The sequence below is a fragment of the Ruegeria sp. F5 genome (assembly GCF_056533845.1).
This window is the reverse complement of sequence record NZ_JBQFOU010000003.1, coordinates 1-57,671: the sequence shown is the minus strand read 5'-3', so window position 1 is coordinate 57,671 and position 57,671 is coordinate 1. Positions and strand designations below refer to the sequence as shown.

Annotated in this window: 45 protein-coding genes, 1 tRNA gene and 2 pseudogenes (1 of these 48 running past the window's edge); 21 read left to right on the top strand and 27 right to left on the bottom strand. The window is 57.9% G+C overall.

Annotated elements, in window-relative coordinates:
* The 3 genes from ACR0K1_RS05140 to ACR0K1_RS05130 all read left to right on the top strand — a co-directional run.
* On the top strand, positions 1-78 hold the 3' portion of the coding sequence (locus ACR0K1_RS05140; RefSeq protein WP_480849087.1) for an HD domain-containing protein. 1,086 nt of this gene lie to the left of the window's left edge; 78 of the gene's 1,164 nt are visible here — the last part of the coding sequence; its start codon lies beyond the left edge, outside the window; the stop codon is at positions 76-78.
* Between the two features lie 426 nt (positions 79-504).
* A complete protein-coding gene (typA, locus tag ACR0K1_RS05135; RefSeq protein WP_480849085.1) occupies positions 505-2,322 on the top strand; it encodes a translational GTPase TypA in 1,818 nt (605 codons plus the stop codon).
* A gap of 300 nt (positions 2,323-2,622) precedes the next feature.
* Entirely contained in the window at positions 2,623-3,252 is a 630-nt protein-coding gene (locus ACR0K1_RS05130) for a hypothetical protein (RefSeq protein ID WP_480849082.1), read from the top strand.
* Positions 3,253-3,374: 122 nt separating this feature from the next.
* Here ACR0K1_RS05130 and ACR0K1_RS05125 read toward each other — a convergent pair whose 3' ends face one another.
* The 4 genes from ACR0K1_RS05125 to recA form a co-directional block, all read right to left on the bottom strand.
* On the bottom strand, positions 3,375-3,986 hold the full coding sequence (locus ACR0K1_RS05125) for a transglutaminase-like cysteine peptidase (RefSeq protein WP_480611031.1): 612 nt from the start codon (positions 3,984-3,986) through the stop codon (positions 3,375-3,377).
* Positions 3,987-4,357: 371 nt separating this feature from the next.
* Positions 4,358-4,645, bottom strand: coding sequence for a DUF1330 domain-containing protein (locus ACR0K1_RS05120; protein WP_480611034.1), 288 nt, complete (start codon positions 4,643-4,645; stop codon positions 4,358-4,360).
* A 1-nt stretch (position 4,646) separates the two neighbouring features.
* A complete protein-coding gene (gene alaS, locus ACR0K1_RS05115) occupies positions 4,647-7,319 on the bottom strand; it encodes an alanine--tRNA ligase (protein WP_480849080.1) in 2,673 nt (890 codons plus the stop codon).
* Positions 7,320-7,494: 175 nt separating this feature from the next.
* Positions 7,495-8,559, bottom strand: a complete 1,065-nt coding sequence (recA, locus tag ACR0K1_RS05110) for a recombinase RecA (RefSeq protein ID WP_480611039.1) — start codon at positions 8,557-8,559, stop codon at positions 7,495-7,497.
* 192 nt (positions 8,560-8,751) lie between these two features.
* Between recA and ACR0K1_RS05105 the strand changes: the two genes are divergently transcribed.
* Entirely contained in the window at positions 8,752-9,345 is a 594-nt protein-coding gene (locus ACR0K1_RS05105; RefSeq protein ID WP_480611042.1) for a sulfotransferase family 2 domain-containing protein, read from the top strand.
* 3 nt (positions 9,346-9,348) lie between these two features.
* Here the strand turns inward: ACR0K1_RS05105 and ACR0K1_RS05100 are convergent, their stop codons facing one another.
* The 3 genes from ACR0K1_RS05100 to guaB form a co-directional block, all read right to left on the bottom strand.
* The gene (locus tag ACR0K1_RS05100) at positions 9,349-11,640 is read right to left on the bottom strand and encodes a two-component system sensor histidine kinase NtrB (RefSeq protein WP_480849076.1); all 2,292 of its coding nucleotides are present in this window, start codon (positions 11,638-11,640) and stop codon (positions 9,349-9,351) included.
* Between the two features lie 106 nt (positions 11,641-11,746).
* Positions 11,747-12,907: an RsmB/NOP family class I SAM-dependent RNA methyltransferase gene (locus tag ACR0K1_RS05095; RefSeq protein ID WP_480849074.1), complete on the bottom strand. Its 1,161-nt coding sequence runs from the start codon at positions 12,905-12,907 to the stop codon at positions 11,747-11,749.
* Positions 12,908-12,942: 35 nt separating this feature from the next.
* Positions 12,943-14,391, bottom strand: coding sequence for an IMP dehydrogenase (gene guaB, locus ACR0K1_RS05090; protein WP_480611049.1), 1,449 nt, complete (start codon positions 14,389-14,391; stop codon positions 12,943-12,945).
* Positions 14,392-14,607: 216 nt separating this feature from the next.
* Between guaB and ACR0K1_RS05085 the strand changes: the two genes are divergently transcribed.
* Entirely contained in the window at positions 14,608-16,653 is a 2,046-nt protein-coding gene (locus ACR0K1_RS05085) for an ASKHA domain-containing protein (RefSeq protein WP_480611052.1), read from the top strand.
* Between the two features lie 33 nt (positions 16,654-16,686).
* Here ACR0K1_RS05085 and ACR0K1_RS05080 read toward each other — a convergent pair whose 3' ends face one another.
* Positions 16,687-17,364 carry a GntR family transcriptional regulator gene (locus ACR0K1_RS05080; RefSeq protein WP_480611157.1) on the bottom strand — a complete coding sequence of 226 codons (678 nt, stop codon included), beginning with the start codon at positions 17,362-17,364 and terminating at the stop codon, positions 16,687-16,689.
* Between the two features lie 62 nt (positions 17,365-17,426).
* Between ACR0K1_RS05080 and ACR0K1_RS05075 the strand changes: the two genes are divergently transcribed.
* From ACR0K1_RS05075 to ACR0K1_RS05065, 3 genes and pseudogenes are all read left to right on the top strand, one after another.
* Complete coding sequence (locus tag ACR0K1_RS05075; protein ID WP_480849480.1) at positions 17,427-18,506, top strand: AbrB family transcriptional regulator; 1,080 nt, start codon at positions 17,427-17,429, stop codon at positions 18,504-18,506.
* Positions 18,507-18,678: 172 nt separating this feature from the next.
* Positions 18,679-19,899: a tyrosine-type recombinase/integrase gene (locus ACR0K1_RS05070; RefSeq protein ID WP_480849071.1), complete on the top strand. Its 1,221-nt coding sequence runs from the start codon at positions 18,679-18,681 to the stop codon at positions 19,897-19,899.
* Positions 19,900-20,120: 221 nt separating this feature from the next.
* A pseudogene (locus ACR0K1_RS05065) lies at positions 20,121-21,057 on the top strand (IS5 family transposase).
* A 46-nt stretch (positions 21,058-21,103) separates the two neighbouring features.
* On the opposite strand, the gene ACR0K1_RS05060 reads toward ACR0K1_RS05065, so the two are convergent.
* The 4 genes and pseudogenes from ACR0K1_RS05060 to ACR0K1_RS05045 form a co-directional block, all read right to left on the bottom strand.
* Entirely contained in the window at positions 21,104-22,666 is a 1,563-nt protein-coding gene (locus ACR0K1_RS05060) for a peptidoglycan-binding domain-containing protein (RefSeq protein WP_480849069.1), read from the bottom strand.
* A gap of 161 nt (positions 22,667-22,827) precedes the next feature.
* Positions 22,828-23,229 (bottom strand): annotated as a pseudogene (locus ACR0K1_RS05055) (transposase); the annotation flags it as partial.
* 82 nt (positions 23,230-23,311) lie between these two features.
* Positions 23,312-26,620: a FecR family protein gene (locus ACR0K1_RS05050; RefSeq protein WP_480849067.1), complete on the bottom strand. Its 3,309-nt coding sequence runs from the start codon at positions 26,618-26,620 to the stop codon at positions 23,312-23,314.
* Between the two features lie 90 nt (positions 26,621-26,710).
* Complete coding sequence (locus tag ACR0K1_RS05045; protein ID WP_480849066.1) at positions 26,711-28,060, bottom strand: tetratricopeptide repeat protein; 1,350 nt, start codon at positions 28,058-28,060, stop codon at positions 26,711-26,713.
* Between the two features lie 89 nt (positions 28,061-28,149).
* On the opposite strand from ACR0K1_RS05045, the gene ACR0K1_RS05040 reads away from it, so the two are divergent.
* The gene (locus tag ACR0K1_RS05040; RefSeq protein ID WP_480849064.1) at positions 28,150-31,278 is read left to right on the top strand and encodes a CHAT domain-containing protein; all 3,129 of its coding nucleotides are present in this window, start codon (positions 28,150-28,152) and stop codon (positions 31,276-31,278) included.
* Between the two features lie 291 nt (positions 31,279-31,569).
* Here ACR0K1_RS05040 and ACR0K1_RS05035 read toward each other — a convergent pair whose 3' ends face one another.
* Positions 31,570-31,974 carry a hypothetical protein gene (locus ACR0K1_RS05035; protein WP_480849062.1) on the bottom strand — a complete coding sequence of 135 codons (405 nt, stop codon included), beginning with the start codon at positions 31,972-31,974 and terminating at the stop codon, positions 31,570-31,572.
* Here ACR0K1_RS05035 and ACR0K1_RS05030 point away from each other — a divergent pair.
* Positions 31,973-32,761 carry a nuclease-related domain-containing protein gene (locus ACR0K1_RS05030; RefSeq protein WP_480849060.1) on the top strand — a complete coding sequence of 263 codons (789 nt, stop codon included), beginning with the start codon at positions 31,973-31,975 and terminating at the stop codon, positions 32,759-32,761. The genes ACR0K1_RS05035 and ACR0K1_RS05030 overlap by 2 nt on opposite strands.
* Positions 32,762-32,947: 186 nt before the next feature.
* Here ACR0K1_RS05030 and ACR0K1_RS05025 read toward each other — a convergent pair whose 3' ends face one another.
* Positions 32,948-33,295 (bottom strand): terminase small subunit, encoded by a 348-nt coding sequence (locus ACR0K1_RS05025; RefSeq protein WP_480849057.1) that lies wholly within the window; start codon positions 33,293-33,295, stop codon positions 32,948-32,950.
* Positions 33,296-33,878: 583 nt separating this feature from the next.
* Between ACR0K1_RS05025 and ACR0K1_RS05020 the strand changes: the two genes are divergently transcribed.
* Positions 33,879-34,190 carry a helix-turn-helix domain-containing protein gene (locus tag ACR0K1_RS05020; protein ID WP_480849055.1) on the top strand — a complete coding sequence of 104 codons (312 nt, stop codon included), beginning with the start codon at positions 33,879-33,881 and terminating at the stop codon, positions 34,188-34,190.
* A gap of 227 nt (positions 34,191-34,417) precedes the next feature.
* Here ACR0K1_RS05020 and ACR0K1_RS05015 read toward each other — a convergent pair.
* The 6 genes from ACR0K1_RS05015 to ACR0K1_RS04990 all read right to left on the bottom strand — a co-directional run bounded on the left by ACR0K1_RS05015 (position 34,418) and on the right by ACR0K1_RS04990 (position 39,959).
* Positions 34,418-34,491: transfer RNA gene (locus ACR0K1_RS05015), tRNA-Gly, on the bottom strand.
* Positions 34,492-34,550: 59 nt separating this feature from the next.
* A complete protein-coding gene (locus tag ACR0K1_RS05010; RefSeq protein WP_480611055.1) occupies positions 34,551-35,378 on the bottom strand; it encodes a polyphosphate kinase 2 family protein in 828 nt (275 codons plus the stop codon).
* A gap of 126 nt (positions 35,379-35,504) precedes the next feature.
* Positions 35,505-36,566 (bottom strand): methyltetrahydrofolate cobalamin methyltransferase, encoded by a 1,062-nt coding sequence (locus tag ACR0K1_RS05005; RefSeq protein WP_480611057.1) that lies wholly within the window; start codon positions 36,564-36,566, stop codon positions 35,505-35,507.
* Positions 36,567-36,575: 9 nt separating this feature from the next.
* Entirely contained in the window at positions 36,576-37,502 is a 927-nt protein-coding gene (locus ACR0K1_RS05000; RefSeq protein WP_480611162.1) for a methylenetetrahydrofolate reductase, read from the bottom strand.
* 26 nt (positions 37,503-37,528) lie between these two features.
* Positions 37,529-37,825 carry a virulence factor gene (locus tag ACR0K1_RS04995; protein ID WP_480849053.1) on the bottom strand — a complete coding sequence of 99 codons (297 nt, stop codon included), beginning with the start codon at positions 37,823-37,825 and terminating at the stop codon, positions 37,529-37,531.
* Positions 37,826-38,072: 247 nt separating this feature from the next.
* Positions 38,073-39,959, bottom strand: a complete 1,887-nt coding sequence (locus tag ACR0K1_RS04990) for a PhoX family protein (RefSeq protein WP_480611063.1) — start codon at positions 39,957-39,959, stop codon at positions 38,073-38,075.
* 181 nt (positions 39,960-40,140) lie between these two features.
* On the opposite strand from ACR0K1_RS04990, the gene ACR0K1_RS04985 reads away from it, so the two are divergent.
* Complete coding sequence (locus tag ACR0K1_RS04985; protein WP_480611066.1) at positions 40,141-41,253, top strand: Ppx/GppA phosphatase family protein; 1,113 nt, start codon at positions 40,141-40,143, stop codon at positions 41,251-41,253.
* Complete coding sequence (locus tag ACR0K1_RS04980; protein ID WP_480611069.1) at positions 41,253-41,969, top strand: RlmE family RNA methyltransferase; 717 nt, start codon at positions 41,253-41,255, stop codon at positions 41,967-41,969. The genes ACR0K1_RS04985 and ACR0K1_RS04980 overlap by 1 nt, the downstream gene beginning before the upstream one ends.
* Here ACR0K1_RS04980 and ACR0K1_RS04975 read toward each other — a convergent pair.
* From ACR0K1_RS04975 to ACR0K1_RS04965, 3 genes are all read right to left on the bottom strand, one after another.
* Entirely contained in the window at positions 41,966-42,151 is a 186-nt protein-coding gene (locus tag ACR0K1_RS04975) for a hypothetical protein (protein WP_480611072.1), read from the bottom strand. The genes ACR0K1_RS04980 and ACR0K1_RS04975 overlap by 4 nt on opposite strands.
* Positions 42,152-42,236: 85 nt before the next feature.
* Entirely contained in the window at positions 42,237-44,135 is a 1,899-nt protein-coding gene (locus ACR0K1_RS04970; RefSeq protein WP_480849050.1) for a multiheme c-type cytochrome, read from the bottom strand.
* On the bottom strand, positions 44,132-44,998 hold the full coding sequence (locus tag ACR0K1_RS04965) for a YihY/virulence factor BrkB family protein (RefSeq protein ID WP_480849048.1): 867 nt from the start codon (positions 44,996-44,998) through the stop codon (positions 44,132-44,134). The genes ACR0K1_RS04970 and ACR0K1_RS04965 overlap by 4 nt, the downstream gene beginning before the upstream one ends.
* Before the next feature lie 162 nt (positions 44,999-45,160).
* Between ACR0K1_RS04965 and ACR0K1_RS04960 the strand changes: the two genes are divergently transcribed.
* Together ACR0K1_RS04960 and ACR0K1_RS04955 are read left to right on the top strand one after the other, a co-directional pair.
* Positions 45,161-46,246, top strand: a complete 1,086-nt coding sequence (locus tag ACR0K1_RS04960; RefSeq protein WP_480611079.1) for an AI-2E family transporter — start codon at positions 45,161-45,163, stop codon at positions 46,244-46,246.
* A 3-nt stretch (positions 46,247-46,249) separates the two neighbouring features.
* Positions 46,250-47,356: an acetoin utilization protein AcuC gene (locus ACR0K1_RS04955; RefSeq protein WP_480849046.1), complete on the top strand. Its 1,107-nt coding sequence runs from the start codon at positions 46,250-46,252 to the stop codon at positions 47,354-47,356.
* Between the two features lie 15 nt (positions 47,357-47,371).
* Here ACR0K1_RS04955 and ACR0K1_RS04950 read toward each other — a convergent pair whose 3' ends face one another.
* Positions 47,372-48,052: a Crp/Fnr family transcriptional regulator gene (locus ACR0K1_RS04950; RefSeq protein WP_480611084.1), complete on the bottom strand. Its 681-nt coding sequence runs from the start codon at positions 48,050-48,052 to the stop codon at positions 47,372-47,374.
* Between the two features lie 192 nt (positions 48,053-48,244).
* On the opposite strand from ACR0K1_RS04950, the gene ACR0K1_RS04945 reads away from it, so the two are divergent.
* From ACR0K1_RS04945 to cls, 3 genes are all read left to right on the top strand, one after another.
* Complete coding sequence (locus tag ACR0K1_RS04945; protein WP_480611087.1) at positions 48,245-49,855, top strand: arylsulfatase; 1,611 nt, start codon at positions 48,245-48,247, stop codon at positions 49,853-49,855.
* Between the two features lie 75 nt (positions 49,856-49,930).
* On the top strand, positions 49,931-50,905 hold the full coding sequence (locus ACR0K1_RS04940) for an HAD family hydrolase (RefSeq protein ID WP_480611090.1): 975 nt from the start codon (positions 49,931-49,933) through the stop codon (positions 50,903-50,905).
* A gap of 23 nt (positions 50,906-50,928) precedes the next feature.
* Positions 50,929-52,341, top strand: coding sequence for a cardiolipin synthase (gene cls, locus ACR0K1_RS04935; RefSeq protein WP_480611092.1), 1,413 nt, complete (start codon positions 50,929-50,931; stop codon positions 52,339-52,341).
* Here cls and ACR0K1_RS04930 read toward each other — a convergent pair.
* Positions 52,338-52,772 (bottom strand): ion channel, encoded by a 435-nt coding sequence (locus ACR0K1_RS04930; RefSeq protein ID WP_480611095.1) that lies wholly within the window; start codon positions 52,770-52,772, stop codon positions 52,338-52,340. The two genes, cls and ACR0K1_RS04930, sit on opposite strands and share 4 nt — an antisense overlap.
* Positions 52,773-52,947: 175 nt before the next feature.
* On the opposite strand from ACR0K1_RS04930, the gene ACR0K1_RS04925 reads away from it, so the two are divergent.
* From ACR0K1_RS04925 to ACR0K1_RS04915, 3 genes are read left to right on the top strand one after another with little or no spacing between them, the layout of a single operon-like run.
* Complete coding sequence (locus ACR0K1_RS04925; RefSeq protein ID WP_480611165.1) at positions 52,948-53,595, top strand: ABC transporter ATP-binding protein; 648 nt, start codon at positions 52,948-52,950, stop codon at positions 53,593-53,595.
* Positions 53,592-56,006 (top strand): FtsX-like permease family protein, encoded by a 2,415-nt coding sequence (locus ACR0K1_RS04920; protein WP_480611097.1) that lies wholly within the window; start codon positions 53,592-53,594, stop codon positions 56,004-56,006. The genes ACR0K1_RS04925 and ACR0K1_RS04920 overlap by 4 nt, the downstream gene beginning before the upstream one ends.
* Positions 55,996-57,036, top strand: a complete 1,041-nt coding sequence (locus ACR0K1_RS04915) for a lipocalin-like domain-containing protein (protein ID WP_480611100.1) — start codon at positions 55,996-55,998, stop codon at positions 57,034-57,036. Before ACR0K1_RS04920 ends, ACR0K1_RS04915 begins: the two co-directional genes overlap by 11 nt.
* Positions 57,037-57,049: 13 nt before the next feature.
* On the opposite strand, the gene ACR0K1_RS04910 is transcribed toward ACR0K1_RS04915, so the two are convergent.
* Complete coding sequence (locus tag ACR0K1_RS04910) at positions 57,050-57,481, bottom strand: universal stress protein (RefSeq protein WP_480849041.1); 432 nt, start codon at positions 57,479-57,481, stop codon at positions 57,050-57,052.
* Positions 57,478-57,671: DUF3394 domain-containing protein (locus ACR0K1_RS04905; RefSeq protein WP_480847925.1), on the bottom strand; the 194-nt coding region annotated here is incomplete at its 5' end. The genes ACR0K1_RS04910 and ACR0K1_RS04905, both read right to left, overlap by 4 nt.

The following is a 57,671-nucleotide window of genomic DNA, read 5'->3' as shown; positions in this document are numbered from 1 at the left end:
GGCGCGCCCGCGCTTTGGCGCTGGCTTCAACCACAATTGGCCGACCATTTTTCGGCGGTGGTGGGATCAGCAGATTAACCACAGCAAAGAAAAAGGAGCCGAAAAAGGCCCCTTTCCCCCTGCTACAAGCTGAACGACGCTTAAATCACGCTACCATCAGACTGTTCACTCAGATTGGCTGCATCACTATCGACGGACCCCCCGCCTGCAAGCCACCCTAGCGCCGCTATCAATGCCGAAGCAAAAATGACGGACTTCGCAAATGTCGTCATCAGAAAATACTCACCAACAAATCAATAAATATGGGCTGCATGCTACACCATTCTGCAGCAATCCATAGTCAGGTAATCCTGACCTGCGCCCCTGCCGCCCGGAATCGAGCCCGCATCCACCACATTGGCCGGTTTTTTCAGGCCGCACGACGCGGACCAAAGGTTAGGGCTGGCATATTCCGCCGCGCCGCGTTATGCGCGCGGCAACTTCCCGTTCAAAGGCTGACCTCTCATGGACCTGCGCAATATCGCAATCATCGCTCACGTGGACCACGGCAAGACGACTCTGGTCGATGAACTGCTCAAACAATCCGGCGCGTTCCGGGAAAATCAGGCCGTGGCTGAACGCGCCATGGACAGCAACGATCTGGAGCGCGAACGCGGCATCACCATCCTTGCCAAGGCCACATCGGTCGAGTGGAAGGGCACCCGGATCAACATCGTCGACACCCCCGGCCACGCCGATTTCGGTGGTGAGGTCGAGCGTATCCTGTCGATGGTCGATGGTGTGGTTTTGCTGGTCGACGCTGCCGAAGGCCCGATGCCGCAGACCAAATTCGTGACCTCCAAGGCGCTGGCGCTGGGTCTGCGCCCCATCGTTGTGCTGAACAAGGTGGACAAACCCGATGCCGAGCCCGACCGCGCGCTGGACGAATGCTTCGACCTGTTCGCCAACCTCGGTGCCGATGACGACCAGCTGGACTTCCCTTCCATGTACGCCTCGGGCCGCTCGGGCTGGGCGGATATGGAACTGGACGGGCCGCGCAAGGACCTGACCGCGCTGTTCGACCTGATCGTCGATCACGTCCCGGCCCCGAAACAGGCCGACAAGAAAGACGAACCCTTCCGCATGCTGGCCACCACGCTGGGCAGCGATCCGTTCATCGGCCGCATTCTGACCGGTCGCGTGGAAAGCGGCACGCTGAAGGCGGGCGACAGCCTCAAGGCGCTGTCCCGCGATGGCACGCTGATCGAAAACTTCCGCGCCTCGAAAATCCTGGCCTTCCGTGGTCTGGCGCAGCAGCCTATCGACGTGGCCGAAGCCGGTGACATTGTCACCATCGCAGGCATGAGCAAGGCGACCGTGGCGGATTCGCTGGTCTCGCCGCAGGTCGATGAGGCCCTGCCCGCCCAGCCCATCGACCCGCCGACCATCACCGTGACCTTCGGCATCAACGATTCACCTTTGGCCGGTCGGGATGGCAAAAAGGTCCAGTCGCGCGTGATCCGCGACCGGCTGATGAAAGAGGCCGAGTCGAACGTCGCCATCCGCATCAGCGACACCCCCGGCGGCGAAGCCTTCGAGGTCGCGGGTCGTGGCGAACTGCAGATGGGCGTTCTGATCGAGAACATGCGCCGCGAAGGGTTCGAGCTCAGCATCTCGCGCCCACAGGTTCTGTTCCGTGAAGAAGATGGTCAGCGACTGGAACCGGTCGAAGAAGTCACCATCGACGTGGACGACGAATTCTCGGGCGCTGTGATCGAAAAAGTCACCGGCGCGCGCAAAGGCGAGCTGGTCGAAATGCGCCCCGCCGGTGTCGGCAAGACCCGCATCATCGCCCATGTGCCGTCGCGTGGGCTGATCGGCTATCACGGAGAGTTCCTGACCGACACCCGCGGCACCGGCGTTCTGAACCGCGTATTCCACGGTTGGGCCGCGCATAAAGGCCCGATCCCGGGACGCCGCGCGGGCGTTCTGATCTCGATGGAAAAAGGTCAGGCCGTGGCTTATGCGCTGTGGAATCTGGAAGAGCGTGGCCGCATGTTCGTTGGCCCTCAGGCTGATGTCTATCAGGGCATGGTGATCGGCGAGCACTCGCGCGATAACGATCTGGAAGTGAACCCGCTGAAAGGCAAGAAGCTGACGAACGTGCGCGCAAGCGGCTCGGACGACGCGGTTCGCCTGACACCTCACGTTCAGTTCTCGCTGGAAGAAGCCATCGCCTATATCGATGACGACGAGCTGGTCGAGGTGACCCCCAACGCGGTACGCCTGCGCAAGCGCTTTTTGGATCCGCATGAGCGCAAACGCATGGCAAGATCCGCCTGATTTTGACCCGATCCGGCTGTTCGCGTCGGAAACAATAGATGCTGTGTGGCATCTTTGCTTCGGGTTTCGATATTGTGAATTTGCGAAGGCCTGCCCCAACGGCAGGCCTTCTTTCTGTTTTCGTTATCGTTTCAACTTTAAGTAAGATTAATTCTAATCGATGCATCCTCTGGCAGTCTTGTAAATCTGACTACAAAAAGGTGTATTTGCGGCGTAAGTGTGACGTTGTTCATAAACACCGATAGTTGTGTGGTGCATAAGTTCGACGTGAAAGAGTTAACAAGTGCCGAGGAGTTCGACATGGGCATCCAATCACGCAAATTGCCGCTGTTTTTTGCGGCTACCACTTTCCTTTTATCTCCCGCCGGAGGAGCTTTTGCGGCAGGGGTATGCGATATCAAAACCGCGCGTCAGTCCGGTGCATCGACTCAGGTTCTGTGCGAATGCGACGCTGTCACATCCGGGATGATCCGCTACCTGCAGCGCCGCAACGACTTTGACAGGATCATCGCGCGGCTCGGCGCAGAATGCTCTCCGCTGGCGGACGTGATATCCGACTTTGCGACCGAATCGACAGGCTTCACCGACACGAGAACCGGAGACGGCCCAGCCGATGAAGGCGACACCGGCGGACCGGGTGATACCGGTGGACCCGGCGACAACGGTGGACCCGGTGATGACGACGGACCGGGCGACAACGACGGACCGGGCGACAACGACGGACCGGGCGACAACGACGGACCGGGTGACAACGACGGACCGGGTGACAACGACGGACCGGGTGACAACGACGGACCGGGCGACAACGACGGACCGGGTGACAACGACGGACCGGGTGACAACGACGGACCAGGCGACGGTGATGGAGACGGCGACGGTGATGGAGATGGTGATGGTGATGGTGATGGTGACGGCGACCACGACATCTGACCTGAAGCCGGGCCCGTGATTTCGAAAATCACCAAGCTCTAGACATCACAAAAACAAAGAACCGGCGCAACATGACTGGCGCCGGTTCTAACTTAAAAATCTGGTTTTCTGCAGGTCCGCAGTCAGCTTCTTCCGTAAACCCCAACCCAGCGACGGGGTTGATTCGGGTCCTGCATGCGCAAAAACAGGTAGCGGGTCGAGGACCAGGGTTTGATTCGGTTCGTCAGGTTATCCAACACCAGATCCCCTCTGGCCGAGCGATACACCAAAACAGCGTGCGGAGTGCGGCTTGTATCCAGAACGGTGGCGATCAGAAGTTTGTTGGGGTCGATCCCCGCCTTGATCAGATCCCTTTTCTTCAGCAAGGCAAAATCTTCGCAATCCCCGCCCAGTGACGTAGGCAACGCCCACCGCTCTTGTGTTCTGTACTGGGATTGATCCGTAATCGCGCGGGTTGTTGCATTGACCCGGCGGTTAACGTTTTTGACGATGTTCATCTCCTGCTGGCTCGAAAGCTTCACGGACCGTTTGGAGGAACATGCCCAACTATATTGCCGGCACAAATCCCGCGCGCCCGATGGCGGAGACGAAGCAGCGACACTGGGAATAAATGCGCCTTCTGAAGCGTGTGCCTGGGGGGTAGCAAACAGCGCGCCAACCACAAGGGCGGAAAGCCCCAGCTTGATCGCAAACCGCTTACCAGCGGCACCGAATTGACCTGCCCAAAATTTCATCCCTGCACCTCAATCCAAGTTTGTCCGAGCAATCGCGATCAAACTGAACATGTTTACGGCTTTCTGGACTTTAACCGCAAATCGCTCTGCTCACGCAATGCCCGCTCAGATTGGCGGCGAAAAAAGGCGGAAACTCGTCATTTTCTTAGACCATTTCGCGCAAGAATTTAGACGGGGGCGCCATAATTGACGCGAAGGCAGATGAACAGCCCCCACGCCAAGTGCATAGAAGTTATGACAATTTTGAAACTTTACTCACAACCCGACACCACTGGCCTGCGCCAGACGAGCCAGAAAAGTAGTGAGCCGAAATTCGCTTACAAGCAGGCCATTTAGCCGAAAACGCAGGCCGAAGAACCGAAAACCGATTCTCACTCGGTGATTTCAACGACCACCAATTCGCGCTCACTTGCGCCCCGGGCGTGATCAAGCGCTGCCTGATACTCGGCCGAGTTGTAGCACTCGACCGCAGCCTCGAGGGAGGGAAACCGCGCAACCACATTGCGCGGCCTTTCCTTGCCTTCCAGTTGAACGTAGCGCGCCGCGCGGGCAATGAACTCACCGCCGTGATTGGCGATCGCCGGTCCTGCCAGTTCGGCGTATTTTCCGTATGCCTCGGTATCTGTCACCGTGACATGTGCAATCCAAAGTGCCGCCACTTTATCCTCCCAAAACCTGTTCGGCGGCTTTGATGGCCGCATCCGCGTTGGCCGCATCCCGACCGCCGCCTTGCGCCATGTCAGGGCGTCCGCCGCCGCCCTTGCCGCCCAGTTCCACAACGGCGGCCTTGACCAGATCAACCGCAGAAATCCTGTCGGTCAGATCGCCCGTGACCCCAGCGGCAACGGCGGCCTTGCCGCCGGTATCCGCAATCAGCAGAACAGCACCCGATCCCAGACGGGATTTGTGTTCGTCGATCAGGGCAGGCAAATCCTTGCCCGATACACCTGTCAGCGCCTGCGCGAGGAATTTGACACCGTTCACGTCCTGCGCTTCGGCCCCGTTGCCCTGCCCCGCTCCGCCGGCCATCGCCAGATCGCGACGCAACTGAGCGACTTCGTTTTGCAGCGACTTCCGCTCATCAATCAGCGCCTTCACCCGGCCAACCACGTCGCCGGGCTGGGCTTTCAGCTCCAGCGCGATTTGCGCCAGACGGTGATCCTGCGCCGACAGATATTGGAACGCGTCGTCCCCGGTCAGCGCCTCGATGCGCCGAACGCCTGCGCTGCTGGCGCTGTCGCCAAGCACGACAAAGGTGCCGATATCGCCGGTCTGGCGCACATGTGTCCCGCCGCACAGCTCAATCGACCACGTTTCGCCATCCTGCCCCTTGCCGGTGGGTGCCTTGCCCATCGACACAACGCGCACCTCATCGCCGTATTTCTCACCAAACAGCGCCTGCGCCCCCAGCGCGCGGGCGTCGTCCGGGGTCATGATCCGGGTTTCGACGGTCGAGTTCTGCCGGATGAACTCATTGACCTGCCGTTCGACCTTGTGCACCTCGTCCAGAGTCAGCGCCTTGGAATGGCTGAAGTCGAACCGCAAACGATCCTCGGCGTTCAATGAACCGCGCTGTGCCACGTGATCACCCAGCGTCTCGCGCAGGGCCTCGTGCAGAAGGTGCGTGGCCGAGTGGTTAGAGCGGATCGCCGTGCGCCGCGCGTGGTCGACCTCAAGCTCGACCGCATCGCCCTTCGACAACGCGCCCTGATCCACCGTCACTTTGTGGGCGTAGACTTTTCCGTCCGCGAACTTCTTCGTGTCTTCCACGCGGGCGACATCGTCGCGCTCTTCCACCCTACGAATCTCACCCGAGTCACCAACCTGCCCCCCGGCCTCGCCATAGAACGGGGTCTGGTTCACGACGACCCAGCCGCTGCCCCCCTGTTCGATCTTATCGACCAGAGCGCCATCGACGACCAGAGCGGCAACCTGCCCCTCGGCCTTCTCGGTGTCGTAGCCAAGGAAATCCGTGGCCCCGGCAGTGTCCAGCACGTCAAACCAAACAGCCTGATCAGCGGCCTCACCGGAACCGGCCCAGGCCGCGCGGGCCTTGGCTTTTTGTTCGGCCATCGCCGCGTCAAAACCATCGGTATCCACGGTACGGCCCTTTTCACGCAACGCGTCTTGCGTCAGGTCCAGCGGGAAGCCGTAGGTGTCGTAAAGCTTGAACGCTGCATCCCCAGGCAAGGCCGCGCCGTCCGGCAGGCTTGCGACTTCATCATCCAGCAGCTTGAGACCGCGGTCGAGGGTCTGCTTGAACCGGGTTTCTTCCAGCAGCAGCGTTTCTTCGATCAGCGCCTGTGCCTGCCCCAGTTCGGAATACTGCGCACCCATCAATTGCACCAGCGAGGGCACCAGCCGGTGCATCACCGGGTCCTTCGCGCCAAGCAGATGCGCGTGACGCATGGCGCGGCGCATGATCCGGCGCAGCACGTAACCGCGCCCGTCGTTCGAGGGCATAACCCCGTCGGCAATCAGGAACGAGGTCGAACGCAGGTGATCCGCAATCACGCGGTGGTGCACGTTCTGGTCGCCATAGGGATCGACGCCTGTCGCGTCCGCCGACGCCTCGATCAGCGTCTTGAACAAATCGGTGTCATAGTTGTCGTGGCTGCCCTGCAGCAAGGCCCCGATCCGTTCCAGCCCCATGCCTGTGTCGATCGACTGCATGTCGAGTTCCACCATCGAGCCGTCCTCGAACTGCTCGTTCTGCATGAAAACGATGTTCCAGATTTCGATAAACCGGTCGCCGTCTTCCTCGGCCGAGCCCGGAGGGCCGCCCCAGATGTGATCGCCGTGATCATAGAAAATCTCAGTGCACGGCCCACACGGGCCGGTGGGGCCCATCTGCCAGAAGTTGTCACTGGTGGCGATCCGAATGATCCGGTCCTCGGGCACGCCGACCTTCTTCCAGATCTCGAACGCCTCATCATCGGTATGGTAAACCGTTGTCAGCAGGCGATTTTTGTCGATTCCGAATTCCTTGGTGATCAGTTCCCACGCGAAAGGAATGGCTTCGGGCTTGAAATAATCCCCGAACGAGAAGTTTCCCAACATCTCGAAAAACGTATGATGCCGCGCGGTATAGCCGACATTGTCGAGGTCATTATGCTTGCCGCCCGCGCGCACACATTTCTGGGCCGTTGTGGCGCGCTGATAATCGCGGGTCTCGACACCAGTAAACAGGTTTTTGAACTGCACCATGCCCGAGTTCACGAACATCAGCGTCGGGTCGTTGCGCGGCACCAGAGGGCTGGACGCCACAACCTCATGCCCCTGTTTTGCATAGTAGTTCAGAAAGTTTGATCGGATATCGTTCAGCGTGGGCATGGGGCTCTCTCGGCGCGCAATCATTCGGGTCTGCAAAGGTTTAGCCCCGCGCCCGCAGACTGTCCACAGCCCACGCGCCCGAAACGAAACAAGGCGGCCCCGATGGACCGCCCTGTTCCAGTATTCTCAGCATCTTCGGGATGCCGGGGGATTTCTGCTGTTCCCGTCAGCGTGTTTAAGCCTCGAGGATATCATCCTCTTCCGCTTGCGGTGGCATGTCGAAATCCAGACCGTGCGCCGCGCGAATCTTGTCTTCAATCTCGAAGGCCACGCGGCTGTTGTCGCGCAGATATTGCTTGGCGTTCTCACGCCCCTGCCCGATCCGCTCGTCGCCATAGCTGAACCAAGAACCCGACTTCTCAACCACGCCAGCCTTGACGCCCAGATCCAGCAACTCACCCATTTTCGAGATGCCTTCGCCATACATGATGTCGAATTCCACCTGTTTGAACGGAGGCGCCACCTTGTTCTTGACGACCTTCACGCGGGTCTGGTTGCCGACCACCTCGTCCCGATCCTTGATCGCGCCGATGCGGCGGATGTCCAGACGGACCGAGCTGTAGAATTTCAGCGCGTTACCACCGGTTGTGGTTTCCGGGCTGCCGAACATCACGCCGATCTTCATCCGGATCTGGTTGATAAAGATCACCATGCAGTTCGAGCGGTTGATCGATCCGGTCAGTTTCCGCATGGCCTGGCTCATCAGCCGGGCCTGCACGCCCACGCTGCTGTCACCCATGTCGCCTTCGAGTTCCGATTTCGGCGTCAGCGCCGCCACCGAGTCGACTACGACCATGTTCACAGCGCCCGACCGCACCAGCGTATCGGTGATTTCCAACGCCTGTTCGCCGGTGTCGGGCTGCGAGATCAGCAGTTCGTCCAGATCGACGCCCAGTTTGCGGGCATATTGCGGGTCCAGCGCGTGTTCCGCGTCAACAAAGGCACAGACACCGCCGCGTTTCTGCTGTTCGGCAATACAATGCAGGGTCAGCGTGGTCTTACCGGAACTTTCCGGCCCGTAAATTTCGACAATCCGCCCCATCGGCAGACCGCCGATCCCAAGCGCAATGTCCAAACCCAGCGAGCCGGTAGAGCTTGCGTCGATATCCTGCTTGGCATCCTCGCCCAGCTTCATGATCGAGCCTTTGCCAAATTGCCGCTCAATCTGTGCCAGCGCACTGTCGAGCGCCTTTTGCTTGTCTGCGTTTTTCTTGTCGCTCATCGTCAGAAGATCCGCCATTGTCCTGTCACTATCCCTTTTGTCACACCCTTTGACGGGCGGCAATCGCTGCTTTGTTCGCCTCTTGTTCTTTATGGGACCAAAAAGAGAACATTTCAACTAAAACTTACAAGGCCTACTGTTCCGCAATTGTATTAAAGAGTCGTTTACGACAATCTGCACCTGATGGAATTGTTCGCGAAGGGCCTTTAAATGCTTGTTTTCTATAAGGAACGTCTGGCGTTTCTTGCTGTCCCGAAAACCGGAAGCACCGCGTATCACTCGGCCTTGCGCGACCGCGCCGACCTTGTGGTGACCGGCCCGCCCGAGCTGAAACACGCGCCCGTTCGCAGATATGACCGGTTTTTTCAGAACATTTTTCGTAAAATGTATGACGCCGAGATGGAAATCATGGCAGTTGTTCGCGAACCCATCGACTGGCTGGGCAGTTGGTACCGGTTCCGCAGCCGACAAGACCGTATCGGCCATCCGCATTCGACCCGCGATCTGAGCTTTGATGAGTTTGTGCAGGCCTACATGCAAAATCCACGGCCCGAATTTGCCGATGTCGGCAGTCAAAGCCAGTTTTTCCGCACCCGAAGCAATGGATTCGGAGCAACCCATATCTTCAAATACGAGCATCAGGACAAAATTCTAAACTTCCTGCAGGACAGGCTGGATATCGAGCTAAACCCGGCGCGCGAAAACGTATCTCCGCCACGCGACCTGTCCCTGACTGCAGAAACCGAGCGCAAGTTCAGAAGAACCCACACGGCCGAGTTTGAAATTCACCAGTCGGCTCAGTGACCTTCAGTTCAGTTGCTGAAACACAGCCTCGGTCAGTTGATTGAGCGAGAACGGTTTGGGCAGGAAGGTCGAGTTTGCAATTTCCGGCCCGGAATCGCCAAACGCGCCTTCGGTATAGCCCGACACGAAAACGACGCGCACATCCGGGCGGGCCTGCATCGCCTGTCGCACCCAGGTTGGCCCATCCATGCCCGGCATCACGACATCCGTGACGAAAACATCGACCGTCAGGTCAGGATCGTCCAGCAGTTTCAAAGCGTCTTCGGCGGATTCCGCCTCGAGCACAGTGTATCCTTTCAGCCGCAGCGCACGGGTGGCAAAGGCCCGGACCGGGGCTTCGTCTTCCACCAGCAAAACGACCCCTTCCCCTTGCCCTGCGCTTTTGACGTTTGGCTGGTCCTCGATCACCGGTGCGGGCTTAGAGGTCGCTCCGCACACCGGCAGAAGAACCGAAAACTCGGTTCCTGTGCCCGGCGTGCTGTCCACAAAGATGAAGCCGCCGGTTTGCTTGACGATGCCATAGGCCGTGGACAGGCCAAGACCGGTTCCCTCGCCCGTGCGTTTGGTGGTGTAAAACGGCTCGAACACTTTTTGCAGCTTGTCCGCCGGAATACCCGTGCCGCTGTCGATCACCTTGACCGTTGCGTATTCGCCGGGCTGAACGGTTGCACGGTCGCGCCGGAACGGGTCTGTCACGTTCAGCACCCCGGTCTCGATCCGGATTTCGCCACCTTCAGGCATGGCATCGCGCGCGTTGACCACAAGGTTCATCAGCACCTGCTCAAGCTGGCGCTTATCCGCCCGAACAGGTTTGAGGATCGGATCGTGGCTGAGTGTTAGTTGGATCTTTTCCCCCACCAGACGGTTCAGCAGGTGAATCAGGTCTGAGATCGTATCGCGCAGGTCCAGAACCTCGGGGCGAAGGGTCTGTTTGCGCGAAAACGCCAGAAGCTGACTGACCAGCGCAGCGGCGCGATTGGCGTTCTGATGTATCTGAACGAGGTCACCGTAGTTCGGATCGTTCTGGTCGTGACGCAGCAGCAGCAGATCACAATGGCCGGATATCGCAGTCAGCAAATTGTTGAAATCATGCGCCACACCGCCCGCCAATTGGCCGACGGCCTGCATTTTCTGGCCCTGCACGAACTGCGCCTCGAGCGTCTTCAGCTCGGTCGCGTCATTCATAACCGCGATCAGGCAGACCTGACCTTCGATTACGTCCCGGCCCAGAGTGACCTGTACAAACACCTCTTTATCCTCGCGGCTGAGCCGCAGAAACTCGGACCGTGGCGCTTCTTCGCCCGAAGCGGTCCGGGCCAACCAGTCCAGTATCGGGTGCCCGAGGCCCTGCATGATCTGGCTGATATTTGTGTCGTGCAACCGGCTTGTTCCCAACAGCTTGCTGGCAAGGCGATTGGCCTCGAGGATCGCGCCGTCGGCGGTCAGCCGCAAAATCGGGACCGGCAGATCGGCGATGGATGTCTCGGGGCTTTGTCGCCCCGTCTCTTGCAGCGGCAGCGCAATCAGATTGCGGCTTATGCCAGAGCGGGAAAGCTGCGAAACAGCAACCGGAAGCGGCCCGGACTCGGTCTGCAACTGGCAGACAATTCCGTCTGACGGGGCATCACCCTGAAACACCTGATCCGTGGATTTGGGCCTGTACCCCAAAAGTCGGAGGGCTGCGTTATTGGCGCGAAGCACAACTCCGTTTCGACCTTCGGTCAGGATAGGAAGCTCGGCGTCGTTCCAGTGATCCGACCGATCCAGACGAAACCGCCAGCAGAACACGCCCGGCCCGGGCCGGAAAACCGACACCGGGGTCGTGGAGCCTCGGGTCACAACTTCCTCTGCCGCGCGCCCCTGTGTTTGCGCCTGAAATTGCAGGCGCAGTAAAAGCGCCGAGGGGTCGGCAAAAGTGGTGCGCACGCATTCGGCCAGACTCTGGCCCGGCTCCGCGTGAAACCGTTCGCGGGCGTGCGTGTTGGCAACCAGTATGTCGCCCTGAGCATTGGCGATCAGGCATGGGGCGTCATCCTGTTCGGCAAAAGCTGCCATCACGGCGACGGCCTGCCGCGCGGATCGATCCGCCAACCGCCCTTTGGCCCAGAACAGCGCAACCGCACCCAGAACCGAGAAGCCGACGACATGCAAAGCCGCCGCCCAATCCGCCGGAATCAGCCCCGCAAAGGGGCCAAAACCCAGCCCGACGGCCAGCAGAAGCAGTGGTAACAAGCGAGAGATAGAAGGCGTTTGGCGTAGCGTTGGGTCTGAAAACGGTTCTGCAGTGTCTGACATGAATGACTCGGGCAATGGATTCAGGGGATTACCAGCGCAATTTGGTTAACGCCCGCTTAACATCGCAGCAAGTCAGGTTTTCCATTCTAGGTTGATGCTCAATGCGTCACTGCCGCTTAAGATGCGCCGTAAAGAACCCATCTGTCCCGTGAGAAACCTGCCATGATTTCCGAAACACCTGCTGCCAATCCGGGTGAGTATTCAAAAAGCTGTCAACGACCAGACCATTCTCATCCCGCAACATCGAACAGGTCGCATAGGCGAGGACCCCGTCCGGATGCACCAGGCTGGCGACTTCGTCCAGAATACCGGACTGGATAGCGGTCAGTTCGTGCAGGCGCCCCTCGGTCAGCGCCCATTTTCCGGCAGGCGCGCGGCGCCACGCCCCGCTGCCCGAGCAGGGCGCATCCGTTAGCACCACATCAAACGGCGCGTGGCGTGCGATCTGATCGGTGGACAGCATTTTGATCTTGGCCCCGGCCCGTTCGGCGCGGGCTGGAAGGTCACGCATCCGTCCGGGGTCGATGTCATGGGCAAAAACGTCGACGCCCGCATACGCTGCCAGCGCCAGTGACTTGCCGCCCCCGCCCGCGCAATAGTCCAGAACCCGCATTCCGGGTCTTAGGTCCAATGCCGCGACAACCGCCTGGCTGGCTGCGTCCTGAAGCTCGACTAAACCATCGGTATAGGCGCGGCTTTGGGCGATCTTTCGGGCGCCCTCCACCACCTCTAACGCCGTGTCGCAGGCTGGGTGCGCATGGGTGGAAATACCTTCGGCGGCCAGTGAAGCGATTGCCGCTGAAAGGTCGAACTTCAGAAGATTGACCCGCAGATGAACAGGCGCGCGGCTTTGCAGAGCCTGCGCCGCCCCAATCGCCTCATCCCCCAGCGAGGCCACGAAGCCGGGCCAGAGCCAGTCAGGGATGTCGTATCGCTCGGCATCCGACGTGAAACCCCGGCTTTGTTCGGTCGCATTGATCCGCTCAGGCGCGTGCCTGCCGCCGGAAAACAACGCATCAAGGTCGCCCCCAGCAACGCGGACCGCACCAATCATAAGACCGCGACCGGTATCCGCCCCGCCCAACGCCGCAAAGGACCGCTTACAGCGCAGCGCATCGAAGACATGATCCCGCACCGCTGCCCGGTCCTTGGACCCGGCAAACCGGCTGCGCCTTGCCCACCCTGTCAGCACCTTTTCCGCCGGTTGGTCAGCCAAAATCTGGTCAAGGATTTCAATCGAGGCCTGAACGCGCGCCGCAGGGGTCATGTTGTATCTCGTCCGTCCGTCCGTGAGGGCTGACCTCACATCACCCGATAGTTCGGGCTTTCGCGGGTGATCTGAACGTCATGCACGTGGCTTTCCTTCAGACCCGCACCGGTGATTTTGACGAAATTGCAGTTCCGGCGCATCTCATCGACCGTCGCGCAGCCGGTGTAACCCATCGCCGCGCGCAGGCCGCCAACCAGTTGGTGCACCACTGCGCTGGCCGAGCCTTTATAGGGCACTTGCCCCTCGATCCCCTCGGGCACCAGCTTGTCGCTGGCCGCGTCCTTCTGGAAATACCGATCCGCCGAGCCGCGCGCCATCGCGCCCAGGCTGCCCATGCCGCGATAGGATTTGAACGAGCGGCCCTGATACAGGATCACCTCACCCGGGCTTTCATCGGTGCCCGCGATCATCGATCCGACCATGGCACATGAGGCGCCCGCCGCAATCGCCTTGGCGAAATCACCCGAGAACTTGATGCCGCCATCGGCGATAACCGGAACGTCCTGCGCCGCCGCCGCGCAATCCATGATCGCTGTCAGCTGAGGCACACCAACCCCCGCCACCATCCGCGTGGTACAGATCGAGCCCGGTCCGATCCCCACCTTGATCGCATCCGCGCCCGCATCGATCAACGCCCTGGTGGCCTCGCCCGTGGCGACGTTACCCGCGATGATCTGCACCTCATTCGACAGGGTCTTGACCCGCTTCACCGCGTCCAGCACGCCCTGAGAATGCCCGTGTGCGGTATCCACCACGATAATATCGACGCCGGAATCCACCAGTTGCTCGGATCGCTCAAACCCCGCATCGCCGACCGAGGTCGCAGCGGCGACGCGCAAACGGCCCAGACGGTCCTTGCAGGCGGTCGGGTTCAGCACGGCTTGTTCGGTGTCTTTCAGCGTCAAAAGCCCCGTCAGCTTGCCCTGACCGTCAACCACCAGCAGCTTTTCGATCCGGCGGGCCTTCATCAGGCTTTTGGCCTCTTCCAGATCGGCAGGCTCTTGCAGCATCGCCAGATTGTCGGCAGTCATCATTGCCTTGATCGGCGTGTCATCGGATGTCGCAAAACGCATGTCGCGGTTCGTCACGATCCCGACGACACGGCCTTCCCCATCAATCACCGGGAAGCCGGTGAAGTTATAGCGTTCAACCAGCGCCTTGGCATCCGCCAGCGTCTGATCCGCGCGCAAGGTGACCGGGTTGTAGACGATGCCGGATTCAAACCGCTTGACCCGCCGCACTTCGCGGGCCTGTTCCTCGACCGAGAGGTTCTTGTGGACAACGCCAATCCCACCGGCCTGCGCCATCGCGATGGCCATGCGGGCCTCGGTCACCGTATCCATGGCCGAACTGAGAAGCGGGATGTTCATGGTGATCTCGCGCGTCACACGCGTGGTCGTATCCGCCGTCGCCGGAAGCACGGTGGATGCGCCCGGAACCAGTAGAACGTCGTCAAAGGTGAGTGCCTCGCGAATCTGCATCTGAAAACCCCATGCATAAGCCCGTTTGGCGCTGACCCTATTACATGGTTTTGACCCAAGGAAAAGACCCCATCCTCAAGTTGTTGGCGCAGACAGGACAATGCCGCGCCGCAAAACGACGCAACCAGCCATAAACGTGCCGCTGATTGCCCTTTCCCTTTGCGCGCAAAACCATATCTTGCGCGGCATACGTGCGGATACAAAGGCAGGCCGATCATGACCACCGACCCTCTTGTCGTCTTTACCCCTTCGGGCAAACGCGGGCATTTCCCGCTTGGCACGCCGATTTTGACGGCAGCGCGGCAGTTGGGAGTCGATCTGGATTCGGTCTGCGGCGGGCGCGGGATTTGTTCGAAATGCCAGATCACGCCCAGCTATGGTGAATTTCCCAAACACGGCGTCACCGTTTCTGACGGCGCGCTGAGCGAATGGAACGCCGTCGAGCAGCGCTATGACGACAAGCGCGGCCTGAAACCGGGCCGCCGTCTGGGCTGTCAGGCCACGGTGCAGGGCGACGTGGTGATTGACGTGCCGCCTGAAAGCCAGGTCCACCGTCAGGTCGTGCGCAAGGCCGCCGCCGCGCGTGCGATCACGATGGACCCGGCCACGCGGCTGTATTTCGTTGTCGTCGAAGAGCCCGACATGCATTCCCCCACCGGCGATCTGGAGCGGCTGGAACGCGCCCTGCGTGAGCAGTGGAACATCGACGCCGTAACTGCAGACCTGTCGCTGATGTCGAAACTGCAGCCCACCCTGCGCAAGGGCAAGTGGGAGGTCACGGTCGCCGTTCACAAAGGCCACAAAGACAACGTGGCCCGCATCGTGGAAATCTGGCCAGGCTTGCATGAAAGTGGCCTCTATGGTCTGGCAATCGACCTCGGCTCGACCACCATCGCGGCGCATCTGACCGATCTTGAAACCGGTCAGGTCAAGGCCTCTTCGGGGCTGATGAACCCGCAAATCCGGTTCGGTGAAGACCTGATGAGCCGGGTGTCCTACGCCATGATGAACCCCGGCGGCGACAAGGAAATGACAAAAGCCGTGCGCGAGGCGATCAATGATCTGACCACCTCGATCGCCGATGAGGCCGAAATCGAGGCCGCGCTGATTGTCGAGACGGTGTTCGTCTGCAACCCGGTCATGCATCACCTGCTGTTGGGCCTCGATCCGGTGGAACTGGGTCAGGCCCCCTTTGCACTGGCGACGTCCGAAGCTATCTCGCTACCCGCGCGCGAGATGGACCTGACCAACATGAACCCTCGCGCGCAGGTCTATATCCTGCCCTGCATCGCGGGCCATGTGGGCGCGGATTGCGCGGCTGTGGCGCTGTCCGAGGAACCCGGCAAGTCCGAAGACCTAGTGCTGATCGTGGATGTGGGCACTAACGCGGAAATCCTGCTGGGCAATCTGACCCGTGTTCTGGCGTGTTCCTCGCCCACCGGTCCTGCCTTCGAGGGCGCGCAGATCAGCTCGGGCCAGCGCGCAGCGCCCGGGGCCATAGAGCGCATCGAAATCGACCCCGCCACAAAAGAGCCCCGCTTCCGCGTCATCGGGTCCGAGAAATGGTCGGACGAGGACGGGTTCGACAAAGACATCGCAACCACGGGCATTACCGGCATCTGCGGCTCGGGCATTATCGAGGCTGTGGCGGAAATGCGCATCGCCGGTCTGCTGGACGAAAGCGGTTTGATCGGGTCTGCCGAGCAAACCGGCGCCGCCCGCTGCATCCCCGAAGGGCGCACCCACGCCTATCTCATCCATGACGCCAGCGCCGAGGGCGGCCCGCGCATCACCGTCACCCAAGGCGATATTCGCGCGATCCAACTGGCGAAATCCGCGCTTTATGCCGGTGCGCGCCTGCTGATGGATGAGATGGAGGTCGATACCGTCGACCGCGTGGTGCTGGCGGGGGCGTTCGGTGCGCATATCTCGACCAAACACGCGATGGTTCTGGGCATGATCCCGGATGCGCCGCTGGACAAGGTAACAAGCGCAGGCAACGCCGCCGGAACCGGTGCGCGGATCGCTTTGTGCAACATCGCGGCCCGGGCCGAGATCGAACGTGTCGTGCGAGAAATCACCAAGGTCGAAACCGCCATCGAGCCGAAGTTTCAGGACCATTTCGTCGCCGCCAACGCGATCCCGCACAAAACCGACCCGTTTCCGGAGCTGGCTCAGGTCGTCACCCTGCCGAACCCAAGTTTCAACTCCGGCGGAGACTCCGAATCCGGAACCGGCCGCCGCCGTCGCCGTCGCGGCTGAATCCGTACGCGTTCAAATGGCTGATGGTCCCCGTCAGCCCTGATCGCCCGCCCGATCCCGGTCCTGCAATGACCGGATACGCATACGTTGCGCGGCCCGGACATGGGCCCGCATCTCAGCCTCGGCAGCGGCACCGTCGCGGGCTTTCAGTGCATCCATGATGCGGGTGTGTTCTGCAACAGCCTCACCCGCGCGGTCGGTGTCCAGCAATTGGGACGGCCCCAAAATCAGCAACGCTTTTTGCAGCGATAGCATGGATTTCGTTAAGAACCGGTTCTTCGCCGCATCCAGCAGGGTCGCATGGAAGATCCTGTTCAGCCGAACCGCCTTGGGCCCGGTGCCCGCATCGGCAAGCTGGCCGTTCAGCACCTCAAGCTCGTCAAGCTCAACATCCGACGCCGCCCGCGCGGCAAGCCGGGCCGCCGTACCTTCGAGCACCGCGCGCATTTCATACAGTTCCATGACCTCGGCATAATCAAGACTGCGGACCGTCGCGCCCAGCCTCGGGATATGAGACACCAGCCCATCCGCTTCAAGCTGCCGAATGGCCTCGCGCACGGGGGTTCGGCTGACGCCCAGCCGCTCTGACAGTTCGATTTCCCGTAGCCGATCCCCCGGCGACAGGGTGCCATCGCGAATCTCCTCTAGCAACTGCCGATAGGTCGAGTTGCCTTGTGGGCCGGGTTGAATCGAGTCGTCCTGACTTGTCATTCCACTCATAAATCCTTATTGCGTTTTCTTGGATACATTTGGATACTTTCGAAGTCAACGTGGTGGGAACGACCATTTTGCCGACACAGACCTCAAAATACCCCCTTTTGCAGCAACGCGGCCTGACCATCGCCGTCGCGGCTTTGGGAACTGCTGTGTTTTGGCTTTTGGGCCTGCCCCTGCCCTTTCTGTTCGGTCCAATGTCCGCCTGCCTGATTGCCGCGCTGGCGCATGCGCCGCTGAAAGGCTTTGGCCAGGTGTCGGTCGCCGCACGCACCATATTGGGTGTTGCGGTCGGGGCGTCAATCACACCCAGCCTGTTCGCGGAACTTCCCAAAATGGCGGCTTCGATCATGCTGGTGCCACTGTTCATCCTGTTGATCGCATTGGTCGGAGTGCCCTTTTTCCGCAAAGTCTGGGGCTTTGACGACAAAACGGCGTTTTACGCCGCCATGCCGGGCGGGCTGCAGGATATGATCATCTTCGGCACCGAGGCCGGCGCCAACCCCCGCACCCTGTCCCTGATCCACGGCACCCGTGTCCTGATCATCGTGACCCTGGCCCCATTGTTCCTGACGGTGTTTTACGACGCTGAACTGACGAACCCCATTGGTGAACCCGCAAGCCAGCTTCCGGTTCACGAGTTGCTGTTGATGGTTCTCGCTGCAATCGTCGGATGGAAAGGCGGCGAACGCATCGGGCTTTTCGGAGCGTCAATTCTGGGCCCCATGATCCTGACCGCAGCGCTGTCGCTGGGGGATTTCATCCACACCCGCCCCCCGCGCGAGGCCATTCTGGCGGCGCAGTTCTTCATCGGTTGCGGCATCGGCGTGCAATTTGTCGGCGTCACGATGCGGGAACTCAGGCGCGTTGTGGCGGCAGGCGTGGCCTATGTCGGCCTGCTCGCCATCCTCGCGGCCAGCTTCACCGCCGTGGTCACCACGCTGGGCCTTGGCCGCCCGGTCGAGGCCTTTCTGGCCTTCGCACCCGGCGGGCAGGCCGAAATGACGGTTTTGGCCATCGTGACCGGGGCGGATCTGGGCTTTGTCATCACCCACCACCTGACGCGGATCGTGCTGGTCATCATCGGCGCACCCATCGCAGCGAACCTGCTGGCCCGGTGGTTCGGGCCAAAGACCTGATCGTTTTCAAGGATTTGGAGCGGGTAGCGCGCACCATGTTACTGTTGCAACATGTCGCCAATCGACCTTATACCCCTTTTTTTGTTGCATTTTGTAAGTTTGGCCTGTAGCTGATTGTTGCAACATGTTGCAAATAACCCCACACAAGATGGGGGCCTAGTTGGGGGCCTAAATGGCAAAGCTATCAGCAGTGAAAATCAAGAGCGCACCAGACGGCGCGAAGTTACAGGACGGCGACGGCCTCCTGTTCATCAAAGGGAAAAACGGCGGCAAGTGGAAGTTCCGATACTCGTTTGGCGGCAAGCGCCGGGAAATGGGGCTCGGGTCGTTCCCCGAGGTATCGCTGGCGGAGGCCAGAAAGCAAAGGCAGCATTGGGCAGGTGTTCTCGCCACAGGCGCAGACCCGATAGCTGAACGGGAACACCAGCGCAAAGATGCCCAGAACAGTCAGAACGACCCAACGTTCGAAGAGATAGCGGAGATTGTGTTCGAAGGGCGCAAGGAACGCCTGCGCGGCGACGGCAAGCGTGGCCAATGGTATTCGCCCCTCAAGAACCACATCATCCCCAAGATCGGCAATCGTCGCATCAGCACATTGCACCAGCGCGACATTCACGACGCCCTAAAGCCTATCTGGCGCAGCAAGCACGAGACTGCCGACAAGGCGATGTACCGGACGCGCATGGTGCTGCGGCAGGCCAAGTTGATGGGCTACGAGGCTGAACCGTTTATCTGCGATGCGGCCCGGCACATGCTGGGTTATGTTGAGCGGGTTCAGAAGCCCCTGCCCGCGACGCTTTGGCAGGAGATACCGGATCTATATGCGCGCCTAGACAAACCACACCCGTCTTACCTCGCCCTGCGCTTCACGATCCTGACGGCAGCGCGCGGAATGTCAGTGCGCGGCGCTCGATTCGATGAGATTGACGGCGATGTGTGGACAGTGCCTAAAGAGCGAATGAAGGGCCAGCGCGGCAAGGTGCAGGATTTCCGCATCCCGCTTTCGCAAGAGGCAATGAACGTCGTTGAGCAATGCAGATCCACGGCGCACAACGACTTCTTGTTTCCTAGCCCGCGCGCGGCAAGCGGTGTGAGCGATGTTGCAATGGCAAAGGTCTTGAAGCATCTGAACGAAGAGGGACGCATCCACGGCTTCCGCTCGTCTTTCAGGATGTGGGTTCAGGATACCGAGGCGGCCAGCTTCGAAGTCGCGGAAACCGCCCTCGCCCATATCGTCGGCAACAAGGTTGAAAGAGCCTATGCGCGCTCGGATCTACTGGAAAAGCGCTGCATTTTAATGCAACAGTGGGCGGATTTCGTGACCCAGGCGGAAGGCGATGTGGTGCAGTTGCGCGAGCACGTCGGCGACGGCGCGAGTTCGTCTACGGGATAACTTTTTTGCACCTTGGGTTTACGACATATGAACTGACTTATCGTCCACTGCAGGATTTAACAGAGTACGTACGGTCGGCAAATTATGTGTTCAATACCGTCGCGCCTACTTTCCTGCTCCGTTTGCTGCCACAGTGCTTCCTGTTGTGTTTGCTTAACGCATATATGCCTCGCGCGCTGCGAGGAAAACCATAGGGTCAGGACGCATTGATTTTCAAAGCGCTGCATGATTCACGGCTCGAAGAACGGAGCGGTGATACGAGCAACCTTTTCTGGCTGACCGACGAGCAGATAGCCAAACTTTCCCCTTTCTTCCCGCAGTCACACAGCAAGCCACGAGTTGATGACAAAAGGGTACTGAGTGGGATTATCTTCATCAATCGCAATGGGTTGCGGTGGCGAGACGCCCCCAAAGAATACGGACCGCACAGTTGAAGGGGACCGTGGCCCCAGTGGGGCAGCATAAGTCCCGGAAACGCTTTATAGCCGGTGAAAGCGTTGGAGTGAGAAAGGTATCTTCGCTCGGATGATGGTCGGCTTGGCAGCCGAACACAGCGAGGAAAAGACTGTGATGATCTCCTCTCGGGACATTGCTCTGCAATGCCCTGCCGGGCAGTGGACGCGACCTATCTGAAAGCACATCGTACCGCGACCAGCATGGCCGCAAAAAAAGGGGGGCATGGCCGCCTGATTCACTGCCCGGCAGGCGCATCCGAAGGATGCTGCCGAGAGGGGCCGAACCAAGAGCGACATGAATACCAAACTGCATGCTATCTGTGACAGCCAAGGGCGACCGATCAGCCTTTTTGTCACCGCTGGCCAAGTCAGTGACTACATCGGTGCGCGTGCGCTACTGTGCAGTATTCCAGATGTCGACTGGCTGCTCGGGGATCGTGGCTTTGATGAAGTTTGGTTCCGAGATGCGTTAAAAGACAAAGGGATACGCGCCTGTATCACAGGTCGAAAGCAATATAAGACAACCGTGAGGTATGACAAGCGCCGATACAAACGGCGCAACCGTATTGAGATCATGTTTGGTAGGCTCAAGGACTGGAGGCGTGTAGCGACAAGTTATGATCGCTGTCCCAAAGTCTTCCTCTCCGCAATCGCACTCGCAGCAGCCGTCATCTATTGGTTATCAATCCTGACCCTAGGGTAATGGCTCATTTTCTTCTATACTACAGATTTCGGGTCGAAAATCGCGTTTATCTTTTAGCGGCCTTCAACTCTTCGACCACCAACTTGGCAATTTGGTCTCTGTTCTTTTTGATGTGTTGCTCGATCAGTGGTTTGGCTGCCTGTGGCGTGCGTGCGTCTTTCTCTGCTCGATTCATGGCAGCCGCAAAGTCCATTTCGGATTTAATGACCATGTCACAGAGCTTGTAATGATAGGATTTGAGCCAGTCCATCCAATAAGACGCCACATCGGGAGCTTTAGCGTTCCACGTGATTTCGATAGCCTTCTCCAGCATCCAATCCGCAATGTCTTTCTGAGCTAGTTTCGGGTATTGGGTAAGAATTTCCGCCGAGTATTTCTTGAGGATAAGCTCGTAGATAGTTTTTGACTGGCTTCTTATCACGCTTTTAAGCAAACCGCTTTTTGCAATCCAAGTACCCATCTTCGACGCAAACGGTGCAGCAGCGTCGCCCACCCAGCTGCCCAATTTACCAAAAACCCCGCCTTCAACACTTTTGGCGACAACACGACACACGGCACCATTGACACCGCCTTGACGGTCCCATGTGGCATTGAAGATGCTAGCGTTGGCAAGCTCCTCGATACCTTGTTTGACGCCTCCAACCGCAGCTCCGGCGAGGGGTGGATTTTTTGTGACGACCGCCAGATAGGTCTCAATGATTCCAAATGACGAGTCACGGGTGAAGGTCAGAACGTCGATCCAACCCTGAAGTGAAGATCCGGAAGCACGTAGCATTTGCGTGAAGGCCTCGCCCGCCTTATTGACCGCCTTTTGAGCCACAATGCGTTGCTCCATTGCCTTTTTGAGCGAGGCGGATTCTGTGCTGTTGGCCAGAGATCGCAGCTTTTTGAGCTCACTACGGCCCTTGGCGATTTTTTTGTAAGGTTCTCGCATCAAATGCGATTTTCTCGAAATGCGCAACGCGGCACGTATAAATGGGGCTCCATCGCTCCATCCTTTGGTGATTTTGTCGCATTCCCCAGTGAGATCTTTGAGGCGATCATCGTAGTGGCCCGTGATCTCCAACATACGTTTGGAAACCTTTTTGTTGGCCGTTTTTACGTCTTTGGCGTCGGCTTGGTACTCCTTGCCGCCAAATTTGTAGACGGTTTTTCCTAGCGGCTTCTTGGACGGCGCTTTGCTTAACGCCGAGAGCGTTTTGTCTTTGGGCGCAACCGTTCCGGTGACAGGCAGACCCGCGCTTTTTTGAAAGTTCTTGATGGCGTCGACAAAGGCACGATCAGATTTTCCATTTACCGCAGAAGCTTTGAACCCGGCGTAGGTGGCGTGTTTATTGAGCATGCCTTTGACCATCACCACGTCTTCGGGGCGATTGAAGGATTTCCCCGCACCAACAGTTTGATAGAGTTCGCCACTTCGCACGGAAACGACCGGCAATTGGATGACCCAGCCAGCTTGGACATAGTTCGGCGATTTGGTTTTTGAACGCAAATCTTTGTTAAAGGATGCCAGCCAAATCTCTTTTTTCCAATCCGCAATGAAGTGCCTTTTGGCGATTTTGGGAAGTGTATCGCCCTTGCGGATTTTATATGAAACAGTTGATGTCATAATGGTAAATGAGAAATCTGCTATTTTTTCAAAGTCACCTTGTCATTATGAAAGCTTGGGGTTTTTTTCTCAAGTTTTCAAGCTTTCTCACGCTTACATTGGTCAAAGCACTGACGCTCTAGGCCCGAACCGGACATTCCACTCTTCGCCAGGCTCAGGATTCATAGCCAGTATATGACAAGTGCTGCGAGGACGATCGTGGATAGCAAGACCTTTGGGCATCTGTCGTATCGCGTGGCCACACGCCGCCAATCTTTGAGCCTGCCGGACATGATCTCTATGCGGTTGCGACTTTTGTAGCACTGCGTGTCGTTTCGGACGGTCGTCTTCCGTTGTTTCCGGCTCGGAGTACAAGGGTGTATTCCTTTGTCTTTCAAGGCTTCCCTGAGCCAATCGGCATCTTAGCCTCGATCCCCGATCAGCCAGTCGACGGTCGGCAGGCTATACAGCGATGCCCTTGCGCCGATGAAATCGCTGACCCGCCCAGAGGTCACAAACAGGCTCAGTGGGCGGCCCTTGCTATCGCGGATGGCGTGCAAGGTCTTTGATCTTTCCCGCTTTGTCGAGAACGTATTTAAACTTCAGCAGTGTGTGGACTGTCGAGATCTGACCTCAAGCGAATCCTTCCCTCACAGCTTCAACATCTCATTCCCCAGCGAAGGTACCAACAGCGCGGTAGCCACCGTTCAAACCATCGCTAAGTGCGAATCCGCCAACAACTCCAGCAGGGGCCAAAACACTTGACCCCAGCGCCGTCCCGGCTCCCGGTTTCATTGTTGCCGGTCCAATAAAACTTCCGTTCAACTCGCCCGTCAGCCCTCCACTTGATACAGACGAACTGTATCGATCCAGGCCGGGATTGGCCGAGCTTGCACCGGTCACGGACCTTCCACCAAGTGTCAATGTCGCCGTTCCTTTTCGGGTTCCGAAATTGAAAGTGTCTGTAAAGGTTCCGGTCTGCGTTCCAATGTTCCGGCCACCAGTGACGACGTTTCCGATTGCATGCCCGTTGTATTGAACAATGGCGTTGGTGTTGGTTGCCGCCGCGGCAATTCTTTGAGCATCGGAGCCACTTAAGCTATTTCCTGAAGCAAACGAACCCATATGCGCGTGTTTCCGCTGCGCGCCATTGTCAATGTCACCAAAGAAGAACCCCCACTTTACGTGCTTGTAGTCCTTCGTCGTTTCAACAAAATTCTGTCCAAGCTCGCCAGCGACAAGTCCTCCAGAAATCACGGCAGCGTTGTGTTTAGATCCGCTTGGGCTTCTTGCTCCAAACTCTGTATCGCTGACAAACGCGCTTTCACCGTCAGTGCCGCCCAGTTGCCAACCGTTCAGGTTGGCATTGAAGTTATTTGTATTCAGGTCCAAGTTATTAAACCTAAGATTTGGGCCGCTATAAGTCCCACTGAGCAAGTCCGGAGCACCCATTACGCCTAGTGAAACACCACCTGATGTTTCTACATCTAAGATAGCTGCGGCGAAGCCGAAATGATTTTGGCCAAAACCATTTCTGGAACTTGTGTGTGCTTGGGTACCTGTAGCGATCCCCAGCCTAAGCGCAGCGAAACTCTGCTGGTTACTGGTTCCAATCGGTGCCTCAAGACCTCCACTAAGGTTTGATCTCGGAAACGTACCGTTGTTGCTGGAATCGTTTGGATCAAAAACAACATCGTCGAAAATCGGCCCAGTATTCTCAAGTACGAAAAAGCCCAGGCGACCAGGAGTTGGCGTGATTCCATTTCCGATATTGGGGTTTCCGCCGCCAGCAGCGGTACTTTGATAGTCCGAGTACATCAAAACCGAAGGCTTTGAAGCCCCGCTTGAGTCTAACCCCCGCGAGGAGCCGATCGTGCGCGCGTAGATTAAGGCATCTACAGTTTCGCCATTACCGAAGGCCGGGGTACCGCCATTCAATTCGTTTGTGTAGCGAAAACGGACTTCGCCAATTGTCGCTGAAATCGTGGAAACCTGTCGACCGAAGGCGTCATTGGCTATTCCCATGTCAGCGTACAAGAGCTTCGGAGTGGAGCCATTTGTTGTATTAACTGCGCCAATCACTGGACCGCTGGGATTAACGATCATTAGATCGCTTTGTGTCAATTGGCTTGTGTTCAGCGCGAAATTTGCGGGTATGAAATCATCCGCCAGCTCGGTCCATGTCTCTGCACGAAGGAATGCACGGTCTCCGTCCGCAAGGTGCATCCCAGGGGACAAATTACCGATACCGTTGTTGATGATATTGGCGGTCATACCTGCGGACAGGTGATAACGGTCCACACTCGCTCCGGGTGTCGGATTGTCAATGACCTCATCGAGATCCCCAGCCGCAAAAATGTAACGCCGGGTTTCCTTCGGGTCATATATCAATGCTGCCCCGGTTGCCGCACGTCTATTGGGATCGTTGAAGCCACCTATTACTTGGTCATAATATCTTACGAGGGTAGGATCTGAAATCGCGCCGGGATTAGCTGCGACAAAATCTTTGACAGCTTTGTCAAAACTATCGCTACAAGCTGCTTGGCTAACACAGTTTGTATTCAACCAATTTATTGCTGCAACAACGTCCATATCGAGAAACATAAAGTTATCTTTTCGGACAAGAGGTATACTGTCACCAATATTTCCACGCTGGAAATTTGTACCGTAGTTCAGCCCTTTGACCACAACCCCCTTGCCTTGGTTCCAAATGCCATTGAAATCCGTATCAATCGAATCTCTTGGGAAGCTGCCAAACGTCGTATCGGCCCTGAGGAAAGGGAAATCGTATACCCCAGGAGAATTAAAATGCCACGAGGCCGTATTAACGATGCCCTCTTGTAGCCGTTCTAAGCGTATTATGCCGGAAACCGAATCTGCAAGGGAACTCGTATCCGGAAAAGGACTCAGGCCCGCAGGTGACGTCATCGACGAAAACGGACTCTGGTTGTAACCCTGCCCCATTGGATCAAGTATTGCGTAGTAGTAAGCAACCGATCTGGAGGAACCACCACCCGGCGTCAACGCTGTCAAGTCCGATGGATTGGCTATCGCTGTAGAAAGGTTGTTGGTTGGAAAAACCCTGTTTGTTGTCGGTCCTAAGTAAATCTCGTACGTAAATGGATCCGATTGAACTGTTACTTGGTCAGAATAACCTTGACGTACTGTGGTAAAACTCTCGTCAGTAGTTGTTGTGCTATTTACATTGATTGGGGTCGCACCTTGACCTGTGGATGGCGAAAACCCCCCTAGCCCGGCTAAGTCCACGTTCAAATCAAACGGTGTTTCTTGTACCGGTGGCATCACCGGCCCTATATCAACTTGCGGATCTATGCGTGCAACGTCGGGTGGAAGTCCCTCAACGAATACAGGAGTTGGCTGCTGATCGTCATTTCCATTCGAAACTGAAGCGATCCTTGACGACGAACGCGGTGCGCGCCTTTGGCTTCCCTGAAGCCTTGGCAGAGTTCCAGTTTGCAGCCCGCGGCTTAGCGCCAGAATATCTGCTACAATCGCTTCCGCACGCATCCGTCGAGGGTTAGAGACACGACTTCCGTCAGCTAAGACCTGAAATCCTGATCGATACAGGCGTTGGCTTCTCCCTCCACTGTTAATGGTAAGTTCTTCTCCGCTTAGAAGGTGCGCACGTGTGTTTTCCCCATTCACTTCGACAAACGCAGCCCCTGCTTTCAATGACAAAATCCCATGAGGCGTCATCATTGAAATGGCCTGAGAGCGATTCAAGTATCCACCCGTTATGCGAAACACGCCTCTTTCAACCTGGATTGCAACTGTCCCATCAGAACTGACGCTTACTGACAATAAGCTGCCCGGCGCGACGATGATGGATGTTCCGTCTTTGAGAATAATCTCTGCCGTCTCATTTTGTCCGGTTTCCACCGTTCTAGAGGACGTAGCACCTACGGCAATCTGCCTTAAACTATGACCGTTGGATTGAGCTTGAGCGTCACTCAAGACACCGCCCATCACAGTGAGTGACGTAGCGACCAAGCAAGAAGTTAGAAACGAATAGCGCATTTCCTTTACTCCCTATTTGTATTCGGTTCAGAAGGACCTCGTCACCGAGAGTGCCAGGTACGTATTGTCAAACGTATCCAGCTCATAATTTGAATTTTGATCAAAGTGTCCAATTTCCGCTTGAAATTCTGCGTTTTCCCAAAGTGGGATAAACAACGCTGCCCGAGCTACAAAGCGCTCGTCGGATTGCGAAGAAGTTGGATCTATAGCCGCATCAGGCGAGTCGTAGTCTCGCTGCCCGTATCCAAGTCCAACAGAATATTTCCAAGACGTTGTGGCTTCTCCGAACCACGGAGGAATCTCTCTGAGAACTTCAACAAAGATTCCGCTGTCGTCGTACGCTTCAAAGCCGACGTCCGCAGTCTTGTTTGCGTAAGCCAGAATTACGTTTAAACCAGTCCTCTCGTTGAGAAGCCTCGAATATCGAAACGTCAAGCCATTCCGCCTTCCGTCGCGATTGTCATTCGAAGGGTCGAGGGTAGTTGCGTGGTAGTTTTGATCAAACGTAAACGCCGTGAGCTCGAAGCGGTTTTGTATGTTAGGTGTTGCTCGAAACGTGGTTACCCAGCCGTTCTCGTCGACATAACGCTCCCCGTCTCTATTCAGCAGGCTTGCTGAATATCGTAGTGTGATTTCTGAAGGAAAATTTAAACTTGGAGTAAGGTTGAAGTCGAAACCCGGCGCAACTGCACCGCGTGCCAAATTCAGCTGGCTCTGATCTCTGTATGCTCGCCCGAAGGCGTCAAGATCCAACGCGAAAAGGTGACCAGCCTGAAATCCCATATCGTACCGCACCCGTCCATCAAAGCCTAAAAAAGCAGATACATCCGATTGATCAGTAAATTCTGGAAGCACAACAAAACCACGAACTTCAGTGCCGTTATCCGGACCAGCGTTTGCATTGGTGTCAGCAATCAAGCCTGCTGTGACACTGCCAAAAAACCGCCAGCGTGAATTGGAGTCTTCGGCTAAGGCAAGCAGTTCTTCCGCCCGTTCACGCACAGCTGGAGGCGCATCCGGAGACTCCAGGGCTTCCGAAATAAATTTCTCAGCCAGCTCGCTGGCTCCTTGTCTGAGATACAGAACCCCCAACTCCAGCTTAATGTTGGAAAGCGTCGGGTTTAGTATAAGGATTCTTTCAAATGCAGAGATGGCGGTCTGAAAATCACCTGTCTGCGCTGCGACTTGAGCTAGACGAAAAGAGGCTTCCGGATCGGACGGGTTTTGCCTGACGCGTTCTAAGGCGACCAAGTATTCAGATGGGATTTGGTCGGATTGGGCACTGGCAGTGTTCACTGAGAAGAAGCACCACAACGCGCAAAGACACGCAAGTCCAAACTTAGATGGAAATTTTGTAAAACCTTGAAAAATATACATCAATCGCTACCAAACCTTAACCCCTTCGACACGATCCCGGAAACTGCAATACTTAGCTACTAACTCCACAATTGAGAAGTTAAGCCAGTATGTCAAATGAATCCAAGATTTTTCGGTTCAGAAACGTTGTTTGCCTCATCTTGCTTAGCTGTGCCTTTGCACATCAAACTGCGAGCAGAGATTCTAACGAAACAGTTTCATTAGTGGAAACGATTCGGGAGATTCGATCTCTTAAGCAAGCTGGAGATCCAAACGGGGCAAATCGTCTGCTAGACGAATTGATGGCAACTTTTCCCTCTCCGCTAGGAAACACAGTCGAGAACTACGCATTCCTTGCTAACGAAAAAAGTGTCGTTCTGAGAGAGGCGGGAGAACTGGATGGCTCACTTAAGTCCGCAAAGCTTGCATCTAAGCTTTTAACTGAAGCGGGGATAAAAAACGATACTCTGATTGCTGCTAGAATAAACTCCGGTGAAACCTATCGGTTAATGGGTAATATCAAAGAAGCAACGTCTGATTTGGAAACAGCCGTTGAATTGGCAAACCAATTCGGTTCTGAAGAAATAGTAGCTGCGTCTCGTCAACGAAGCGCGTCTTACAACCTAGAACTCGGCTACTTTAGTGAAGTCGAAGCGCTTTTGGAAGGATTGGCAGCAAATGAGCACCCTAGTTCATTGCTTACCGCAGAACTAAGAGCATCAGCTTTCTTGGCAAGGCGCTTGCCAATGAGCGCAGCACGGGCGCTGCCGAAAGAATCGGAGTTTACATCATCCGTTTCTAGGCTGCGCCACCTAGTTGCTCGCACAGACCTTCAACTAGGCAAGCTACAGCAGGCACTTGCCGAACTAGAGAAACTCGAGGCTGAACTAAAAGGAGGCGACCAAACTGAGTACTTACTCACACTGTATAGTAAGGCCGAAGCTCTATTTCATCTTGGCTTGTTCCAAGAAGCTTATTCAGCAAATGAAAGAGCTTGGCAAACAGCAGAAAAGCTCGTGGCGGTCAATGAAACACTTCTCGGGCAAATCCTTCACCGACGGGCAGTCTTGCTTTCGAAAGTAGGGGACCCAGAGAACGCACTAAGCCAATTTGGTTTGGCAATTTCACAATTCTCAACTGAGACTCCTAAAGGTAAAGCCGCAATCCGCATTTCGATGATTGAAAGATCCCGAAATCTATCAAGTCTTGGGCGGCACACCGAGGCGATTTTTGACGCATACCAGGTTCTCTCTTCGGCTGAGGAGGATAGCGACGTTTTGGAAGTCGATAAATTTTTAGCAACGTCGAATCTCGGTTTGGTACTCCTTGATGCGGAGAAATTCCGCGAAGCACTTAAATTCTTAAATCTTGCCGAGCGAACTGCTGCTAGAAATTCTTTTTCGATTCCAGAAACCGTTCCAGTTTTGATAGCATTGGGAGAAGTGAATATTTTAGTTGGAAACCCGGATGAGGCAAAGCGTGCGCTTTTAGAAGCTTTAGAAAAACTAAATGATTTAGGTGCTTTAGGGAATGCAGATCTGCTGGGGGAGGCTCAAAGGCTGCTGTCTCAAATTTATCTTAGCCAAGGTTCGCAAGACGGCTTTGATCGAGCTGTCAATTTGTCTCGAAACAATGTTGATTTACTGTTGCGTCGTCTGAATGAGATTTCATTAACAGCGTCCTATGCAAGTCAATTTAGCCCGATAACACTGGAGAAGCAGTTAGAGCAAGCTCTGAGTGTGTTAATGGATAGCGTGCAGTCAACTAGGACATTGGCGCAAGAAGCCTTCACTGTGTCTCAGATCGCCCACCTAAATGAAACTTCGCAAGCTTCAAACGGATTTCTGAAAAATTTGCGTGAGTCTGATGGAAGACTTTCGGCAATGCTGACCGAAAGAAGTAAAACAATGGCTGAGCTGGAGTTTCTCACCAGTAATCCAAACCAGGGTTCAATACATGTAATTGATTCCTTAAAAACTCAGAGGGATTGGATTGACGAGAAACTATCTCGAGACTTCCCGGATATCATCAAACTTATTCAACCCTCCACATTATCAATCTCTGAAGTCCAGAAAATGTTGAAACCGGACGAAGCGATGTGGCTTCACTTCGCTGGCCCCAATAGTTCGTTTGTGTTTCTTTTGAGCCATGACAACTATCGGGCTCGTGAAGTCAAAGTTAGCTCCAGTGAACTCAGTCGCCTAGTGAATAAAGTTAGGGAGACGCTCGATATGAAAGGGCGTTCGGCGCCCGCAAAGTTCGACTTCCAAGCATCAACGACTTTGTATGAGCACCTCTTTTTTCCTTTTGAGGAAGTCATTGCATCAAAACCCAAACTCATTCTCATTCCACACGGAGCGGCGCAACAGATTTCGTTGGCAGCCCTTACTAAGAACGAGACGTCCATGGGAGTCACTCAAGAAGGAGCTGACGCGAGGTTCCTGGGATTAACACATTCTCTGACGGTCTACCCATCAGTTTCTAGTTTCGCTACTGCGAGAAAAACATCGAAAACCACAATCAAATTTGACTCGTTCGTTGGCTTTGGACACCCGAAACTCTCCGCGCCAAGACCTAAGAGCTTAAGTAGTCGAGGTTCCTTGATTGAACTGGAGACAGGGTCAGTAAGAGCGGGAGTGCTTGAAGGGCTTTTTGAAGAGCTACCAGAAACGGAACGGGAACTTGAGCTGATGGCAAAAGCGATCCCGGAAGCAAAAAGTGAGATATTTATTCAAGAAAGTGCGTCGGAATCGAAATACAAAACACTTGATGGGCTTGGTAAAGCGTTAGTATTCGCCACTCATGCGGTGGTTGCAGGCGATTTTGACTACCTCAGGGAGCCGGGGATAGTGCTTACCCCCCCTGACAAGCCGAGCTCGTTTGACGACGGGCTTCTGACAGCGAGCGAAATAGTCACCAGGGAGATCAATGCTGCAATCGTAATCCTTTCGGCCTGTAATACTGCATCAACCTCAGGCCGCTATGGAGCACCGGGATTATCTGGCTTGGCAAAGGCATTCTTTGGGGCTGGGGCGCGTTCGGTAGTAGCTAGTCACTGGACCATCTCTACAGTTTCTTCCCTTCTGTTAATGCCAGAATTTTTCGAAGAAGTTGCCAATGGGGAAGAACCTGGAGAAGCAATGAGATTGGCAATGATAAGAGCTTCATTGCGAAAAGATAACCCAGCCCTAAGCCACCCTGCAATTTGGGCACCTTTTTCTGTAATCGGTAGTTATTGATGCATGAACTCTAGGGTCAGGATTCATAACCAATAGATGACTTTCTTGCTCTCCCCGCCCACGGCTTCAACCACCAGTGCGGGAAAAAAAACCGAGTAACCTGGTTTTGCAGTCGCAGCGAACGCTAGACGGCACGGCGTGGCTCTGGAGCGCAGACGGCGCAGCATTGGCCACCCTCTCTGGCCATGAAGACAGCTCATTGGACGCGAAAGAGCTTTCTGATGACCGCATCCTGACCTGGGGCGATGGTAGCACGGCACGGCTCTGGAGCGCCGATGGTCTTATGTTTCATCATTGGCTTGAGGGATAAGTAACCCGCGCCACCGGCTGGACAGGGGATAGAGGATTGGTAGCGCGGGTCGTCCCAAATTTGGGATGAAGTACAAATAGGTCGAACAGCGAGGCCGGGTCTGCGCCAGATGGACGCAAGAGCAGTTGGATTTCCATTTTTCTTTTCCGATAGGAAATAATGCAGGGCGAGCAGAGTTGCAGCCTAAGCGTGCGCCGTTTGTTTTTTCCTGCCAATTCCTTTGGAGCTTCGGCCAATAATGTGCTGGCAACTTGCATGTCGGATTGCTGACAACACTTAAAGGGCGCGGGAGCTATCACGCGCCATTGCTCTACCCAGGTATTTGGAGGTTGATGATGATCATGCGATTTTGTCTGACAGCTGACGATGGCATCGAGAATGCCCATGCTTAAGTATCTGCTGAAAACCGCTGTGCGGTCTGCAATACGTGCTGCCGAGAACAGCTACAATACACCTGAAAGAAAGGGCGCCCGGGGCGAGCGCAAAGTGCACAACGCGTTGACGTCTGTCCTTGATCAAGGAGAGTATCAGGTATTGTCGGATTTGATACTGCCCATTTCCGATGGGACCACCCAGCTAGATCATCTCGTGCTGTCCCGCTATGGGGTTTTCGTAATCGAAACCAAGAACATGTCAGGTTGGATATTTGGAGATGCCGATCAGAAGCATTGGACGCAGGTTCACAAGGGCGGAAAGAAGCGGAGCTTTCAGAACCCGCTCAGACAGAACTACGCGCATGTTAAGGCTGTTCAACAAATCCTCGGCATTGATCAAAAGTTGCTGCACAGTTTTGTGGTGTTCATTGGCACAGCAGAACCCAAGACGGCCATGCCGGAAAACGTGGCATGGGGGTTGCATGCGCTTGGTCGACTGATCGGCGTGCGCAAACAGCATGTAATCTCGGATTTGCAAGTAAGCGCCTACGTGCACAAACTGCAAAATCTGGCACTAGAAAATACGAAGGCAGCGCGCACTGAGCATGTGCGGCATCTTGAAAAGAAGGCGGCGGCTAAAGCTTCGGCCCCGCCGCCGAAATCTGCAAATGTCGAAATTTCGATTAAATGCCCGAAATGCGGTGGGGGAATGGTCAAACGGAATAACAAAAAGTCGGGGGCTTCCTTCTGGGGATGCGCGCGTTTCCCAAAATGCTGGGGCAAGAGAGTGATAGTTTAATGGTTCAAACCAACGGCATTCTGAAAGGCAATTGAACAGCCAAACCGGATTGAATGAGACTAGACGCACTGGCGTCAAGACCGATTGATTTCCGCCAGACGGCATGATTCACGGCTCACTAAAAATGCGGATAATGGATCTGATCTCTTCTGGTTTGCGCTCTGTGAACTCCCGTTCTTTCTTCCACTAATACTGGTGATCGACGCCGTGGCAGTAGCGACAGGGCGCAATGACGTGCTGGGTCAGTTCTGCGGGGTCTGCAAGGGCGATCTGTGTCCAGATGTTTACCAAGCCCTCAGCGTCCAGCATGGCCTTGCTTTCGACCTGTTTGCGGCCCTCTGCGATGGCAGCGGCAACACTAACATTCGCTAACATGTGCGGTCCTTGGACGTGGGGCTGCTTGAAGCTTGCTGTGCCGGCTGCCTGGGTGGCATTCGGATCAGCCAGGTAGGCAAGCACCAAGGCCCGTTGGCGCGGGTTCAGGTCGAACTGATCGAGCCATGCCGTATCTGCCAGTGCTGGATTGTCTGCCATGCTGCTCATTCTGGGTCGGTGCCTCTTGCGCCTCAAGATCAAGAACACATTAGGTAACATCTGTGCAAATATCAACACAAAGTCAACACGCCACACCCCTACCACCACCACCAATGTATTGTTTATCTTGTTACTTTAGTGACCCGTTTTCTGACCCGCTTGCTGACCCAGATTTCAAACTTTATTGTTTTTTATCAGTTGCTTATCTGACCCGCTCCTTGACCAGCTTTCTGACCCGCTCCAACCCTCAATTTTCCTGCAACATGTGCGCCTTTTTGTTTGCCATTTGCAACATGTTTACTATACAAGTGAGAGCAAGGAGAACACACATAGAAAGAGGCACCAGACATAAACGTGCCTAGTTTTGAACCAGCGGTCGACCAGTTCGCTAATTCGCCGAAATGTTCCCATACAGCGTGTCGCCCCCAAAACAGAGAGCGTCGAGCTAGCAATTCCCAACCAATAGAAGAAACCACCCACAACGTCCAAACCGCAAAGCTTCAAGGCAGGCGTGTGGTCCACTGGACAGCAACCGTGATAGAAAACACCAACTAGAGTTCCACAATCGCATCAAAGATCCGTCATGAAAGTACGAATAAAAGAAATCCGACAAGACAAAGGACTAACTCAAGACGAACTTGCAGTGAAAGTAGATGTGTCTCGATCCTATTTGGCCCAACTAGAGAATGGGGCACGTCCACTTACTACCAAGAAGCAGGCCACGATTGCCGCAGCCCTTGAAGTGGAGCCGACTGAACTCGTAGACTTCAGCGCCCCAAACGAAGAAGATGAGGTGCTTCTTCTTGAGGCTTTCCGCGCCCTATCCCCCGAACAGCGAAAAGCATGGCTCGAATGGGCGAAAGTAGCTAAGGGGTCCGCCTCGAACAAAGAATGAACGGCCCTTAAAGAATGCCAATCGGATCAATCGACCTTGCGCACCGGGAAGGATGACAATCTTAATTCCGCCGGGGCACTGGCTGCAAATTGGTAAGGGTGGAAGCGCTGGAAAGCCTGATCGAAGAGAAAGCAGCCTAGCAAATGCAGATTGGGGGCCTAATTGGGGGCCTCCTTCAGCGGATCTCTTTTTTTATTCATATTTTTCAAGAGGATGAGGGATTAGTTTGGAGCGGGTAGCGGGAATCGAACCCGCGCGTTCAGCTTGGGAAGCTGACAGGCTACCATTACATCATACCCGCCGCGCGGGACTGGATAGCACCGGTTTCGATCCGGGATCAAGCGGGATCGTTGAAAATCCTCATTCGGTTCGCGCGCGCAGGCTGTCAATCAGGGATTTGTCCACGTCCAAAGCCTCACCCGCCGCTTCCAGAGTTTGCCGGTCCAGATGCTGAGGGCTCAGGTCCACATCCTTGGAGAACGCTTTAACAATCTCACTTATCGCATTGATTCTCGCATATTTCTTGTTGTTTGCCGGGATCACGTGCCACGGCGCGATCTCGGTTGAGGTCCGGGCCAGCATCTCATCAACTGCAACTGTCGCCTCCTCCCATTTCTCGCGGTTGCGGAAATCTTCGTAGGTGAGTTTCCAGCGTTTGAGCGGGTTTTTCAGCCGCTCGGTGAAACGCTGCATCTGCTCTTCGGGCGAGATGTGAAAGAACAGCTTTACGATCCGCGTGCCGTCATCGACCAGCATACGTTCGAAATCGTTGATTTCACGGTACCCGGCGCGCCAGCGATCTTCGGGCGTGAATTTCTCGATCCGCTCCACCAGAACGCGGCCATACCAGCTGCGGTCAAAGGCCGAAATCGCACCCGCCGGGGGCAAACGTTCCCAGAACCGCAACAGATAATGGCGGTTGAGGTAGTAGTTTCGCGGCGCACCGATAGGCCAGACCTTGAAACTGCGCGGGTCCAGAGCCTGACTGATCCGACGAATGGTCCCCCCTTTGCCCGCCGCATCCCAACCTTCAAAAACGATCACGCCCTTCAGGCCATGAAACAGGAAGGCCTGCTGGATAATGGACAGCTTCGCCTGCAGACCCACCAGCTGTTCGAAATATTCTTCCTTTTTCAATCGCTTGGTCAGGTCCGCATCGGACAGTCTCGGGGGGATATGCTTAGCCATGACCTCTCCTGTTCCTTGCAATTGGGGTGGGACCATTGTGCAGGGTACAGCCTGCGTGACATTGATCAGGGTCAAACGAAAAAGGCCGGGCAAGTGCCCGGCCATTGACTGTGATTGGTACTTAGATCAGGCGCGGCGGCGGCGTCCGCCACCGCGACGGCCGCGACCCTCGGCTTCGGCGCCGGCCTCGGCGGGGGGTTTGTTGAACTTGATCCAGGCTCCGCCATGCGGGTCGTTGTTGGTCAGCAGGTTGGCGGCACGGATGGCCTCCATTTCCTTGCCGGCGCGCGGCAGGGTCGAGCCCAGACCGAACAATTGGCAGAAGGTTTCATCATCCATATCCGCAGGAAGGATGATCCCCTTGGCTTCAACTTCGGCTTTCTTTTCGGCCAGCTTCTTCGGGCCAACCGGCAGAGCCACCGGGTTCATGATCGCCGAGGTCATGCCAGCGCCCATCGCCATCGGCAGAAACGCGTTATTGATTCCATGGCGGTTGGGCAGACCGAACGAGATGTTGGACGCACCGCAGGTGGTGTTCACGCCCAGTTCTTCGCGCAGACGACGGACCAGAGCGAACACCTGATTGCCCGCGGTTGCCATCGCGCCGATGGGCATGACCAGCGGGTCAACCACGATGTCATGCGCCGGGATGCCGAAGTCGGCGGCGCGTTCGACGATCTTCTTGGCCACATCGAAGCGGACGTTGGGGTCTTCGGAAATCCCGGTGTCGTCGTTCGAGATCGCAACAACCGGCACGTTGTATTTCTTGACCAGCGGCAGAACCAGTTCCAGACGCTCTTCCTCGCCGGTGACCGAGTTCAGCAGCGGACGGCCTTCGGCCGCCTCAAGACCGGCCTCCAGCGCGCCGGGAACCGACGAGTCGATGCACAGCGGCACATCGACCAGACCCTGCACCAGTTCGACGATCTTGGTCATCAGCGGCGGCTCGGTCTCGTTCGGGTTGGGGTTCGAGTTATAGACAACGCCCGCGTTGATATCCAGAACGGTCGCACCCGCCGCAACCTGCGCCAGCGCGTCTTTCTCGACGGTCGAGAAATCGCCCGCTTCCAGTTCAGCGGCCAGTTTCTTGCGGCCGGTCGGGTTGATCCGCTCGCCAATCACGCAGAACGGTTCGTCAAAGCCCAGAACGGCGGTTTTTGTTTTTGATTCTACGACTGTACGGGTCATGTCCGTTCCTTAAGCGTTTGCTGGCTTTGCCGAGGCGCCGCCATTTTTGATCGCCCAGTTGGCGTTGGTCTTGATCCCGCCCAGCGGGAAGAAGTGCACGTTGGTGATGTTGAAATCCGGGTTGGCCGCCTTGTGGTTGGCCAGTTCGGTGACAACATCGGTCGGCTCGTACGGCAGCAGCAGCTTGGACACGTCCATCGCACGCTTCTGCAGAACCTTCAGCGAAGGGCCAACACCGCAGGCGATGGCGAATTTGATCAGCGTCTGCAGCTTGGCCGGGCCTGCAATACCGATATGGATCGGCAGGTCGATCCCTGCTTCTTTCAGGCTGTCGGCCCAGGCGATGATCGGCTTGGCGTCAAAGGCAAACTGGGTCGCCAACGCCATTTCCGCGTCGGTGGTTTCCGAGAATTTCTGTTTCCAGCGCAGCGCGTCCTCGACATTTTTGGTCGAGCCGTCGGGGTCGATATCCTTGTTCCCTTCGGGGTGACCCGCCACATGCAGGCGCTTGAAGCCTGCCTTGTCGAACAGGCCACTTTCCAGCAACTGCATCGAGCTGTCGAAATCGCCATGCGGATTGGCAACGCCACCGGCCAGCAGCAGCGCCTGTTCGACGCCCGCTTCGCCTTGATACATGGCGATCCAGTTCTCCAGCGTCGCCGCGTCCTTGATGATGCGCGCCGGGAAATGCGGCATCACCGGATAACCGTCAGCAGCGAGGCGCTTGGCGGTTTTCACCATATCCTCGATGGGTGTACCCTCGATATGGGCGATGTAGACGCGGGTGCCTTCGGGCAGCAAAGCGCGGAAATCTTCGACCTTTTCGGCGGTGCGGGGCATCACCTCGATCGAATAGCCTTGCAAAAAGGCTTCGACGGTCGGATTCACGGGGCCGTTTTCGACCACATCACGTTTCTTGAAGTTCAGCAAAGCCATCGCGGCCTCCCATAGCTGTCTCGGGCTCATGCCCAACCGTCATTGGCGATCAGAGCCTTGATGCGGTCCTGATCGTATTCCGTTTCCAGACGCAACGCTTCGGCCTCGGCAATCTCGGACGGATCGCCCTCGACTGCGAAAGGTGCAGCTTTGCGCCATTCGGCCAGGTAGGCATCACTGTCCTTGGCGTTCACTTTCATGGCCGCACGGTCGATGGCTTGCTCGAACCGCTCCTCCAACTGCCGCTTGGCGCCACGCCGGCCTTTGCCGACGATGACTTGGGCGGGAATATCGCGCCAGTAAACGATAGTGACGTCAGGCATCTGCGTTGATTCCTCCTAACCAGATGGGCCGGTTCTAAACGGCAATATGGGTTTGGGTCGGTCGATTTTCGACACCCGGCGCTTTTCCAGCGACGTTTTTGTCCACGATTGCGTACCGGGCTTTTAGCCAATTCCGCCGGGATTGCGCATATCAAATTTCTCAACCTTTCCATGAACGCCTTGCATAACGACGAAAAACCCCGGACAGCGGCTGCTGTCCGGGGCGTTTTTCTGGCTGATTCCGGTCTTAACCGACCAGGCCACCATCTTCGCGGGTGATGGCGATGATTGCGGAACGCGGCACTGCATCACCACCTTCCGGCCAATGGCTGTTGCCCTTTTCACCGGGGTGCTGAATGCCGACGAACATGGTGCGACGATCCGGCGACCAGCTCAGGCCGGTGACCTCACACTCGTTCGGACCAACCAGGAAGCGGCGGATTTCACCGGTGACGGGGTCGCCAGCCAGCATCTGGTTGTTGCCCTGACCGACAAAGTCGCCTTCGTTGCCATAGTTGCCATCGGTCTGAATCCACAGCAGGCCGTTGGTGTCGAACTTCAGGCCATCGGGCGAGTTGAACATGTTGTCGGCGTTCACGTTGTCGGACCCGCCATAGGCGTCCTGATGAACGTCCGGGTTGCCTGCCAGAACATACAGATCCCAGCCGAAGCCCGACGCGGTGTGGTCACCCCCTTCGGGACGCCAGCGCACGATCTGGCCATAGTGGTTTTCGTTGCGCGGGTTCGGACCGTTGGCCGAGGTGTCGTCGCCCCCGGCATTGGGCTTCACGCCACGGTTCTTGTTGTTGGTCAGGCAGCAATAAACCTCGGGCGCGTTCGGGTTCGAGGCAACCCATTCCGGGCGGTCCATTGTCGTAGCGCCAACTGCCGAGGCAGCTTGACGGGTGTGAATGCTTACCTCGGCTTGCGAGGCCAGACCAGTAGTTTCGGGCGTCAGGTCAAGCCACTCGCCGGTGCCGTCGTCGTTGAACTTGGCGACCGACAGCGTCCCGTTTTCCAGCAACGCGTTGGTGTCCACCCCGGCGGCATAGACGCCATCCGACACGAAGCGATACAGGAACTCGCCCCGCTCATCATCGCCCATATAGACCACGACGCGGCCATCATTGTTGACCACGGCATCCGCATTCTCGTGCTTGAACCGACCCAGGGCGGTCAGCTTGCGCGGGGTCGAGGTCGGATCGGTCGGGTCGATTTCCACGACATAACCTGCGCGGTTTGGCTCGTTCGGGTTTTTCGAGACGTCGAAACGGTCGTCGATCTTGGCCCAGCCGTAACCCCAGTCGCTGGCCGATACGCCATAGCGTTTCAGTTCCGGGCTGACCTCGTGGTTTTCGTCAGCCGCCGAGAAGTAGCCGTTGAAATTCTCTTCACAGGCCAGATAGGTGCCCCAGGGGGTCATGCCGTTGCCGCAGTTGTTCCAGGTGCCTTTCGCCGAGGTGCCCGACGGATCAGCAGCCGTTTTCATCAGGTCGTGACCGGCCGCCGGGCCTGTCAGTGCCATGTCGGTCTGCGGCGTGATGCGGCGGTTATAGGGGCTGTCTTTGACGATGCCCCACTTGCCGTCGGTGTTGGCAATCTCGACCACGGTGACACCATGGGCCATCATGCCCTTTGCGACGTCATCATCTGACGCTGCTTTGGCATCAGGGTTGTTGCCCCACAGAATGTCACGGTTGGTGTATTCGTTGTTCACCACCAGCAGAACGTGACCGTCATGGAAAAAGACATCCTGACCATCGGTGTTGTCGCCAAAGGCGCGCTCTTGACTGGCTGCGGTGCCGCGGGTCGCGGGGTCGAATTCTGGCGCATCGGACCAGAGCGGATCGCCCCAGCGCACCATGACCTCGGCCTTGTAGCCGGGGGGCACGATCACCTCGTCCGCAGTCGAGACCGGGATAGCCTCGAACGAAAAACGGTCGGCTGCAGCACGCGCACCGGTTGGTAGAATCGAGCCGCCAACTGCCGCAAAGCTGCCCATTGCCAGAACGCCGCCCATGAACCCGCGACGCGACAGGGCGCGTTCCACCACGCGATCAAAATCGCATTCTTCGGGCCGGGGATTTACGACTTCGTCGAATTCATCGAAGGAAAGTGTGCGCTCATCTTTCATGGCAGACTCCGTATCTGGCTGTAAGCTGGTAAAGAATCCCGTGTCGGGTTCCGCAGATGCCCTTCGCATCTGAGTGTGAACGGTATGTGACAGTCACGTTAATTTCAATTTTGAAATCACTTGCACGTCGGCGACGCCCCGCCTAGGGTCGGGGTAACTCGAAAATCGGAGGGCGTTACGAATGGCGCCCAAGCGTCCCAAAGGTGCGGGCGCGTTCCCGAAGGCGGTCGAAAGCCCCGCGCCGGCAAGACCCGATCCAGATGCGTTATATGCGGCGCTGGATCTGGGGACAAATAGCTGCCGCATGTTGATAGCCCAGCCCAAGGGCAGCGGGTTTCATGTGGTAGACAGCTTCTCCAAGTCCGTCCAACTGGGGGCCGGACTGGAACGGACCGGACGGCTGTCGCGGGCGTCGATGTCGCGCACCGTTCAGGCGCTGCGCATCTGTCAGCAAAAACTCAAGCGCAACAAGGTCAAACGGATGCGACTGATCGCGACCGAGGCGTGTCGGCGGGCCAAAAACTCGCGCGATTTCATCCGGCAGGTCAAGCGCGAAACCGGCCTGACGCTGGAAATCATCCAGCCCGAGGAAGAGGCCCGTCTGGCGGTGATTTCCTGCGCGCCGCTGGTGTCGACCAAGACCGAACAATTACTGGTCGTGGACATTGGCGGCGGCTCAACCGAACTGGTCTGGATTGACATCTCATCCGTTCCGCGCCGCGACCGCCCGGCAGCGATCATGCGCTTGCACAACGGCTTTCACACCGCCGACAGCCCCTTTCCGGCGGCCAAGGTCGTGGACTGGATCAGCGTCCCACTGGGCGTGGCGACGCTGCGCGATCAGTTCCACGATGTTGAAGACGACGCCGCCCGCTTTGCCCTGATGAGCTGGTTTTTCGAAGAAAACCTGGCCGACTTCGCCCCCTACAAGGACGAACAGGCGCGCGAGGGGTTCCAGATCGTCGGCACCAGCGGCACAGTGACGACGGTGGCCGCGTCTCATCTGGGATTGAAGCGCTATGACCGGACCAAGGTGGACGGTTTGCGCATGACCAGCGATCAGATTGACAAAGTCATACGCGGGTATTTAGAACTCGGCCCTCACGGGCGACGCCGGGACCCTCGGATTGGGGATGACCGGCAGGCCCTGATCATGTCCGGCTCGGCCATTTTGCAGGCACTGCTGCGCTGCTGGCCCACCGATCGCCTTTCCGTGGCGGACCGGGGGCTGCGCGAGGGCTTGCTTTATGCACAGATGAGCGCGGACGGTGTATTGGAAGACGGACCGTTCTGATGGCGAAGACACCGACCGGCAAAAACACCTCGGGCCGCGGGCAGCGCGACCTGAAGGTCAAGGTGAAAACTGCGCGCGGGCGCAAGCTCAGTTCGACCCGTTGGTTGCAGCGGCAGTTGAACGACCCTTATGTCAAGCGCGCGCAGGCCGAAGGGTATCGCGGGCGCGCGGCGTTCAAGATTCTGGAACTGGATGAAAAGTTCCGGTTCCTCGTGCCTGGCGCGCGCGTGGTGGATTTGGGCTGCGCGCCGGGCGGCTGGCTGCAGGTCGCGGTGAAACGGGTCAATGCACTGGGCGAGAAATCGGGCAAGAAAATCGGCACCGTTCTGGGCATCGACCTGCAAGAGGTCGAACCCGTCGCCGGGGCCGAGGTGCATGTGCTGGACTTCATGGAAGACGACGCCGACGACAAGGTGAAGGACTGGCTGGGCGGCAAGGCGGATGTGGTGATGTCCGACATGGCAGCGGCCTCATCCGGGCACAAACAGACCGACCATTTGCGCATCATCGCCCTGTGCGAAACGGCGGCCTATTTCGCATTTGATGTGCTTGAGGAAGGCGGCACCTTTGTCGCCAAAGTTCTTGCCGGAGGGGCCGAGGGCGATCTGCAGAAGCTATTGAAGCAAAAGTTCGAGAAGGTGGCCAACGTCAAACCGCCCTCTTCCCGGTCGGACAGTTCCGAGAAATTCGTCGTCGCAACCGGTTTTCGCGGCTAGGCTTGGCCGTCCAGCGCGATCTGATCTCCGGCAAGTCGCTGTTCCCGCAAGGACGCGGTGGCCATCCCCTGCAGCAGCAAAGCCTCGCCGTGGTTCAGGTCAATCGGCTTGCGCGCGCGCAATTCCGCGATGCGTTGATCAAGCGAGACCGGCGCTTTTGGGATCTTCGATTGTTCCGACATGGATCACCTTTCAGCAGCATCGGCAGTAATGCTACCGGTGAAATCTGCCGGTAAAATGGCCCAAAACAGGCGCTGTGGTGCCGGATCAGGGACCAAGCTGAGTGGAAAGCTGCCGGAGTGTCGGATCATCAGGCAGTCGTTCCAACCCCTCTTGCACGACCTCGCGGGCCGCGTCCGGGCCGCGATTGATCGCGGCCAGTTGCACCAGCATCGGCCACGCCTCGGCTCGTTGCGGGTCGAGCGTGACCACCTCGCGAAACGCCTGTTCCGCCGCAGGCGCGTTGCGGAAGGTCAGCGCCATCCCGCCCAGAACCAGATGCGTCTCGGGGAAATCGAGTCGGTTCGACATAGCTTCTTGCCATTCCGTCATGCTTTGGCCCGCCAGCGCCTGCTGGTCCGGTGTGAGGGCTTGCAGCGGAATGTTCAGGAACTCTTTGGCTGCCGCGATCCGCACATTGCGCATCGGGTCCGATAGCAAGGGTTCAAGCCGCTGCACCTGATCTGAAACGCTGGCCTGCCGCTGCAACGGGGCGGCGTTTGCGCGGATCAGGGGATCGTCTTCGTCCAAAAGCGGGGCCGTAGCAGCCGCCAGTTCGGGCGATCCGAAGGGCTGCAACAGATACGCCGTCGTCGCACGTACGATACCGGGTTGCGCAGGATCGGATGCGAGGGCCAGAAGGCCTTCGGGGCTGTCTGACTGTCCCGCCATCGCAGGGGCAAAAACAGACCCGTAATGCGCAGCCCGATGGTTGGGCTGGGGAAACCAAGCCTCGATCTGCCGGGCGGCCCAGCCCTGCGTTTCATCCTGATGGCAATCGGCGCAGGCATCTTCGCCCAGCCCAAGATCGGGGCGCGGCACCCGGAAGCTGTGATCGCGCCGCCCGTCCACGCCCATGTAGACCCGCTGGATCATATGGCAGCTTTTGCACTGCGCGCCGTCGCTGCCATCCGGGTGATGATGATGCGCAGGTGTGTCGTAATCCTTCAGGCTCAAAGACGAAAAGCCCGGATTGCCCGCTGGCGAATGGCACTGCGTGCACACCCCGTTGCCATCCGCTTTCAGGGTGGCGCTGTGCGGCTCGTGGCAATCCATGCAGCCGACGCCCTTGGCATACATCCTGGACTGCAGGAACGAGCCATAAACATAGACCTCATCCAAAATCTGCCCGTCCGGTTGGTACAGACCGGGCCGCAGCAGGGCCAGGTTATAGGCATCGTGATAGGGCGTTCCGGGCAGCGGGTTTCCATCCTCATGCGCCTCGCGCCGCGAATGGCATCCGGCGCATTGCTGGATTTCCGTTTCAGTCTGGCCCCTGCCCCAAGACATCGAGAACCCATACTCGTTCACGCTCGCGGGCAACTGCGCCCCCTCAACCCAGTCGATATGCGCCGAGCCGGGTCCATGACAGGCCTCGCACCCGACACCGATCTCGGCCTGCTGAGAGCGATAGGTCCGCGTTTCGGCATCATAGTTCTTCTGGAACCCCGTGGCATGACACTCGGCGCAGCGGGCGTTCCAGTTCTTGTAGGGGCCGGTCCAGTGCAACCCGTCATCGGGTGGCAGGTCCTGATCGGGGTACAGATGGAACCATTGTCGCTTTTCGGTATCCCAGACCACATCAAAGCTCTGCAACCGCCCCGGTTCGGTTTCGAACAGGTACTGCTGCAAAGGTTCCACCCCGACAACCGAGTGCACCTTGTATTCGGTTGTCACGCCATCTTTTTCCGTGACCTCAGCCAGATAGTTCCCGCCCTGCGTTCGGAAATTGACGGACATGCCGTCATGGTCGAACCCGGTGCCGTTAAAATCAGCCTGAACCGAGTCACCGTTCACTTCGGTCCAGGCCAGCGCGTGGTGCGATGTTTCCCAGGCTTCGGCCTCATCCTGGTGGCAGTCTGCGCATTGGTTCGAGCCAACATAACCCGGCGTTTGCGCAAGGGCCGCAGCGGGCACCAGCCACATCGCAAGGGCAAGTGCTCTCATGAATCATACGCCTCGGACTGGTTGAGAAGATCCATCAACGCCCCGTTATACTCGGCCCCGAGGATCAGGATCGCCGCGCAGAGATACAGGAAAATCAGCGCCGCCATCGCCCCCGCCAGCCCGGCATAGGTGGCGCTGTAGGTTGCGAATTGGGCGATATAGACCGAAAACCCCCACCCTCCGGCCCCCAACAGGGCGAGGGTCAGCAGGACGCCCGGCAGGATTTGCGTCAGCTTGTGGCGGCGGGTTGGCAGTATGAGATGCGCCAGAAATATCGTCCCGATGGGCACGGCGACGGTGAAGGTCCAGCGCAGGCGGTCAACCGACAACCAGTCCGACACATCGACATCGGTGTGCCGGGTCACCAACTGCGTATAGACCGGCAGAACAACCTCGACCGCGGCGATCAACAGAATGGCCGCGCCGCCCAGAAGAACCAGCCCGATGCACAGCAGGCGCGTTTTCCAGAATGGCCAGCTGTCGTAGTCATGATAGGCCTGATTCATTGCGGCACGCACCGCGGCGACGCCGTTCGAGGCAAAGTAGACCGCAAGCAAACCACCCAGGGTGATCACACCCGACCCGGACTCGCTCAGCACCGCGCGCAGTTCGGACACGATGGGGGTGGCAACGTCTTTGGGCCATGCGCCAAAGATCAGCTCGATCAGTTCGTCGGTGACGTATCCCTGCGACAGCGAGCCCGCCAGCGCGACGGTGAACAGCACAAACGGAAACAGCGCCATCATCATCGACATGGCCACATGGCTGCTCATGACAAAGCCGTTTTTGGCGTTGAACCGGCGAAAGGCCAGCCAGAACGCTTTGACAAAACGGCCTATCGGGGGATTCGCGGGTAAGGTCATAACCAAAGCCTACCGCGCCCGCCGGAAACACATAACCCGTTTTGGATGAAAAACCCGCCCACAAATACCTGACCGCATTGCATAAACCCACCGGCCTGTGCAGGATCGGTGCAGGCTGACCCATCACGGGGGCAGCGCACTGGCGGCAACACAGGGCTTGGGATGACGTCCGATCAACACGACATAGCGGATCAGCCAAGGCTCAAACTGCCGGTTGTGCGCGATACCTGCATTGTCGCCACGCTGGTTGTGCTGGGGCTTTATGCCGGGTCCGCCTTTCTGATACCGCTGACCATGGCGCTGTTGATCAACGTGCTGATCATCGCGCTCAGCGACCGGGTGATCGCCCTGACACGGGCCCCGGTCTGGCTGGCCAATATCGCGGGCGTCACCGTGGTTCTGGCCGGTCTGTTCATGATCATGTACATTCTGGGCAGTCAGGCCACGCAGTTCGCGCGGGGCATCAATACCTATGAGAACCAGTTCGACGGGGCCGTTGACCGTGTGGCCGGGCTGATCGGCAACGACGTTACCAAGTTCATCCGGGACAATCTGGTCAGCATCGACATGTCTTACGTGGCCCGGATTCTGCTGGGCAGCGCGACATCCCTTCTGAACCATTTCTTTCTGATCAGCCTCTACGTCGCCTTCCTGATGGCCGAGCGTCTGGCCTTTCGCAAAAAGATCCAACTGGCCGCAGGCAGCCCGCAAACAGGGGCCGAGTTCGCTTCGATGCTGGACGCGATTTCGTTCAGCCTGCAGCGTTATGTCGGCGTAAAGACCTTTATCAGCCTTGTGACCGCCGGGATCAGCTATGCCGTGTTCCGCGCGCTGGGGCTGGAATATGCCGAGACTTGGGGCGTTCTGACCTTTGCGCTGAACTTCATCCCCTCGATCGGGTCGATCATCGCCGTGATTTTCCCGGCAATGATCGCGCTGGTGCAGTTCGAAAGCGTGGGGCCGTTTTTGATCATCGTGCTGGGCTGCGGCACGATCCAGTTCATGATCGGCAATTTCGTGGACCCGGCGATGCTGGGCCGGTCGCTGAACATGTCCACCTTTCTGGTGATCCTGGCGCTGATGTTCTGGACCACGATCTGGGGCATGATCGGCGCGTTCCTGAGCGTGCCTTTGACCGTCTGCATCCTGATCGTGTTCAGCCACATCCCGGCGCTGCGCCCGATTGCGATCCTGATGTCTCTGGACGGCAGGCTGACTGACGATGGCCAAACGCAATCCGCAGACTGACCGATGCAGGAACCGCTGTTCATCGGATCGGAATTCTATCGTCATTCGACCTACGGATCGAAACATCCCCTTGCCATTCCCCGGGTTTCGACCGTCATGGACCTGTGCCGCGCACAAGGCTGGTTGACCGCTTCGAACTATCGCGTCAGCCCCTGTGCAAAGCCCGACGCGCTGACGACCTTTCACACGCCCGACTACATCGCGGCACTGCAACGGGCCGAGAAGGATCAGGCCGTCTCGGAACAAACGCGGCAGAGGTACGGGCTGGGCACCCTCTCCAACCCTGTATTCGCCGAGATGTACCGCCGCCCCGCCACCGCTGCCGGAGGGTCCATGCTGGCAGCCGAGCTGATCAGGAACGGCGGCATCGTCTACAACCCGGCGGGCGGCACGCATCATGGACTGGCGGATCGGGCCAGCGGGTTTTGCTATCTCAACGACCCGGTTCTGGCGATCCGGACACTGTTGAATGCAGGACTTGACCGCATCGTCTATGTAGACATCGATGCCCATCACTGCGATGGCGTCGAGGCCGCGTTTCGCGGCTCGACTCAGGTTCGCATGATCTCGGTCCACGAGGCGCGCAGATGGCCCTTTTCCGGTACGCTTGCGGATGACGCTGACGGCGCGGCGTTCAATCTGCCGGTCGAACGCAACCTGAATGACGATGAGTTCCGCGCCATCCTCGACCAGTTGATCCTGCCCGCAACCGAAGGGTTCAACCCTCAGGCCATCGTCCTGCAATGCGGCGCGGACGCGGTGGCCGAGGACCCTCTGTCCCGCCTAACACTTTCGAACAACGCACATTGGGCGACCGTTGCCAGCCTGCGCGATATGGCCCCGCGCTTTCTTGTGCTGGGCGGCGGAGGGTACAATCCCTGGTCTGTGGCAAGGCTGTGGAGCGGCGTCTGGGCGACCCTCAACAAGATCGACATTCCCGATGCCCTGAACCCTGCCGCACAATCCGTTCTGCGCGATCTGACGTGGAACCGCGCCGCCGGAAAACAGCCACCCCGGCATTGGTATGAAACCCTGCGGGATGGTCCGAATAACGAGGAAATCCGCCCTCAAATCCGGGCCAATTTACAAACGCTTGTAAGCCGTTTGTAATGCAAATCCCGGCGCTCAGGTCTGACAGCTTGCGATCAGGGCACGTCTGTCTTTAAGTCGGATGCGGCCATAGCCAAGCTCGATCAGGTCCATGTCCGTAAGCCGGTGCAGGCTGCGATGCAACGTGGGTTGCGAGACGGCAATCATCTGGGCCAGTTCCTCTTGCGGGATTATGATCCACCCTTCCGATTTCGGCCTGCATTCGTCCAGATGAAGCAGGCGCAATACAAGCCTTTTCTCTGTCCCGGTCACGGCCAAATTCGCCAGAATACGCAGCGCGGTTTCCATATTTTCGTGTGTCAGCGCATAAAAGTCCCGGATATAATCAGGGTTTCGGCGGACCATCTTGTTGATGCGTGAGTTGGGGAAGAACAGCGTCAGCGTATCCTGCGTGGCCGCAACGCTGATCAGTCTGAGCGCTCCTGCGAACAGGGCCAGATCCCCGATCCAGAACCCGGCGCCTTCGCGGTGCAGGACAAATTCCTGACCATCATCCGCCGGAGCCTTGATCTGCACACCGCCACGCAGAACCGCATAAATGCCGTCTGCAGTATCCCCGTAATGATAAATCGCTTCACGTGCCGCAAAACTCTTGGAAATTCCGCATTCTAACAGGTCTTGCTGAAACGCCCCGGACCGCTCGCCAAACCAGCCACCCGCCTGCAAGAGCTTCAAATTATTAGATTTATCTAGCATTAGAAGTTTCCAATATCATCATTTGATAGGTTTTCTATGCCTAACATAGCCTAAGGTGAATGTATTCCAGCCCCGGAAATGCACATCCGGGGCTGAATCACTTTCCGGCCGTTTGTAGGGCTTATCCAGCGGTCGCCATTTTCTTTAAGTCTTCGGGTCCTCCGACCCCCGTTCTCAGATCAGGAGAAAACCATGTCACCACCCCGTTCGATTGCAGACCGCTGGCGCAGCACCTTACGCCGGTTCGCCGTGGCATCCGCCGCTGTCGTGCTGGCCCTGCCAGCCTGGGCTCAGGATCAGAAGCCGAACATTCTGGTGATCTGGGGCGACGATATCGGGCAATCCAACATCTCGGCCTATACGATGGGGCTGATGGGGTATCAGACCCCGAATATCGACCGCGTCGCGAAAGAGGGCATGATTTTCACTGACTACTACGGTGAGCAATCCTGCACCGCCGGTCGGTCGTCTTATATCATGGGGCAATCTGTGTTCAGAACCGGCCTGTCCAAAGTTGGCCTGCCCGGGGCCGATCTGGGTATGCAGGTCGAGGACCCGACCATCCCGGCGCTGTTGAAGGACCACGGCTATGTCACCGGTCAGTTCGGCAAAAATCACCTTGGTGATAAGGATGAACATCTGCCGACAAACCACGGATTTGACGAATTTTTCGGCAACCTCTACCACCTGAATGCAGAAGAGGAACCGGAAAACGAAGACTATCCGGGCGATGCCGTTCTGCCCGACGGGCGCACCTTCCGCGAGGCTTATGGCCCGCGCGGTGTGATCAAATCCAGCGCCGGTGGCGAAATCGAAGACACCGGCCCGCTGACCAAGAAACGCATGGAAACCGTTGACGACGAAACCGTCGCCGCGGCCATCGATTTCATCAAGAGCGCGCATGAGCAAGGACAGCCCTTCTATGTCTGGTGGAACGGAACGCGCATGCATTTCCGCACGCATGTGAAGGATGAGATGCGCGCACAGGCCAATGAGATCGCAGGCCGTGTTGCGGATGAATACACCGCAGGCATGATCGAACATGACATGCATGTAGGCCAGCTGCTGGACCTGCTCGATGAGTTGGGCATCGCCGACAATACAATCGTGCATTATTCCACCGACAACGGCCCGCATATGAACACATGGCCGGATGCAGCGGCGACTCCGTTCTGGGGCGAAAAGAACACCAATTGGGAAGGCGGTTGGCGCGTTCCGTCGATGGTGCGCTGGCCCGGTCGGATCGAGGCAGGCTCGGTCACCAACGAAATCGTGCATCATATGGACTGGCTGCCAACCTTTCTGGCCGTGGCAGGCGATCCGGACATTAAAGACAAGCTGAAGGCCGGCTATAGTTCCGAAGGTATGGGCCGCGACTACAAGGTTCATCTTGATGGCTACAACATTCTGCCGCTGCTGACCGGAGAAACCACGAAAAGCCCGCGTCGTGAGATTTTCTATTTCTCGGACGATGGCGACCTGACGGCGCTGCGCTTTGACGATTGGAAGCTGATCTTCCTCGAGCAAAAGGCCTGGGCTACCCTGCGCGCATGGATCGAACCGTGGACCGAGTTGCGGATTCCGCTGATCGTCAACCTGCGCCGGGACCCGTACGAGCGGGCCTACAGGACCTCGAACACCTATTACGACTGGCTGCTGGATCGGGCTTATTTCCTGGTGCCCGCACAGCAATATGTCGGGACGTTCCTGTCAACTTTCCAGGAATTCCCTCCGCGCCAGAAGGCTGCCAGCTTTAATCTGGAACAGGTGATGGAAAAGCTGAACACGCCGACAAATAACTGAGTGCGGTTCACGAGCAATCAAAGGGCCACCAGTTGAACGGCGGCCCTTTTCAGATTGAGAACAAAGGGAATTCCCATGAAACACCTGATGCTTTCCGCCTTCGTGTCAGCCGCGCCCCTGACTTTGCTGGCAGACCCGCTGCCAAGCTGGACGGCCTCGGGATCAAAAGAGCAGATCGTTGCATTTGTCGATGCAGTGACGGACCCGGACAACGCCGACTACGTCACCCCTGCCGACCGGATCGCCGTTTTTGACAATGACGGCACACTTTGGGCCGAGCAGCCGGTGTATTTCCAGTTCATTTTCGCCATGGACCGGCTGGCGGAACTGGCGGAACAGGACCCGTCTATCCTGGCGACCCCCGCTTTGAAGGCGGCAGCGCAAGGTGATGTCGCCACGGTTCTACAGGGCGGCCATGTCGCGCTGATCGAGGTGGTGAATGCCTCGCATTCAAACATCAGCGTGGACGACTTTCAGGCGTCGGTTGCCGACTGGCTGGACACAGCGCGCCACCCGGATACCGACCTGCCCTACCATCAGATGACGTATCAGCCGATGGTCGAACTGCTGCGCTATCTGCGCGATGAGGGGTTCAAGACCTATATCGTGTCCGGCGGTGGCCTGCATTTCATGCGGGTCTTTGCGGAAGAGGCTTACGGCATCCCGCCCGAGCAAATCCTCGGCACGTACGGCACAACGACCTACGAACAGGTCAACGGCGTTCCCACGGTGGTCAAGGCGCCCGGCATCGCCTTCATCGACGACAAGGAAGGCAAACCGATCAACATTGAACGCACCATCGGCAAACGCCCGATTCTGGCCGGGGGCAACTCGGACGGCGATTTTGCCATGATGGAGTGGACAACAGCCGGGGACGGCCCGCGTCTGGGCGTGCTGATCCACCACACGGATGCCGGGCGTGAATGGGCCTATGACCGCGAAAGTCCCATTGGGAAGCTCGTCGATGGGCTGGATAAGGGGCCTGATATGGGCTGGGTCATTGTGGATATGGCGCAGGACTGGTCTCGTATCTACACTGGCGGGAACTGAACCCGTCGGAGTCGCCTAACCTCATGTGGACATTATTGGTTTCCACCTTCGTTTTCGCCCTCTACGTCACGGCGGTGGTGTTTTCGATCCGCGCGGCGCAAACCGCGCGGACGCCACAGGGCGCGGTAGGTTGGGTGGTCTTTCTGATCTCTGCCCCGTTTGTTGCGGTGCCGCTTTACCTGTTTCTGGGCCACCACCGGTTTCGCGGCTATCGGATCGCCCGGCAGGAAAGCGAGCAGGTTGTCGAAGGGATCAAAACCTTCGCCGACTATTCCAAGCCCGACCCGTCAACCATGTCGATCAATCCCCGCCCTTTCGAGCTTTTGGCGCATCTGCCCGTCTCGCGCGGGAACGGGGCCGAGTTGCTGATCGACGGGCAAGCCACGTTCGACGCCATTTTCGAAGCGATTGACTCGGCGCAGAACTACATCCTGATCCAGTTCTACATCGTGCGCGACGATGCGCTGGGCCAAAAGATGCAGAACAAGCTGATCGAGGCGGCGAAGCGTGGCGTGCATGTCAGGTTCATGACCGATGCGGTGGGCAGCTATGGCCTGCCGAACGAATATCTGGAAACCATGCAAAACGCCGGGATTGACGTTGCAAACCCCCGGGATCAGCGTGGGCCCAACTTCCGGTTTCAACTCAACTACCGGAACCATCGGAAGACTGTGATCATCGACGGGGAAACCGGGTTTATCGGCGGCCACAATATCGGGGTCGAATACCTTGGGCAGAACCCGCATTTTGGCCGCTGGCGCGACACGCATCTGAAAATGACCGGCCATATCGTTCGCCAACTGCAGCTGATCTTCACCGAGGATTGGCACTGGGCCCATGACGAAGACCTGATCGACCATCTGGACTGGGCCGGCAGCGAATCTGAGCAGGACATGAACGCCCTGCTGGTTGCAACGGGTCCGGGGGATGAAACTGAAACCGGTGCCATGATGTTCTTTTCCGCCATTGCCGAAGCGAAAGAGCGGGTTTGGATCGCCTCCCCCTATTTCGTTCCCGACATCGACATCATGACCGCCTTGCAGCACGCCGCCATGCGCGGTGTCGATGTTCGTATCCTCGTGCCCGAAGTAATCGACCACCGCCTGCCCTGGCTGGCGGCCTTTGCCTATTTCGACGAAATCCGCGACTGCGGCGCGCGGGTGTTTCGTTATACCGATGGCTTCATGCACCAAAAGGCGTTCGTCATAGACGACACTTTGGCTGCGGTCGGGACCACCAATCTCGACAACCGCTCGTTCCGCCTGAACTTCGAGGCGATGGCCCTGTTCTTTGACTCCCGCGCCGCTCGGGCCACGGAAAACATGCTGTTGACGGATTTCGAAGCCAGCTATGAACTGACACGCTCGCTGGACCAGCAACCAAGGCACATCCGGTTCGGAGCCCCACTGGCCCGTCTGTTCGCGCCCATTCTCTAGGAAAAGAAGTTTTCCTGAAACACTCTGGTCATCAGGGCCACCATATAGGCGGTCGAAAGGCCAAAGGCCAAAAGCCCCGCGACCGCCGCGAAAGACCCGAAGATGCGCAACGCGTCACCCAGAACGATATCGCCATATCCAAGGGTCGTGAATGTCACCAGCGAGAAGTAAATTGCGGTATTCCAGTCCGGCAGAACCTCGAGCAGCATCCAGACAATCGCCCATATCCAGACCTGAATCGTGTGCGTCAACACGATAAAAGCCAGCGCAATGGCAATTGGCCCGGCGGTGCCCACGAAGATACCGCGCTCGGCCTTTTTGGCCTCCATCTTCATGATGACAACGGTGCACCAGGTCAGCAGCAGAATTTCAACGATGAAGCACAGACCCAGAAAGACACTGCCGAGGAATATCTGATTTGGCAATGTCATGTTTTTACGTCCTGAATTACGTTACGGGATGCTCAGGGCAGAATGACCGCTTGGGCGTTTGCGCACAAGCCCGATCCGCACGGAACCCATCTGCGGCGAATGGCACCGGGTGCAGGTCTGCACTGGACACTCTGCCAACTTGTTGCACATCTTGCAGGGCAAGACGGGGCAGACCATGCTGTTGAATATCGACCGAGTTCAGAAATCCTATCCCGGCGGGCGGCCCGTTCTGCGCGACGTTTCGCTGACGCTGGATCAGGGCCAGACGCTTGCCCTGACCGGGGAAAGCGGCAGCGGCAAGAGCACGCTGCTGAACCTGACCGCCGCGCTGGACGGTTTTGACGGCGGCGAGATCACGCTGGATGGAACGCCCCTGTCCGCGCTCGACGATGCGGGCCGCGCGGCGTTGCGGCGGCGAAGCGTCTCGCTGGTGTTCCAGCAGTTCAACCTGATCCCGTCGCTGACGGTCGCGCAGAACCTCTCGTTTCACGCGCGTTTGGCCGGTTGCCCTGATGCCGAATGGGCGGCGCATCTGGCGGACAGGCTGGGTCTGACGGATTTTCTGGATCGCTACCCCGAAACCCTTTCGGGCGGGCAGCAGCAGCGCGTCGCGATAGGCCGGGCCATGGCCTCGCGCCCGAAATTGCTGCTGGCGGACGAACCCACCGGCAATCTGGACGAAACGGCCAGCGCCAATGTTCTGGACTTGATGCTGTCGCTTGTGGCCGATACCGGGGCCGCGCTGCTGCTGGTGACGCACTCGCAGGACATCGCGGCGCGGCTTGACCGAAGGGTGCATCTGTCAGGCGGGCATGTTCAATGACCGCTGCGGTCATACAGGCGCTGCTGTCTCATTGGGCGGCCCATCGCCTGCAACTGGCGACCCTGCTGATCGGTATCGCGCTGGCCACCGGGCTTTGGTCGGCGGTTCAGGCCATCAATGCCGAGGCCCGCGCCAGCTATGCAAGGGCAAACGCCCAGCTTGCGTTCGGCCAGTTTGACGAGTTGCGCGACCCCTCGGGCCCGATCCCCCTGTCGCGATATATCGACCTGCGCCGCGCCGGTTGGCAGGTCGCCGCAGTGCTCGAAGGCCGGTATCGGGCAGGCCGGCGCAACCTGCGCCTGATGGGCGTGGACCTTGTGACCTTTCCCGCCCTGCCCGCGGTCACCGAAACGGAGCAGAGCGCAAACCCGCCCGGCCCCGCCGACATCCTGACCGCCCCGGGGCGCCTTTTGGTGTCGCCCGACCTTGCGCCAGTGCTGCGCGATCAGGACGATCTGCCGCCGATCCTGACCACCTCGGCTTTGCCGTCCGACATCATCCTGACCGACATCGGCGTTGCCGAAGTGCTGTTGAACCGACCGGGCGAAATATCTCGGCTGGTGGTCCTGCCGGACCAGCCCCGCACCCTACCCCCTCTGTCCGAGATCGCGCCCGAGCTGGAGCGGATCAACCCAACCGCTCAGGTAGATACGGCGCAATTGACCGACAGTTTTCATTTGAACCTGACGGCCTTTGGCCTGCTGTCCTTTGCCGTCGGGTTGTTCATCGTGAACGGCACGGTTGGTCTGGCCTTTGCCCAGCGGCGCGGCATGATCCGAACGCTGCGTGCGCTGGGTGTGTCGATGCGGCGGCTGGTCTGGCTGATCCTGGCCGAACTGACCCTGCTGGCGCTGATCGGCGGGATACTGGGTCTGGTTTTGGGCTTTTTCCTGGCCGGAGCCCTGCTGCCCGATGTGGCCGCAACCCTGCGCGGTCTCTACGGCGCGCCCGTCAGTGGGGAGTTGTCGCTGCAACCGGCATGGGCCGCCGCCGGTATCCTTATGGCCGTTGCGGGCACTCTGCTGGCCAGCGGGCACGCCCTTTGGCGGTTGTCCCGCATGCCGCTTTTGGCCGGACCGGGCCTGCAGGCCTGGCAAGGCAAAGCCGCCGCTCGGCGCCTGACCGGGATCGCGGGCCTTGCTTTGATCATCGGCGGGGCCATCGCATATGTCAGTGTCGGAGGGTTGCTTGCCGGTTTCGCCCTGTTGGCCGGACTTCTGACCGGCGCAGCGCTGCTTTTGCCCGTCTTCCTGTCCTTCGCCCTGTCCTTATGCGCGCGCGCCGCAAAGGGGCCGGTTTCACAATGGGTCTGGGCCGATATGCGGGCGCAATTGCCGGGGCTTTCACTGGCCCTCATGGCGCTGCTGCTGGCGCTTGCGGCCAATATCGGCGTCGGAACGATGGTGTCCAGCTTTCGCCTCACCTTCGTCGGCTGGCTGGACCAGCGCCTGACCGCAGAACTCTATGTAACCGCAGAAGACGCGCAACAAAGCCGCGAGATGTCCGAGTGGTTGCGCCCACAGGTCGACGCAATCCTGCCGATCCGGAACGTGGAACTGGCCCACGAAACAGGCCCGCTGTTTCTGTACGGAGTCGTTGATGACCCGATTTACCGCCAATACTGGCCCCTGATCGCGTCGTCACCGGGTGTCTGGGATCAGGTCATGACCGACAGGGCCGTTCTGATCAACGAACAGCTTGCCCGCCGCGCCGATCTGTGGCCCGGCGATACCCTGACCCTAGGCGATGGTCATACTCTTCCGATCACAGGCGTCTATTCCGACTATGGAAACCCCACCGGGCAGGCCATCGTCTCGATGCGGCAGCTGGACCGGATCGCCCCCGGAACCGAGGCCCGGCGTTTTGGCATTCGGATGGATCCGGCGAACGCAACCGGGATGGCGCAAACCCTGAGGGATCGTTTCGCCCTGCCCCGTCAGGCCGTCATCCAGCAAGCGGCGATGAAAGCGCAATCGCTGGCGATATTCGAGAAAACCTTTGTCGTCACCTCGGCCCTGAACGTTCTGACGCTTGGGGTGGCGGGCTTTGCCATCCTCACCAGCCTGCTGACCTTGTGGACACAGCGCCTGCCGCAGATTGCGCCGGTCTGGGCGCTGGGTCTAAATCGGGCACAACTGGCGCGACTCGAACTGTTGCGCAGTGTGTTGCTGGCCGCGTTAACGGCCTGTCTGGCCCTGCCCTTGGGCTTAGTGCTTGCGTGGGTGCTGCTGGCGGTCATCAACGTGCAGGCCTTTGGCTGGCGCTTGCCAATGTATGTGTTTCCGTGGGACTGGCTCTACCTGTTTCTTCTGACCCTTCTCGCCGCGTTGATCGCCGCCGCCCTGCCCGCGCTGCGATTGCTGCACCTGCCCCCTGCCGATTTGCTAAGGGTGTTTGCCAATGAACGTTAAGCCCCTCCTGACAGCGCTGTTGCTTCTGCTCCCGGTCGCAGGCTGGGCGCAAGGCTACGCCAACCTCGGAGGCTCCGCCGAAGGCTTCGCCATCCCGCAGCGCGGTTATCAGTTCGATTTCCCCGCAGATCACGGGCCGCACCCAACCTATCGGATCGAGTGGTGGTATCTGACCGCAAACCTGCAAGGCGAAGACGGGCGCGACTATGGCATCCAGTGGACGCTGTTTCGATCGGCTTTGAAGCCCGAGGACACGCACGGCTGGCAAAGCCCGCAACTCTGGATGGGGCACGCGGCGCTGACAACGCCAAAGGTCCACTATTTCGCCGAACGCTTGTCGCGCGGCGGTATCGGTCAGGCCGGTGTGACAGCAACCCCGTTCGAGGCCTGGATCGACGAATGGCGCATGGCAGGCCCGGATTTCGACACCTTGACCCTGACCGCGAACGGGCATGATTTTGGATACGACCTGTCCCTGAAGGCCCAAGGCCCGCTGGTCTTTCATGGAGATTCGGGTTTTTCGGTGAAATCCGCCGATGGTCAGGCCAGCTACTACTATTCGCAACCGTCCTACGCCGTCGAAGGTGTCCTGCACCTGCCTCAGGGCGACGTCGCTGTCACCGGCAATGGCTGGCTTGACCGCGAATGGTCCTCGCAACCTCTGGCCGGGGACCAAAGCGGCTGGGACTGGTTTTCGCTGAGTTTCGACGATGGCGACAAGCTGATGGCCTTTCGCCTGCGGGGCGCGCGCGGGGATTTTACGGCTGCCACATGGATCGACGCAGACGGCAATGCCACAGCCCTGCCCGATGGCTCGGCGCGGTTCACCCCGCTTGAAACCGCCCACGTCGCCGGGCGGGATGTCCCCGTGCAGTGGCGCGTCGCGCTGCCGGATCGCGGTCTGGATGTCGAAGTTTCCGCCCTTGTGCCTGACGCATGGATGGCGACCCGATTCGAATACTGGGAAGGCCCGGTCAAGGTGTCCGGGTCGCATCACGGGCGCGGCTATCTGGAGATGACTGGGTACTGACCGGGCCCGCCCCTTACCGGACCACGTAGACAGACACATCCGAATGCCGCACCACCCGGGCTGCGTTCGGACCCAGCAGGTAATCCTTGAGGTCGGGTTTATGCGCGCCGATGACGATCAGGTCTGATCCGGCCTCTTTGGCCGTATGCAAGATCTCCTGATACGCGCTGCCGGTGGCAACCACGTGGCGGACCGAGGCGTTGCGCGCCTCGCCCAGTGTCGATGCGCAGGCGGCGATCAGCTTCTCATGCGCGGTCTCAACCGCCTTTTCATGAAAGCTGGCATCGAAAAAGCCCGAGACCCAGCTTTCCCCGAAGTCCGGCAGCACGGTCACGACATCCAACTGCGCACTGTCCAGATCGGCCAGTTGGGCCGCGCGCTGCAATACGTTCGCATCCAGATCGTCATTGCTGATATCCACGGCGCAGAGGATGGATTTTGTCATGGTGTTACCTCTTGGTCAGTGGTGCGTGCGGCGCGGCCGCGCTGCAGGAAGGCGATGAGGGCCAGCAGCAGCAGCGCGGGGATGAACATCAGCTCTTTCGGCGGCTGGTTCTGCGGCGCCTGTACGCTGGTGATGCGGACGGGGTCGTCGGCGTAGTAGTCGAACATGTCCAGCTCATCGCCGACCGGGG

Coding starts and splice junctions, on each gene's coding strand:
- typA (WP_480849085.1), top strand. CDS start 505: ATGGACCTGCGCAATATCGCAATCATCGCTCACGTGGACCACGGCAAG.
- ACR0K1_RS05130 (WP_480849082.1), top strand. CDS start 2,623: ATGGGCATCCAATCACGCAAATTGCCGCTGTTTTTTGCGGCTACCACT.
- ACR0K1_RS05125 (WP_480611031.1), bottom strand. CDS start 3,986: ATGAAATTTTGGGCAGGTCAATTCGGTGCCGCTGGTAAGCGGTTTGCG.
- alaS (WP_480849080.1), bottom strand. CDS start 7,319: ATGCCCACGCTGAACGATATCCGATCAAACTTTCTGAACTACTATGCA.
- recA (WP_480611039.1), bottom strand. CDS start 8,559: ATGGCGGATCTTCTGACGATGAGCGACAAGAAAAACGCAGACAAGCAA.
- ACR0K1_RS05105 (WP_480611042.1), top strand. CDS start 8,752: ATGCTTGTTTTCTATAAGGAACGTCTGGCGTTTCTTGCTGTCCCGAAA.
- ACR0K1_RS05100 (WP_480849076.1), bottom strand. CDS start 11,640: ATGTCAGACACTGCAGAACCGTTTTCAGACCCAACGCTACGCCAAACG.
- ACR0K1_RS05095 (WP_480849074.1), bottom strand. CDS start 12,907: ATGACCCCTGCGGCGCGCGTTCAGGCCTCGATTGAAATCCTTGACCAG.
- guaB (WP_480611049.1), bottom strand. CDS start 14,391: ATGCAGATTCGCGAGGCACTCACCTTTGACGACGTTCTACTGGTTCCG.
- ACR0K1_RS05085 (WP_480611052.1), top strand. CDS start 14,608: ATGACCACCGACCCTCTTGTCGTCTTTACCCCTTCGGGCAAACGCGGG.
- ACR0K1_RS05080 (WP_480611157.1), bottom strand. CDS start 17,364: ATGACAAGTCAGGACGACTCGATTCAACCCGGCCCACAAGGCAACTCG.
- ACR0K1_RS05070 (WP_480849071.1), top strand. CDS start 18,679: ATGGCAAAGCTATCAGCAGTGAAAATCAAGAGCGCACCAGACGGCGCG.
- ACR0K1_RS05060 (WP_480849069.1), bottom strand. CDS start 22,666: ATGACATCAACTGTTTCATATAAAATCCGCAAGGGCGATACACTTCCC.
- ACR0K1_RS05045 (WP_480849066.1), bottom strand. CDS start 28,060: ATGTATATTTTTCAAGGTTTTACAAAATTTCCATCTAAGTTTGGACTT.
- ACR0K1_RS05040 (WP_480849064.1), top strand. CDS start 28,150: ATGTCAAATGAATCCAAGATTTTTCGGTTCAGAAACGTTGTTTGCCTC.
- ACR0K1_RS05030 (WP_480849060.1), top strand. CDS start 31,973: ATGCTTAAGTATCTGCTGAAAACCGCTGTGCGGTCTGCAATACGTGCT.
- ACR0K1_RS05035 (WP_480849062.1), bottom strand. CDS start 31,974: ATGGGCATTCTCGATGCCATCGTCAGCTGTCAGACAAAATCGCATGAT.
- ACR0K1_RS05025 (WP_480849057.1), bottom strand. CDS start 33,295: ATGGCAGACAATCCAGCACTGGCAGATACGGCATGGCTCGATCAGTTC.
- ACR0K1_RS05020 (WP_480849055.1), top strand. CDS start 33,879: ATGAAAGTACGAATAAAAGAAATCCGACAAGACAAAGGACTAACTCAA.
- ACR0K1_RS05010 (WP_480611055.1), bottom strand. CDS start 35,378: ATGGCTAAGCATATCCCCCCGAGACTGTCCGATGCGGACCTGACCAAG.
- ACR0K1_RS05005 (WP_480611057.1), bottom strand. CDS start 36,566: ATGACCCGTACAGTCGTAGAATCAAAAACAAAAACCGCCGTTCTGGGC.
- ACR0K1_RS05000 (WP_480611162.1), bottom strand. CDS start 37,502: ATGGCTTTGCTGAACTTCAAGAAACGTGATGTGGTCGAAAACGGCCCC.
- ACR0K1_RS04995 (WP_480849053.1), bottom strand. CDS start 37,825: ATGCCTGACGTCACTATCGTTTACTGGCGCGATATTCCCGCCCAAGTC.
- ACR0K1_RS04990 (WP_480611063.1), bottom strand. CDS start 39,959: ATGAAAGATGAGCGCACACTTTCCTTCGATGAATTCGACGAAGTCGTA.
- ACR0K1_RS04985 (WP_480611066.1), top strand. CDS start 40,141: ATGGCGCCCAAGCGTCCCAAAGGTGCGGGCGCGTTCCCGAAGGCGGTC.
- ACR0K1_RS04980 (WP_480611069.1), top strand. CDS start 41,253: ATGGCGAAGACACCGACCGGCAAAAACACCTCGGGCCGCGGGCAGCGC.
- ACR0K1_RS04975 (WP_480611072.1), bottom strand. CDS start 42,151: ATGTCGGAACAATCGAAGATCCCAAAAGCGCCGGTCTCGCTTGATCAA.
- ACR0K1_RS04970 (WP_480849050.1), bottom strand. CDS start 44,135: ATGAGAGCACTTGCCCTTGCGATGTGGCTGGTGCCCGCTGCGGCCCTT.
- ACR0K1_RS04965 (WP_480849048.1), bottom strand. CDS start 44,998: ATGACCTTACCCGCGAATCCCCCGATAGGCCGTTTTGTCAAAGCGTTC.
- ACR0K1_RS04960 (WP_480611079.1), top strand. CDS start 45,161: ATGACGTCCGATCAACACGACATAGCGGATCAGCCAAGGCTCAAACTG.
- ACR0K1_RS04955 (WP_480849046.1), top strand. CDS start 46,250: ATGCAGGAACCGCTGTTCATCGGATCGGAATTCTATCGTCATTCGACC.
- ACR0K1_RS04950 (WP_480611084.1), bottom strand. CDS start 48,052: ATGCTAGATAAATCTAATAATTTGAAGCTCTTGCAGGCGGGTGGCTGG.
- ACR0K1_RS04945 (WP_480611087.1), top strand. CDS start 48,245: ATGTCACCACCCCGTTCGATTGCAGACCGCTGGCGCAGCACCTTACGC.
- ACR0K1_RS04940 (WP_480611090.1), top strand. CDS start 49,931: ATGAAACACCTGATGCTTTCCGCCTTCGTGTCAGCCGCGCCCCTGACT.
- cls (WP_480611092.1), top strand. CDS start 50,929: ATGTGGACATTATTGGTTTCCACCTTCGTTTTCGCCCTCTACGTCACG.
- ACR0K1_RS04930 (WP_480611095.1), bottom strand. CDS start 52,772: ATGACATTGCCAAATCAGATATTCCTCGGCAGTGTCTTTCTGGGTCTG.
- ACR0K1_RS04925 (WP_480611165.1), top strand. CDS start 52,948: ATGCTGTTGAATATCGACCGAGTTCAGAAATCCTATCCCGGCGGGCGG.
- ACR0K1_RS04920 (WP_480611097.1), top strand. CDS start 53,592: ATGACCGCTGCGGTCATACAGGCGCTGCTGTCTCATTGGGCGGCCCAT.
- ACR0K1_RS04915 (WP_480611100.1), top strand. CDS start 55,996: ATGAACGTTAAGCCCCTCCTGACAGCGCTGTTGCTTCTGCTCCCGGTC.
- ACR0K1_RS04910 (WP_480849041.1), bottom strand. CDS start 57,481: ATGACAAAATCCATCCTCTGCGCCGTGGATATCAGCAATGACGATCTG.